Consider the following 55412-nt stretch of genomic DNA (forward strand, 5'->3'; position numbering starts at 1 on the left):
GGCCTCGACCGCGCCGCGCTCCCCGGCCCGGCGCGGCACCCAGGCGAGCCCGGCGCCGGACTCCGCCGCCAGCCGCGCCACCGCCGAGAGCGCACCCGGCGTGGCCGCCAGCCGCTCACCGGCCAGGATCACCGCACCCGGCTCGCGCAGCAGCCGCGCGGCGGTGCCGGTGTCGGTGCGCAGCGCGTCCAGCAGGGCGGGCTCGCCGCCCGGCTCGGTGCGCAGCAGCGTGCCGGACATCCGGGTCAGCCCGCGCGAGGTGAACGGCGCGATCGCGTACACCGGCAGCCGGCGGCTGCGCGCCGCCTTGCGCAGCCGCAGGTAGACGATCGGCGACTCCTCCTCCGGCTCGAACCCGGCGAGCAGCACGATCGGGGCCCGCTCCAGCGCGGCGTAGTCGACGCCGACCCCGCGCCCGGCCACCAGCGCCGCCAGGAACTCCGCCTCCTCGGCCGAGTGCGCCCTGGCCCGGAAGTCGATGTCGTTGCTGCCGAGCGCGACCCGCGCGAACTTGGCGTAGGCGTAGGCGTCCTCCTCGGTCGCCCGGCCGCCGACCAGGACCCCGGCCGCGCCGTGCGCCTCGCTCAACCCGACGGCGGCGATGGCGAGCGCCTCGGACCAGGAGGCGGGGGCCAACTCGCCGTCGGCGCCGCGCACCAGCGGGGTGGTGATCCGGTCGCGCTCGGTGCCGTAGGCGAAGGCCCAGCGGCCCTTGTCGCAGTTCCACTCCTCGTTGACCTGCGGGTCGTCGCCTGCCAGGCGGCGCAGGACCTTGCCGCGCCGGTGGTCGGTGCGCTGCGCGCAGCCCGAGGCGCAGTGCTCGCACACGCTCGGGCTGGAGACCAGGTCGAACGGGCGGGCCCGGAAGCGGTAGGCGGTGCCGGTGAGCGCGCCGACCGGGCAGATCTGCACGGTGTTGCCGGAGAAGTAGGAGTCCAGCGGTTCGGTCTCGGCGGTGCCGACCTGCTGCAGCGCGCCGCGGTCCATGAGCTCGATGAACGGGTCGCCCGCCACCTGCTGGGAGAACCGGGTGCAGCGCGCGCAGAGCACGCAGCGCTCGCGGTCCAGCAGCACCGCCGTGGAGAGCGGGATCGGTTTGGGGTAGGTGCGTTTGACCCCGTCGAAGCGCGATTCGGTGCGCCCCGAGGCCATGGCCTGGTTCTGCAGCGGGCACTCCCCGCCCTTGTCGCAGACCGGGCAGTCCAGCGGGTGGTTGATGAGCAGCAGCTCCATCACGCCCTCCTGGGCGCGGTTCGCCGCCGCCGAGGTGAGCTGGGTGCGCACCACCATGCCCTCGGTGACCGCGACGGTGCAGGACGCCACCGGTTTGCGCTGCCCCTCCACCTCGACCAGGCACTGCCTGCAGGCGCCGACCGGGTCGAGCAGCGGGTGGTCGCAGAACCGCGGGATCTGGATCCCGACCAGCTCCGCGGCGCGGATCAGCAGCGTCCCCTTCGGCACGCTGATCTCGGTGTCGTCGATGGTCAGCGTCACCAGGTCGGTGGCTGCCTGCTCCCGGCCGGTGCCGGGCACGGTGGCGGTCATCGCGCTCCCTCCAGGTCCGCGCCCGCCTGCTGCCACCCGCCGTCGGCCCACGCGGTGCTCGCCGCGGGGTCGAACGGGCAGGCGCCGCGGCGCAGGTGCTCCAGGTACTCCTCGCGGAAGTACTTCAGCGAGGACAGGATCGGGCTCGCCGCGCCGTCGCCGAGCGCGCAGAACGACTTGCCGTTGATGCTGTCGCAGAGATCGAGCAGGGTGTCCAGGTCCGCTTCGGTCCCGTCGCCGGTCTCCAGCCTGCGCAGCAGCTGGACCAGCCAGTAGGTGCCCTCCCGGCACGGCGTGCACTTGCCGCAGGACTCGTGCGCGTAGAACTCGGTCCAGCGCAGCACCGCCCGCACCACGCAGGTGGTCTCGTCGAAGATCTGCAGCGCCTTGGTGCCGAGCATGGAACCGGCGGCGGCGACGTGCTCGTAGTCCAGCGGGACGTCGAGGTGGTCGTCGGTGAACAGCGGCGTCGACGAGCCGCCCGGGGTCCAGAACTTCACCCGGTGCCCCGCCCGCACCCCGCCCGCGTACGCGAGCAGCTCGCGCAGCGTGATCCCGAGCGGCGCCTCGTACTGGCCGGGGCGGGCCACGTGCCCGGAGAGCGAGTACAGCGTGAAGCCGGGCGACTTCTCGCTGCCCATCGAGCGGAACCAGTCGATGCCGTTGCGGATGATCGGCGGCACGCTGGCGATCGACTCGACATTGTTGACCACCGTCGGGCGCGCGTAGAGCCCGGCGACCGCGGGGAACGGCGGGCGCAGCCGGGGCTGGCCGCGCCTGCCCTCCAGCGAATCCAGCAGGGCGGTCTCCTCGCCGCAGATGTAGGCGCCCGCCCCGGCGTGCACGATCAGCTCCAGGTCGTAGCCGGAGCCGAGGATGTTCCGGCCCAGGTAGCCCGCGGCGTACGCCTGGGCGACCGCGGCCTGGAGCCTGCGCAGCACCGGGACAACCTCGCCGCGGACGTAGAGGAACGCGTGGCTCGCGCGGATGGCGTAGGCGGCGATGATCGCGCCCTCCACCAGGACGTGCGGGGTCGCCATCATGAGCGGGATGTCCTTGCAGGTGCCCGGCTCCGACTCGTCGGCGTTCACCACCAGGTAGTGCGGGGGAACGGTGCCGTCCGGGCCCGGCCCCTGCGGGATGAAGCTCCACTTGGTGCCGGTCGGGAAGCCCGCGCCGCCGCGCCCGCGCAGGCCGGAGTCCTTGACCAGCTGGATGACCGCGTCCGGGGCCATGGAGAGCGCGGTGCGCAGCGCGTCGTAGCCGCCGTGCTCGTGGTAGGTGTCCAGGGTCCAGGAGCGGGGGGAGTCCCAGTGCTCGCTGAGTACCGGTGTCAGCGTGGTCATGCCGGACACTCCTCGGTAGGGGCGGGGCCGACCGGGGTCGGCGCGGCGGTGGGTCGCGCGATCACCGGGGCTCCTCTGCACCGGGCGTCGGCGGCTCCGGTGCGGCCATGCCCTGCTCGCGCGCGACCTGGAGACCCGCCAGGGTCGGCTCGCCTGCCATGCCGTCCAGCGCGCCGGGGCGCTCGTCCGGGAATCCGGCGAGGATCCGCGCGGTGTCCCGGAACCGGCAGAGCGGGGCGCCGCGGGTCGGCACCACCTGGTCGCCCGCGCGCAGCGCGTCCACCAGCGCCTGCGCCGAATCCGGGGTCTGGTTGTCGAAGAACTCCCAGTTCACCATGACCACCGGCGCGTAGTCGCAGGCCGCGTTGCACTCGATGTGCTCGAGCGTGATCGCGCCGTCGTCGGTGGTCTGCCCGTGCTCGACCCCGAGGTGCTCGCGCAGCCGGGCCAGGATGGCGTCCCCGCCGAGCACCGCGCAGAGCGTGTTCGTGCACACCCCGACGTGGTAGTCGCCGGTCGGGGTGCGCCGGTACATGGAGTAGAAGGTCGCCACCGCGGTCACCTCGGCCGCGGTCAGCCCGAGCAGCTGCGCGCAGAAGTCGATCCCGGTGGCCGAGACGAACCCCTCCTCCGCCTGCACCAGGTGCAGCAGCGGCAACAGCGCCGAGCGCGGGTGCGGGTAGCGCGCGACGACCGCCTCGGCATCGCGGGTCAACCGCTCGCGCACGGTATCCGGGAACGGGTCGGGGCGGGTGGAGAGCCGCAGCAGGATCTCGGTCATCGGTCCACCCCGCCCATCACCGGGTCGATGCTGGCGACCGCGGCGATCACGTCCGCCACCAGCCCGCCCTCGCACATCGCCGCCACCGCCTGCAGGTTCGTGAACGAGGGGTCGCGGTAGTGCACCCGGTACGGGCGGGTGCCGCCGTCGGAGACCATGTGCACCCCGAGCTCGCCGCGCGGCGACTCCACCGCCGAGTACACCTGCCCGGCGGGCACCCGGATCCCCTCGGTGACCAGCTTGAAGTGGTGGATCAACCCCTCCATCGACGACCCCATGATCTTGCCGATGTGCGCGGGGGAGTTGCCGAGGCCGTCCGGCCCGACCTGCAGATCGGCGGGCCAGGCGATCTTCCTGTCGTCCACCATGACCGGGCCCGGCCGCAGCCGGTCCAGGCACTGCTCGACGATCTTCAGCGACTCCTTCATCTCCTCCACCCGGATCAGGTAGCGGCCGTAGCAGTCGCAGCCCGCGGCGGTCGGGATGTCGAACTCGTAGGTCTCGTAGCCGCAGTAGGGCTGGGCGCGGCGCAGGTCGTGCGGCAGCCCGGCCGAGCGCAGCACCGGGCCGGTGATGCCGAGCGCCATGCAGCCGGTCAGGTCCAGGTACCCGATGCCCTTGGTGCGGGCCTTCCAGATCGGGTTGCTGCTGAGCAGCAGCTCCAGCTCGCGCAGCCGCTTCGGCAGCAGCGTCAGCAGGTCGCGGACCTTGCCGACTGCCTCGTCCGGGAAGTCCTGGGCCAGCCCGCCGGGACGGATGAAGGCGTGGTTCATCCGCAGCCCGGTGACGGTCTCGAAGACGTCCAGGATGAGCTCGCGCTCACGGAACCCGAAGAGCATGGCGGTCAGCGCGCCCAGCTCCATGCCGCCGGTGGCCAGCGCCACCAGGTGCGAGGAGATCCGGTTCAGCTCCATGAGCAGCACCCGGACCACGGTGGCGCGCTCCGGGATCGCCTCGGTGATGTCGAGCAGCCGCTCCACGCCCAAGCAGTAGGCGGTCTCGTTGAAGAACGGGGAGAGGTAGTCCATCCGGGTCACGAAGGTGACGCCCTGGGTCCAGGTGCGGAACTCCAGGTTCTTCTCGATCCCGGTGTGCAGGTAGCCGATGCCGCAGCGCGCCTCCACCACGGTCTCGCCCTCGATCTCCAGGATCAGCCGCAGCACGCCGTGCGTGGAGGGGTGCTGCGGCCCCATGTTCACCACGATGCGTTCCTCGGCGACGCTCTCCAGCACGGCGCCGACCTGATCCCAGTCCTGACCGGCGAGGGTCACCATCGGGGGTTCGGGCTCGGGCTTGGCGTGCCTGGGGCGGTTGTCGATATCGGTGTGGTTCATCAGCTGTAGGCCCTCCGCTGATCGGGCGGCGGGATGCGCGCGCCCTTGTACTCGACCGGGATTCCGCCGAGCGGGTAGTCCTTGCGCTGCGGGTGGCCCCGCCAGTCGTCCGGCATGGTGATGCGGGTGAGCGAGGGGTGCCCGTCGAAGACGATGCCGAAGAAGTCGTAGGTCTCCCGCTCGTGCCAGTCCGTCGTCGGGTAGATGGCGAACAGCGACGGGATGTGCGGGTCGGCGTCCGGCGCGGCGACCTCGAGCCGCAGCCGGTGGCCGTGCGTGATCGAGCTCAGGTGGTACACCGCGTGCAGCTCGCGGCCCGAATCCTCCGGGTAGTGCACGCCGTTCACCCCCAGGCAGAGCTCGAAGCGCAGCGCGCCGTCGTCGCGCAGCGCCCGCGCCACCGGCGGCAGGTGCTCGCGGTGCACGTGCAGGGTGAGCTCGCCGCGGAAGACGACCACCTTCGCCAGCGCCTGCTCCAGGGCGAGCGGGCCGAGCGCGGCGCGCAGCGCGGCCACGGCGCCGTCGAACCAGCCGCCGTAGGGCGGCGCGGTGCCGCCGGGCAGGCTGACCGGGCGGACCAGCCCGCCGTAGCCGGAGGTGTCGCCGGTGCCGCGCACGCCGAACATGCCGTGCCGCACGCCGATCACCTCGGGGTCGGTGGAGCGCTCCTCCGGGACGGTGCCCTCGGGGCCCGCCGTCGCCGCGGCGTCGATGCCCTCCGCGGTCGGGTGGGCGCCCGCGGTCAGGGTGCGGTCCCGCGCGCCGGGTTCGGCGCTTCGTTCCGCACTGCCCGCGCCCGGTCCCGCAGTGCCTGTGCCCGGTCCTGCATTGCCTGCGTCCGGCTCCGCAGCGCCGGGCGCCGAGGTGCCGTTCCGCGGCGGAGGCGCGCTCGCCGCCTTCGCCGCGTCGGGACTCTCCGGTCCCGTACCGGGGGAGACCCGGTCACTGGCGGGTGCGGAGTCGTCGCGGCCACCCGAGTCCGATTCCGAGCGTGGCGCGTTCATCGGAGCAGCCCCTCCATCCGGATGGTCGGCGTCGAGGCCAGCGCCGCCGCCTCGGCCGCCTTGACGGCTTCCTCGCGGTTCACCCCGAGCGGGGTCTCCTGGATCTTGGCGTGCAGCGCCAGGATCGCGTTGAGCAGCATCTCCGGGCGCGGCGGGCAGCCGGGCAGGTAGATGTCGACCGGGACGACGTGGTCGACGCCCTGCACGATGGCGTAGTTGTTGAACATGCCGCCGGAGGAGGCGCAGACCCCCATGGCCAGCACCCATTTCGGCTCGGTCATCTGGTCGTAGACCTGGCGCAGCACCGGCGCCATCTTCTGGCTCACCCGGCCCGCCACGATCATCAGATCCGCCTGCCGCGGCGAGGCGCGGAACGCCTCCATCCCGAACCGGGCGATGTCGAACCGGCCGCCGCCGGTCGCCATCATCTCGATCGCGCAGCAGGCCAGCCCGAAGGTGGCGGGCCACAGCGACCCCTTGCGCATATACCCGGCGAGATCCTCGACGGTGCTCAGCAGGAACCCGCTGGGCAGTTTCTCTTCCAGACCCATGGTGTGTCCTCGGTTGTCGGGTGCGCCGCTCAGTCCCAGCTGAGCCCGCCGCGGCGCCATTCGTAGGCGTAGGCCACCGAGACGTTCAGCACGAACAGCGCCATCGCCGCGAGCCCGAACACCCCGAGCGCGTCGAAGTGCACCGCCCACGGATAGAGGAAGACGATCTCGATGTCGAAAATGATGAAGAGCATGGCGGTCAGGTAGTACTTCACCGGGAAGCGCTGGCCCGCAGCGTTTCCCGGCCCGCCGCCGACCGCGTGCGGAGTCGGCTCGATGCCGCACTCGTACGGCTCGAGCTTGGCCCGGTTGAAGCGCTTGGGGCCGATCACGGCGGCGAGGCCGATGGAGAAGACGGCGAAGGCGGCGGCGAGGCCGCCGAGAATCAGGGCAGGCAATTCGGTGTTCACGACGGCACTTCCCCTCCTCGAGAGCTGGGGTCGGCGGGGTGAACCGCCCGGCGGCTCGGGGGCGCACGAACCCGACGGGCCGGGTCCGGGGGCTGCCGGGCTCGTCCGCTATGCGGGGCACCACGTCTCTGTGAGCTAGGGCACAGAGTACAACCGGAGAACGGTGTTCCGTCCGGTTCCCGAGGTGCTCTTTGATCGAATTCGGGACTGCGATTCATGAGCGAGCCGGGGGTAATGTCGCGTGGTCCGCAAGGTTGGGGCGTGATCGTCATCGACGGGGTCGGAGGGTCCGTCGTCACCCGACCCCGTCGGATGGTTCATGTCGATCGCACATGAATAGATCGCTCAGCATTCGCTGGGCGGAACCTGCCCGAGGTCCGATCGGGACCTGCCTGGCGTCCAGGCAAATCAGTCGAGCGCGAAGCAGGCGACACAGGGACGCGCACGACGTGCCGGTTCGAACTCGGCCCGCGTGAACGGTTTACGCGGCGCTACGCCCCCGGAGAACCGCAACAATCGCCTCCACGAGCCGAAACGCATCGATCGGATGCGAAACAACCCCTTCGGCCCGCGACCATGACGCCAACCACGCATCATCCGCCCGCCCGGTGAGCACGAGCACCGGCGGGCAGTCGGAGACCTCGTCCTTGAGCTGCTTGGCCAACCCCAACCCCCCGGTGGGCGCCGACTCCCCGTCCAGAATGGCGAGATCGACCTCGCCTGCATCGACCCGGTCCAGCACGACGGCGCCGGTCGCCACCTCGAGGTACTCGAACTCGGGTAGCTCCGCTGCGGGCCTGCGGCCGACGGCCGTGATCACCTGATGCCTGGTGTCGGCATCGTTGCTGTAGACCAGGACCCGGAGCGGGCGAGCGGTATCGGCCACGCCGGAATGGTACGTCCGGCGCCCCCGCCCGCGCGGCAGGTTCGCCCGGATCGCCCGGCGCGCCGGGTGCGAACCCCGCCGGTGCTCTAGCATTTCCCCCAACAGCTCCGGCCCGGCCGGACCGTCGTCGGCGAGGGGGCGCGCATGCGGGGCCTCGCGGGAACCGCGCAGGTGGAGGTGGTGCCCGGCCGCCACGTCGTGGCCGTCGCGGACGGCGTGGTCGCGGTGGTCGCGCACCGCGCGGAGACGCCGGTGACCGCGATCTCGCGGGCATGGCGGCAGACCAGGGCGGTGCTCGACATGGTCGCCACCGCCGCGGCGGAGGATCCGGAGAACCCGGGGCGGACCTTCGCCCGGCTGGCGACCACCTGGCTCATGGGCCTCGCCGACGAGGAGGGCGTCGAATTCGGGGTGCTGACCCCGGTCGGCGCAGGCGTGGCGGTGTTCCTGCACGGCGGGGTGCGCGCGGTGCTCGACGCCGAGCAGCGCACCGAGATCCTGCGCGGCCGCGACGCGGGCTTCGCCGTCGACCGGCTGGTCACCCCGGCGCCCGCGGTGGGGATCGGGCTGTTCGTCGACGAGCCGGAGCGGACGGTGGAGAACCTGCCGGTGCGCGGCGTCTTCGGGCTGAGCGGCGGCACCGTCCCCGGCGCGGCCGCCGTGCTGTGGACCGACGGCGACGGGCACGGCCCCCCGCTGCTCCGGCCGGAGGCGCGGCACCGCACCGGCGTCGTGCTGGATAAGCGGCTGCACCCGGAACCCGCCGCACCGCAACCCGACGCCGACCCCGTGCGGTCCCCGGAGAACGCCCCCACCGAGTACCCCGGCCCGCAGCGCGACCCGCGCCGCACCACCGCGCCGCGCCCGGTGATCCCCGCCGACCTGGAGGAGACCGTCGTCCCGAGCGCCGCCGACGCGGTGCGCGACCCGGCGCCGCCCGCCCGCACCGCCGCCCCGGTCGGCGGCGTCGTGGTGCAGGGTTTCCCCTGCCCGCGCCGTCACCTCAACGACCCCAGGGTCGGGTACTGCGCGGTCTGCGGGCTCTCGATGGACCACCCGGGCCGCAGCCTCACCGACGGCCTGCGCCCGCCGCTCGGAATCCTGCTGCTCGACGACGGCCAACCCCTGGTACTCGACGGCGACCTGGTGCTCGGCCGCGAACCCGAGCACCACGAGGCGGTGGCCGCGCGCGGCGCGCGGCCGGTCCGGATCCCCGACCCCTCCGGCGGCATGTCGCGGGCGCACGCCGAGATCCGGCTGCTCGGCTGGGACGTCACCGTGGTCGACGGCGGCTCCACCAACGGCACCCACCTGCGCGCGGCCGGGCACCACGAGTGGACCCGCGCCGTCCCCGGCCGCCCGATGCCGCTCGCGCCGGGCACCCAGCTGCTGCTCGGCGGCCGGGTACTCACCTTCGACACCGCGCACCAGCCCTGAGCGCCCTTCCGCGGCCGCGGCCCGACCGCGTACAGTGCGAGTAAGTTAATCGGCATTCGCACTCTCCGCGGAGCGGGCGGATGCCTCGGAGCCAGGAGCCGCCATGACTTCCGCCGTCATCGTCGACATTGTCCGCACCCCGTCCGGCAAAGGTAAAGCCGGAGGCGGGCTCGCGGATGTGCACCCGGCCACGCTGCTCGCCGGCGTGCTCGCCACCCTCGTCGAGCGGACAGGCATCGACCCGGCGCTGGTCGACGATGTGATCGGCGGTTGCGTCACGCAGGCGGGGGAGCAGGCGTTCAACATCACCCGCACCGCCGCGCTCGCCGCCGGGCTGCCCGAGTCGGTGCCCGCCACCACCGTCGACCGCCAGTGCGGCTCCAGCCAGCAGGCCGCGCACTTCGCCGCGCAGGGCGTCATCTCCGGCGCCTACGACATCGCCATCGCCTGCGGCGTCGAGTCCATGAGCCGCGCGCCCATGTTCTCCAACGCGCAGGGCAAGGACGCCAACGGCGCCCCGCTCGCGCACCGCTACCCGGAGGGGCTGATCCAGCAGGGCACCGCCGCCGAGATCCTGGCCGCGCGTTGGAAGCTGGACCGCGACACCCTGGACGCCTTCGCCGCCCGCTCGCACCGCCTCGCCGCCGAAACCGCCGCCGCGGGCGGGTTCGACAACGAACTCGTCGCCGCGGGCACGCTCACCGCGGACGAGACCATCCGCCCCGGCACCACCGCGGAGAAGCTGGCCGGGCTGCGTCCGGCCTTCGTGAACGACGAGCACAAGGCGCGCTTCCCGGAGATCGAGTGGTCCATCACCCCTGGCAACTCCTCCCCGCTCACCGACGGCGCCTCGGCCGCGCTCATCATGAGCGAGGAGAAGGCGAACGCGCTCGGCCTGCGCCCGCGCGCCCGCTTCCACTCCTTCGCGGTGACCGGCGACGACCCGCTGCTCATGCTGACCGCCGTCATCCCCGCCACCCGCAAGGTGCTGGACCGGGCCGGGCTGAGCATTGACGACATCGACGCCTACGAGGTCAACGAGGCCTTCGCCCCGGTGCCGCTGGTCTGGCAGCACGACCTCGCCGCCGACCCGGCCAGGCTGAACCCGCGCGGCGGCGCCATCGCGCTCGGGCATCCGCTCGGCGCCTCCGGCACCCGCATCCTGGCCACCCTGGTGAACCACCTGGAGCAGACCGGCGGCCGCTACGGGCTGCAGACCATGTGCGAAGCGGGCGGGCTGGCCAACGCCACCATCATCGAGCGGCTCTGAGCGCGCGGGCCGTGAAGACCGCGGGAACCGCTCCCGGCCCGCGGTCTTCGCGGTCCGGCGCCGTCAGGAGGCGGCGCTCCGCGGGGTGAGCTCGCCGAGCAGCTCCGCGCGGTGCTCCGCCGGGGAGCGGCCGTACTGCTCCCGGTACGCCTCGCGGAACCGGCGCAGGCTCGGGAAGCCGGTCTCGCGGGCGAGCTCGCTCAGGTCGACCGGCAGCGCGGTGCAGAGCCGCCGGTGGGCGCGGGCGAGCCGGACGCCGCGCAGCATCGCCCCCGGCGCCGGGTACCCGGCCTGCTCGAACGCGCGGTACAGGGTCCGCTCGGCCAGCCCGACCATGCCCGCGATGGCGGCCGGGGTGACGCTGCTGTCGTGCGCGTGCTCCTCGATCAGGGTCCTGGCCAGCTCCGCCCGCTCCGCGAGCCTGCCGGTGGTGATCGCCGGGTGCGGATTGAGCGCCGCGTCCAACTGCGCGAGCGCGCCGGTGTAGGCCGCGCTGAAATCGGCGGTGGTCCAGCCGTCGGCCTCGTCGAGCCAGCGCACCTGGGTGGAGAGCCCCCGCACCAATGCGCGCCGGTCGTCCAGCGCCAGCGGCGCTTTCGCGGCGCGGGCCGCGTCCACGGTGCCCTCGGGCACGGTGAGGATCAGGGCGCTGATGCTGTCGTCGTGCGTCATGGACAGCGGGCTGCCCCAGTGGAAGAACGCCACCCTGCCCGGGTGCAGGATCTCGCGCGCCCCGCCCTGCTCCAGGTGGAACCGCCCGCGCAGCGGGATGAGCAGGCGATAGCTGTTCTCGCCGTCGCCCCTGCGGATGTGGCTCGCCGCGCGGCGGTAGCCGAGCGCACCGGTCGTGAACCGGACGGTCTGTAGCCGCCCGACGTTCCGGGCCGACGCCGTCGAGCGGAAGCCGTCGCCGGGAAAGGTCAGCCCGACCGACCCCTGCCTGGTCTCCAGGTAGGAAGCCCAGGACCCGGTCGGATCCTCGATATCGGCCGAGAAATCCTCGGCGGAGTACTCCACCACCCGAACAAACCTTCCGCGCACCCTGTCCCGGCGAAGAATCTACCGGGCGCGGGCGTGCGGGAAATGACCGCGATCGGGCAGGAAAAGGGTCGCAGTGCCGCGACACCGGCCTCTACCGTCGACATGGCGGGCGGGGTCGGAGTGGAAGAGGGGGCTGCTCCGGCCCCACCCTTCCTCAGTCCGGCAGGATCGGCACCGAGATCCCCTCACCGCGGTGCAGCAGCGCCGCCCTGGTGACGGCGGCGCTGCCGAAGCGGCGGCGCAGGTCGTCGAGGGTGGCGTCGAGGGTGTGGCCGGAGCGCGGTTCGAAGGGCAGCGCGAGCTGCGCGGTCCCGGCGTCGCCGAGGTTGGTGAGCGCGAGGCCGATCAGGGTGATGCCGCGGTCGGCGATCAGCGGGGCGGCGGCGTGCAGCAGCAGCCGGGCGGCGTGCAGCAGCACCGCGCCGTCGTCGGTGGCCTCCGGCAGGGTGTGCGAGCGGGTGGCGCGGGAGAAGTCGGTGAAGCGCAGCCGCAGCACCACCGTCCGGCACACCCGGTTTGCGCCGCGCAGCCGCCTGCCCAGCCGGTCGGCGAGGCCGTGCAGGTAGGCCTCGACCTCCTCCGGCGGCCGCGGGCGCGAGCCGAGCGCGCGCTGCGCACCGATCGAGCGGCGCCTGCGCCCGGTCTCGACCCGGCGCGGGTCGCGGGCCATGGACAGCGCGTGCAGGTGCCTGGCCGCGGCCGGGCCGAGAATCCCGCGCAGCCCGCGCTCGCCGAGCTCGGCGAGGTCGCCGACGCGGGTGATGCGGTGCTCGCGCAGCGTCCGCGCGGTCACCTCGCCGACCCCCCACAGCCGCTCCACCGGCAGCGGGTGCAGGAAGTCCAGCTCGGTGCCTGGCGGCACCTCGCGCAGCCCGTCCGGCTTGGCGACCGCGCTGGCCACCTTCGCCAGGAACTTGGTGCGCGCGATCCCCACCGAGATCGGCAGCCCCACCTCGCCCGCCACCCTGGCCCGCAGCCGCTCCGCGATCCCGACCGGCGCGCCCGCGATCCGGCGCAACCCGCCGACGTCGAGGAACGCCTCGTCGATCGAGATCCCCTCGACCACCGGGGTGGTGTCGTGGAAGATCTCGAACACCCGCCTGCTCGCCTCGGCGTAGGCCGCCATCCGCGGCGGGACGGTGATCGCCTCCGGGCAGAGCCTGCGGGCCTGCGCGCCGCCCATCGGGGTCCGGATGCCGCGCGCCTTGGCCTCGTAGCTCGCGGCCAGCACCACCCCGCCGCCGACGATCACCGGCCTGCCGCGCAGCGCGGGGTCGTCGCGCTGCTCCACCGAGGCGTAGAAGGAGTCCAGGTCGGCGTGCAGGATCGACGCCTCGGCCCTGGTGGCGATGGTGGGCCGGTGCGCCGCCGGGGGAGTACCGTCGCCGCTGGACACGAACATATGTTCGCATACCGAGTGGTTCGGTGTCTGCCGGGCGTGGCCGATCCGGCGGCGCCGACCGGTACGCTGATCCGGCACTGGAGCGGCGGCGGGAGGAGACAGCGGTGCGGGGCCTCGGAGATCTGGAGGCGGTCGTCATGGATCGGCTCTGGGATCGGGATACCGAGTCGACCACGGTGCGGGAGATCCACGAGGAGCTCGCCCGCGAGCGCGACATCGCCTACACCACGGTCATGTCGACCATGGACAACCTGCACCGCAAGGGCTGGCTGGCCAGGGAGCGCGCGGGCAAGGCCTACCGCTACTGGCCCACCCTGACCCGCGAGGAGCACAGCGCCAGGGTGATGGCCGACGCGCTCGGCTCCGGCGGCCGCGCCGACCTGGTCTTCAGCCACTTCGTCGAGCTGGTCAGCGCCGAGCAGAGCGCGGGGCTGCGCGCCGCGCTGCGCGGGCTCGCCGCGCGCCGGACGCCGGGGCTGCCGTGAGCTCGGCGGTGCGGCTCACCGCCGAGCAGGTCTTCGGGTGGCGGCTGCGCAGGCAGTTCGTCACCGAACCCGCGGGCTCGGCGGTCGAGATCGCGCACCGGCTGGCCGGGGTGCAGGCGCAGGTCGCCTCCGCCGCCGAGCTCGCCGTCGCGCTGCGCTCCGCCGAGCCCGCGCCGGACGCGCTGGCCGGCGCGCTCACCGCGCGCACGGTGCTGCGCACCTGGGCCATGCGCGGCACCCTGCACGTGCTCACCGCCGAGCACGCGGCCGCCGCGCTCGCGCTCGTGGCCTCGGCGCGCACCTGGGAGAAGCCGGTCTGGACGCGGAACTTCGGCGCGACGCCGGAGCAGGTCACCGCGCTCGGCGCCGCCGTCGCCGAGATCCTGGCCGCGGCCACGCTCACCAGGGACGAGCTGGTCGCCGCGGTGGTCGCCCGGCCCGGGCTCGCGCACCTGGACGAGCAGCTGCGCTCCGGCTGGGGGGCGATCCTCAAACCGCTGGCCTGGCAGGGCATCCTCTGCCACGGTCCGATGCGGGGCAACCGGGTCACCTTCACCACCCCCGCGCGGGCCGTCACCGGCTGGCCGGGGCTGCCGGAGCCGGACGCGGCCGCCGCCGCCCTGATCCCGGCCTACCTCGGCGCGTACGGCCCCGCCGCGCCCGAGACCTTCGATGCCTGGCTGAGCCGGAACTCGCTGCGCAGGACGGCGGTACGGCGCTGGTTCGCCGAGCTCGGCGCCGAGCTCACCCCCGTCGAGGTGGACGGCCGCGGCTGCTTCGCCCGCACCGCGGATCTGGACGAGCTCGCCGCCGCCCGGCCCGCGCCCGGGGCGCTGCTGCTCGGCGGGTTCGACCAGTACGTGCTCGGGCCGGGCACCACCGACACCGAGCTGGTGCCCGCGGCGCACCGCGCCGCCGTGAGCCGCCCCGGCGGGTGGATCTCGCCGGTGCTGGTGCAGGGCGGGCGGGTCACCGGGACCTGGGAGCGGGACGGCGACGACGTCGTCATCACCCCGTTCGGGAAGGCGCCGCCGCCGAAGGAGCTGAGTGCGGCCGTGGCGCGGCTCGAGGCCGCCACCGGGGCGAGGCTGCGGGCGCGCGTCGGCTGACGCCACGGCTCGCGGGGCCGCCGCCTCACCCGTCGCGACCGCCGGAGGGCGCGAATCGGCGGCCGGTTCCACTGCCCGGGACCGGGCCCGTCCGGAATCGGTCCAGCGCGGGGCAGGTGGTTATGGACCGGCGTCCCGCCCGCCCGGAGACTGGGCAGCATGACGCCCGCCGACCCGCTGGCCCCCGGTGAATTCGCCCCGGAGCTGACCTATCTGAACACCGCGTCGCACGGGCTGCTGCCCGCCCGCGGCCGGGCCGCCCTGGCGGCGGTACAGGCGGGCTGGAGTTCGGGCCGCGGCGTCCCGGGCAGCTACGACCACCTGGTGCCGGAGCTGCGCGCGAGCTTCGCCCGGCTGCTCACCGGCGCCACCGCCGCCGACATCGCGATCGGCGGCACCGTGGCCGGGCTGGTCGGCCGGGTCGCCGCCGCGCTGCCCGCCGGGGCCGAGGTGCTGGTCGCCGAGGGCGATTTCGCCTCGGTGCCGAACCCGTTCCGCTTCCGCGGCGACCTGGTGGTGCGGGCCGCACCGGTGGACGAGCTGGCCGCCGCGGTGCGGCCGGAGACCGCGCTGGTCGCGGTGAGCCTCACCCAGTCGGCGGACGGCCGCACCGTCGACCCGGCCGCGCTGCGCGCCGCCGCGCACGCGCACGGCGCCCGGCTGCTGATCGACGCCACCCAGGCCGCGGGGTGGCTGCCGCTGCGCTTCGCCGACGCCGACTTCTGGGTCTGCGCCACCTTCAAGTGGCTGCTCGGCGCCCGCTCGGTGAGCCTGCTCGCGGTGCGGCCGGAGGCGCTCGACGGCGCCGTCCCGCTCGCCGCGGGCTGGTACGCCGGGGCCGACCGCTGGGGCGACATGTACGGCTTCGGCCCGCTCTCCACCGGCGCGCACCGCCTCGACGATACCCCCGACTGGTACGGCGTCGCCGCCTCGCTCGCCGGACTCGACCTGGTGCACCGGCTCGGCGTCGCGGCGATCGGCGCGCACGACCGGACCCTGGCCGCGGCCTTCCGGGACGGTCTCGCGGAGCTCGGTCTCCCGGCGGTGCCCGGTGATTCGCCGATCGTGACGGTGCCGGGCGGTGCCGTGCACGCCGAGGCGCTGGCCGCGGGCGGCGTCGTCGCCTCCGCGCGCGGCGGCGGGCTGCGGGTGTCGTTCCACCTCTACAACACCGGCGCCGATGTCGAGCGGGCGCTGACCGTGCTCCGGGAGGCCGGTCGCTAGGCTGCACCGGTGACGCAGCTGATCGACACCGTGGCCTGGATCCTGGTGCGGGAGGGCAGGGTGCTGTGCGCGCGGCCGCGCGGCAAGGACGTCTTCTACGTGCCCGGCGGCAAGCGCGAGGCGGGGGAGAGCGACGAGCAGACGCTGCTGCGCGAGATCACCGAGGAACTCACCGTCGCGCTGCTGCCGGGCAGCCTGCGGCACGTCGGCACCTACGAGGCGGTCGACGGGCCGGTGCTCGTCCGGATGGCCTGCTACACCGCCGAGTACCGCGGCACCATCACCGCGAGCGCGGAGATCGCGGAACTCGCGTGGTTCCGCTACGCCGACCGGCCCCTGGTGCCGCCGGTCGACCAGCTGCTCTTCGACGACCTGGCGGCCGAGGGCGGGCTGCGCTGACCCCGGTCGGCACGCACCGGAGTGCCCGCCGACCGGGTCGGCCCGTCAGCTCGGGACGGGCGCCCGGTTCGCGCGGGCGATGAGGTGCTCGACGAGCGTCAGCAGCACCGTCTTCGACGACTGCCGCGAGCGCGCGTCGCACAGCAGCACCGGGGTGCCGGGGTCGAGGTCGAGGGCGTCGCGCACCTCGTCCTCGCTGTAGCTGGGCGCGCCGTCGAAGCAGTTCACGCCGACGATGAACGGCAGCCCGCGGCGCTCGAAGTAGTCGATCGCGGCGAAGGAGTTGCCGAGCCGACGGGTGTCGGCGAGCACGACGGCGCCGAGCGCGCCGCGGGCCAGCTCGTCCCAGAGGAACCAGAACCGGTCCTGCCCCGGCGTGCCGAACAGGTAGAGCACCAGGTCCCGGTCGATCGAGATGCGGCCGAAGTCGAGCGCCACCGTGGTGGTCGACTTCTGCTCCACCCCGGAGAGGTCGTCCACTCCGGTGCTGACCTCGGTGATCAGCTCCTCGGTGCGCAGCGGCGCGATCTCGCTGATCGCGGAGACCATCGTCGTCTTGCCGACGCCGAACCCTCCCGCGATCAGGATCTTGACGGAGGCCGCCAGGTTCGGGACACCGGCGCCCTGCCGGTTCGGGTCAAATTCTTCGGATTCCATCCAGCACCGCTCGCAAAATGTTGATGTCGCCGGGCCCGGCGTCGGCTTGAACCGGCGCCCGGAAGATCAGGTGGTTCTCGCTGATCAGATCACCGACGAGGATCTTCGTCACAGCCAGAGGTAGCTTCAGTGTTGCAGAGACCTCGGCCACGGACTGCGGAACCGCGCACAGGCGAACGATTTCCGCGTATTCGGGCTCGACCCGGCGCAGGATCGGGGCCGGGTGGGTGACCACCACGACCGTCAGCATGTCCAGGTCGTGGGCCGCCCCCATGGTGCGGCCCCGAGTGAGTGCGTAGGGCCGGACCAGAGGGCCGGCCGCGTCGTCGAACCAGTGCTCGCCCTGTCGTGTCATCGCGATCCTAGAGCTCGGCCAATCTGTGTCGCGGTGTGGTCGACAGGTAGTTGCCGACCCGCTGGACGGTGAGGTTCATTTCGTAGGCGACCATACCCAGGTTCGCGGAATCGTTCGCCTGGAGCGCGAGACACGCGTTGCTGCCCGCCGAGGTCACGAAGAGAACGGCCCGGTCGAGCTCGATCATGGCTTGGCGTACTCCGCCACCCTCGAACCGGGCGCCCGCGCTGCGGGCGAGGCCGTAGAGCGTGGACGACATGGCGGCGAAGTGCTCGGCGTCCTCCTGGGTCAGCGCGTTCGAGCGACCGAGCAGGAGGCCGTCGGTGGAGAGCACCACCACGTGCCGCACACCGGCGAGTCGGTCGACGAGGTCGTCGAGAAGCCAGTTGAGATCGCCGGGGTTGGGAGAGTTCACCTCAGCCTTCCTGTCTGTCGTTGCCGGACGCGTCGCCGCTGAGCGGCTTGCGTCCCTGTCGGGTTCCGTTCTCGATGGCCGAGATCAGATCTCGGGCCTGCTCCGCGGTGAGCCGAGGGCGTTCCGGCGCACGGGTCTGCGTCGTCGGCTCCGGGTCGCGTTCGAGCTGCGGGTTCAGGTTCGCCTGCCGGTTGCGGCGCGGCAGCGCGGGCCTGCCGTCCTGCAGCAGCGGCTGGGCGGCGGGGGGCTGCGCGGCGGGCGGCCGGGTCGGCGCCGGGGTGTTCGGGTTGTACGGCTGGGGCCGCTCGCCGGTGTAGGCGGGCGCCTCCGGGGGCCGGAAGGGCTGCGACTCGACCTGCGGGCGGAAGGTCTGCGTCTCCTCCGGCGGGTCGGCGACCAGCGTGGCGGCCGGGAGCGGGGAGCTCGCGGCCGATTCCGCGTGCCGCACCGGCGGTTCCAGCGCGGGGACCGAGGCCGGGCGCCCGACGGCGGGGGTGCCGACGGACTGGCCGTCCGGCACCGCGCCCGCGAGCAGCGCGGACGGGATGAGCACGATGGCCCTGATCCCGCCGTAGTCGGACTCGGCGAGCTTTACCGCGATCTCGTGCCGCGCCGCCAGCCGCGCGACCACGAAGAGCCCGAGCCGGGAATCGCCGGAGAGCGAGGCGACGCCGAAGTCCGGCGGGTCGGCCATCATCTGGTTGGTGCGCACGATGTCGCCGGTGGGCATGCCCATGCCCTGGTCCTCGATCTCGACGACCACGCCGCGCCCGACGACATTGCCGGTGACCTCGACCCGCGACTGCGGCGGGGAGAAGGTGGTGGCGTTGTCGACCAGCTCGGCGAGCAGGTGCACCAGGTCGGCGACCACGCCGCCGAGGACGTGCACCTGCGGCATCCGCGCCACCCGGACCCGGGAGTAGTCCAGCGTCTCGCCGACCGCGGAGCGGACCAGGTCGATCATGGCGACCGGGTTGCGCCACTGCCGCCCGACCTGCCCGCCGCCGAGGATGATCAGGTTCTCGGCGTTGCGGCGCTCGCGGGTGGCGAGGTGGTCGAGGCGGAACAGGGTGTCCAGCAGCGCCGGGTCCTCCTGCTTGCGCTCGGCCTCGTCCAGGATCTCCAGCTGCCGGTGCACGACGACCTGGCTGCGGTGCGCGATGTTCAGGAACACCGACTTCACGCCCTCACGGGTGCGGGCCTCGGCGACCGCGGCCTTCACCGCCGCACCGGCGGCGTGCTCGAAGGCCTCGGCGACCTCGCCGATCTCGTCGGAGCCGAAGTCCAGCTTGGGGATCTCCGAGGCCGGGTCGACCGGCTCGTTGTTCTCCAGCTTGCGCATCATCTCCGGCAGCGTGACATCGGCCAGGGTCAGCGTCTCCGAGCGGAGTCGCTTGAGCCGCCGGATGATCCGGTTCGCGAGCAGCACCGAGGTGCCGATGGCGAGCAGGCTGATCGCGCCGACGCCGATCCCGGCGAGCAGGGCGTTCTGCGAGTCCTCGTCGGACTTGGCCTCGGCGATGCCGTTGGTGCGCGCGCTCTGCGCGATCCACATGTCGATGAGCTGGCGGTTCACGTCCGCGGCCGCGGCCTGCCACTCGGCGTTCGGCATGGGCAGCGGCGGCAGCCCGGCCGACCGGGTGCTCGCCGACGACGAACCGCTCTGCGTCGAGGCGCCCTCCGTGGCGGCGGCCGCGCGGGCGACCCCGCGCCAGCCGATGACGTTCTCGACCACGTCCAGCTTCTGCCAGGAGACGCTGTTGATCAGCGAGGTGGCGACGGACTTCTGCTCGGGGTCGATGTCGCGGCTCAGGTTGCCGATCTCGATGCGGTAGTAGCCGACCTGGCGGGCGAACTCCTCGACCGCGACCGACTGCCCGCCGGTGGGCGACTCCATCGCCACCGCGAGCGCGGTGGCGCGCGACATCGCCTCGGCCGACTTCAGGATCTGCATGGCCTCGGCCAGCTCGACACCGATCTCGGCGTCCGGCGCGAGCTGCTGGGAGATCTGCGAACCGAGGACGATGCCGTCGATGACCTGGTTGAAGAAGTTGTAGGCGTCGGCGGCGGGCAGCTGGCCCGCGTCGATCGCGGTCCGCAGCTGGGCCAGGTACTTCATCATGGCGTCGATGCCGCCGACGTCGGCCAGGTCGTCGGTGACCTCGCCCATCGCGACCTTCGCCGACTCCAGGGCCTTGACGGCGCCGTCCAGCTTCGCGCGCGCGGCAGCGAGCCCGGCCGCCGCCTCGTTGTCGCCGCTCAACCTGGCCATCGAGGCGAGCCGTTCGGCCTGCGCGCCCTCCACCAGGTCGCGGGTCCCCGCCAGGGCGTTCTGGGTCTCGACCGCCCACTCGTGGGTCTTGTTGGACTCCGATACCAGGTACGACGTGGTCCCGACACCGACCGCCAGGAGTGACAGACTCGGGACGAGCGCGATTGCCAACACTCTGGTGCGGACACCGAGTCTCGCAGTGAACATCGGCTAAAACTAGCCAGTTACCTACTCGTAGTCCGATTCTGTCCCGCTGAACGGGACTCGAGTTGACAATCGCAGACAGACCGGTCGGCGTGCTCTGCCTGCTGGGCAACCCGGCGGTCGCGGCGTAGATTCTGGTGATCCGGGGTTACCGAGTAGTAGGAGGCCGATGATGCCCGCTCCCGCCGCCGCTGTGTTCACCCGCCTCAGCGATCTCGCCGCGATCGATGACGCCGCCGCCCGCGGCACCCGCACCATCCCGGAGACCTTCACCGGCGAGCCGCTCGGCACCGTCCCGGTCGGCACCGCCGCCGATGTCGATGCCGCGTTCGGCGCCGCGCGCGCCGCGCAGGCCAGGTGGGCAGCGCGCGAGGTCGCCGAGCGCGCGGCGGTGCTCGACCGCTTCCGCGGGCTGCTGGTGCGGCACCGCGACGAGCTCATGGACATCGTCCAGGCCGAGACCGGCAAGGCGCGCTGGGCGGCCCAGGAGGAGATCATGGGCATGCTCTTCGCCGCCCGCTGGTTCACCCGCAACGCGCAGGCGCTGCTGCGCCCGCAGGCGGTGCCCGGCGCCTTCCCGCTGCTGAACCGGGCGAGCGTGCGCACCCAGCCCAAGGGCGTCGTCGGCGTGATCGCGCCGTGGAACTACCCGATGCTGCTCTCGGTCGGCGACGCCATCCCCGCGCTGCTCGCGGGCAACGCCGTCGTGGTCAAGCCGGACAGCCAGACCCCCTTCTCCGCGCTCGCCGCCGCCGACCTGCTCTACCGCGCCGGGCTGCCGCGCGGGCTGCTGCAGGTGGTGCCCGGCCCTGGCACCGAGGTCGGCACCGCCATCGCCGACGCCTGCGACTACCTCATGTTCACCGGGTCGTCGGCCACCGGCCGCACCCTGGCCGAGCGCGCCGGGCGCAGGCTCATCGGCTTCTCCGCCGAGCTCGGCGGCAAGAACCCGATGATCGTGGCGCGCGGGGCGAACCTGGACCGCGCCGCGAAGGCCGCGGTGCGCGCCTGCTTCTCCAACGCCGGGCAGCTCTGCATCTCGATCGAGCGGCTCTACGTGGAGCGCGCGGTCGCCGACGAGTTCACCGCGAAGTTCCTGCGCGCGGTCGGCGCCGCCCGGATCGGCGCGGGCTACGGCTACACCGCCGAGGTCGGCTCGCTCATCTCGGCCGCGCAGCTGGAGACGGTGACCAAGCACGTCGCCGACGCCACCTCCAAGGGCGCCACCGTGCTCGCGGGCGGGAAGGCCCGCCCGGATCTGGGGCCGCTGTTCTTCGAGCCGACGGTGCTCGCCGACGTCACCGACGAGATGGAGTGCGGCCGCGCCGAGACCTTCGGCCCGCTGGTCTCGCTCTACCCGGTGGACAGCGTGGACGAGGCGGTCCGGCTGGCGAACGACACCGAGTACGGCCTGAACGCCAGCGTCTGGGCGCGCACCAAGGCCGAGGGCGAGCGGATCGCCGCCCGGCTGCGCGCGGGCACGGTCTGCGTGGACGAGGGGTACGCGCCCGCCTGGGGCACCACCGGCGCCCCGATGGGCGGCATGGGCAGCTCCGGCGTCGGCCGCAGACACGGCGCGGACGGGCTGCTCAAGTACACCGAGCCGCAGACCGTCGTGGTCACCCGGTTCCTGAACCTGGACACCCCGCCGCTGGTGCCCGCCGCGGTCTGGCAGCGGGTGCTGATGAGCATCACGCGCGGGCTCCGGTTCCTGCCCGGCCGCTAGCGCTGCAGGAAGATTCCGGCGATATCGGCGTTCCGGATCGGGGTCTCGGCATTGCGCTGGACCCCGCAGAGCAGGTCGACCGAGATCATGGTGGCGTCCACCGCGGTGCCGGAGGGCTGCGCGTCGGACTTCTGCTGCTCCTGCACGAACTTGGTGATGGTGATCCGCTTGGTGTCCTGGTCCTGGCGGACGTACTCGCTGCACGGCGTATCGCCGCCCTGGTTCAGGAAGCGCTCCACGTCGGTGCAGGCGGTCAGGGCGAGCGCGAGCGCGGCGGCCGCGAGCGCGGGGCGGGCGGCCGGGATGGTCTGCATGGGGTGAGCCTAGAGCGCGGTCGCCACCGCCAGCGGAATCTCCAGCTCGGCCGCGGTGAGCGAGCCGTGGTGGCCGACCATGGCCGACTGGATCGGCTCCGCGCCGGGGCGGACGACGCCGCGGCTGCCGGTGGCGAGCACGACGAGATCGCCGATCCTCGGCCGCACCGCGTCGGCCACCACCGGCCCGAACCAGCCGCGCTCGATCGCCTCGTCCCTGGCGAGCACGGTGAAATCCGCGCCGAGGGTGGCGCGCCAGGCCGCGGCGACGTCGTCGACGGCGCCGTCGGCGGTGTGGACGTACCGCACCCGCGGCTCGCCCGCGAGCAGCGCGACCCCCTCGCGCAGCGCGGGTTCGGCCTCGAAGTCCACGCTGCCGGTGTGCGTGATCATGCCGTGGTCGGCGGTGACCAGCAGCGCCGAGCGCGGCGGCAGCCGCTCGGCGATCTCGGCGACGATCCGGTCGGTGTGCGCGAGCTCCCCGCGCCAGGCCCGCGACCCCGGCCCGCGCAGGTGCCCGGTGGAGTCCAGGTCGGCGTGGTAGGCGTAGACCAGCGCCCGCGGCCCGGCCTCCAGCGCCGTGAGCACCCCGTCCACCAGGTCGCCGACCGACACCTGGAGCCGGAACTCGCAGCCGCGCAGCACCGCCCGGCTCAGCCCGGAGCCGTTCTGGTAGCCGGGCGCCACCTGGGTGACGGTGACCCCGTGCGCCGCCGCCCGCTCGAACGCCGTCGCGCGCGGCTGGAACTCCTCCGGCGGCAGCGCCCGCAGCAGGTCGACGTGCTCGCCCGCGCCGTGCAGCGTCCAGCGCAGTGTGCTCACCGCGCGATCGAAGCCGGGCACCCGGATGAGGTAGCCGACGACGCCGTGCTCGCCCGGCGGCAGCCCGGTGCCGAAGGAGGCCAGACTGGTGGCGGTGGTGCTGGGGAAACCGGCGGTGAGGGTGCGCCGGGGCAGCGCGGTGAGCGTCGGGGCGTCGGCGGCGTGCTCGGCCAACTGGTGGCTGCCGAGGCCGTCGACGAGCAGCACGCAGATCCGGTCGATGGCGGGGTCGAGTCCCAGTGTCAGCGCATCGGTCTCGCCGGGAACGCCGAGTGCGGCGAGGACCGAGGGCAGCAGGTCGGCCAGGGCGTCGGCGCCGTAGCGGGGGGTGAGCAGCACGGCGCCGACTGTAGTCAGCCCGCGGCCGGGGTGGCGAGTGCGGTGAAGGTGCGCAGGATCTCGGCGACCAGCTCGTCGGCGCTGGTGCCGAGCTGGTCGCTGCGCTCGGCCAGCTTGCCGTCGAGCCACAGCGAGGCCAGGCCGTGTGCCAGCGCCCAGAAGGTCACCGCCAGGGTCTCCGCGCCGCGCTCGGGCAGCACCCCCGCCGCCACGCACTCGGCGATGGTGTCGGTGAGGACGCCGAACGCGGCGTCACCCGCGGTGCTGACGTCGGGGTGCTTCTCCGGCTGCGAGAGCTCGGGGCGGAACATGAGCCGGAAGTGCGCCGGGTGTTCGCGGGAGAAGTGCACGTAGGCGGCGGCCAGCGCGTTGATCGCGGCCAGCGGGTCAGGGGCGGCGGCGCGCGCCGCGCGCAGCTCGGCCTCCAGCAGCCGGAAGCCCTGCACCGAGAGCGCGGAGAGCAGCGCCGCGCGGTCCGGGAAGTGGTGGTAGGGGGCGCCGGTGCTGACCCCGGCCTCGCGGGCGACTCGGCGCAGGCTCACCGCCGCCAGCCCCTCCGACTCCAGCAGCCGCAGGCAGGCCGCGAGCAGGGCGTCGCGGAGCGCTCCGTGGTGATAGGTGGTCCGCCGCACCCGATCAGCGTAGTGGACAGCTCTTCTGAGCGGTGCTTAGATTAATTGAGCAGCGTTCAGATGGGCGCCGCGAGCGGACCGAAGGAGACCTCCATGAGCCCCCGCATCCTCGTCACCGGCGCGACCGGATTCGTCGCCGGACACTGCATCGCCGAGCTGTTGCGCGCCGGCTACCGGGTGCGCGCCACCGTGCGCGACCTCGACGCCGCCCACCGGCGCGCGCACCTGACCGCGCTCGGCGGCGACCTCGAATTCGTCGCGGCCGACCTGGGTTTCGACACCGGCTGGGCCGCGGCCGCGCACGGCGTCGACGGCGTGCTGCACGTGGCGTCGCCGTTCCCCTCCGCCCCGCCGAAGCACGAGGACGACCTGATCCGCCCCGCGGTCGACGGCACGCTGCGGGTGCTGCGCGCCGCCGCCGACGCGGGCGTGCGCCGGGTGGTGCAGACCTCGTCCACCGCCGCGATCGCCTACGGCCACCCCGATTCCGGGGTGCGCACCGAAGCCGACTGGACCGTGGTCTCGAAGGCCACCGCCTACCCGAAGAGCAAGACGCTGGCCGAGCGCGCCGCCTGGGACTTCGCCGCCGCGCACCCCGACGGCCCGGAGCTGGTCGTGCTCAACCCCGGCATCATCCTCGGGCCCCTGCTCGGCACCGCCACCAGTACCTCACACGAGCCGATCCGCAGGCTGCTGACCCGCGAGATGCCCGGCATGCCCCGGGTGACCTGGGCCCCGGTCGACGTCCGCGACCTCGCCGTCGCGCACCGCCTCGCCCTGGAGACCCCGGCGGCCGCGGGCAACCGCTACATCTGCGCGGGCGACCCGCTCACCCTGCCCGAGATCGCGCGGCTGCTCGCCGCGGAGTTCGGACCGCTGGGGTACCGCATCCCGTCCCGCACCATCCCGGACTTCGTGGTGCGCGCCGTCGCGCTCGTCGACCGCAGCGTCGCCCTCACGGTGCCGAATCTCGGGATGCGGGAGCTGGTCAGCGCGGACAAGGTGCGCGCCGAACTCGGCTGGGACATGCGCCCGGTGCGGGAATCCGTCGTTGACACCGCCGAGAGCCTCATCCGCGCCGGGATCGTGCCCGCCCCGGCGGGCGGTTTCGTGTCCGCGTGATGCCGTTCGCCTATCGTCTGTAACGCGGCGCACAGTTCGCGCGACATGTGCTGCGTTGCCCGGGGTGGGCGACGGGGGTCTTCCGATCACGGGAACGAGGGGTGTGCCGCAGTGACGTCTCCGCTGCTGTCCAAGGGCCAGAACATCGCATTGCCCGGTGATGTCGAGCGCATCGACGTCGTGCTCGGCTGGACCGAGAGCGAGGTCGAGGTCGACGCCTCCGCGCTGCTGCTCGGCGCCGACCGGAAAGTGCGGGGCGACAACGACTTCGTCTTCTACAACCAGCCGGACCCGGCCGACGGGTCGGTGGTCTTCCTCGGCACGAGCGCGACCGAGGAGGGGGTCCAGGCGCGGATCGCGCTCGACCTCGCCGCGGTCCCGGCGGCGGTGCACACGATCGCGCTGGCGGGCAGCGTCGGCACCGGCGCCTTCGGCGATCTCGGCAAGCTCGCGCTGCGGGTGGTGGACGGCGCGGGCGGTTCGCTGGCCGAGTACGTCACCGCCGACGCCACCACCGAGTCGGCCTTCGTCTTCGGCGAGATCTACCGGCGCGGAAACGAATGGAAGGTGCGCGCGGTCGGGCAGGGTTGGGACTCCGGGCTGGCCGGGCTCGCCACCGCTTTCGGCGTCGACATCGACGAGGAGGACGACACGACGCCGGGTCCGGCGGACGACGCGGTCTCTCCGGTCGGCGACCGATCGGAAGCCGGCCGAGCGGCCGAGACCTGCGATCCCGCGCTCGCCGACGGCGACCGGTCCGGCGGTGGCGCCGGACCGCTCACGGCACGCCCCGCCGCGGCTGCGACGGATACCGCGGTGGACGTGACCGAACCCGCCGTGATCGCCCCGCATCCCGCGGTGATCGCCCCGGATCCCGCCGTTGCCGCCGCGGATCCCGCCGTGGCCGCCGCGGGCAGCGCCGTCGCCGCCGCCGAGACAGCGGTGGCCGCGGCGGAAACAGCTGTCGCCGCGGCGGCGAGCGTGACCACCGCGCCCGAGCCGGTGCGCGCGGTCGCCCGCCGTGGGGTGCGCACCGCCAAGCGCGCGGCGGTCAAACGCGCCGAGCCGATGACCTTCGCGCTCGGCGAGGACGGCTGGCAGCCCGCCCGGCTCTTCTCGGTCGCGGGCATCGGCGCGGGCGACGAACAGGAGCGCCGCGCCACCTCGGCCTTCGTCGCCACCATGCAGGCGGTGAAGCCGTTCGCGCGGGCGATCTGCGCCCGGATCGGCGCGCCGGTCGGCGCCTTCGAGGGCTACCTCGAGGTGCAGTACGAGCGCGGCGACGGCAAGGTGGTGCCGGACGCGGTGCTGCGCGTGCAGCGCGGCGGCAAGCTCTGGACCGCGCTGCTCGAGGTCAAGACCGGCAACGGCAGGCTGCGCCGGGACCAGCTGGAGAACTACCTCGACGTCGCCCGCCGCCGCAAGTACGACGTGGTGGTCAGCCTCTCCAACGACGTCCCCGCCGGGCCGGGCGAGCTGCCGGTCGAGGTGGACCGGCGCAAGCTCGCGAAGGTGGCGCTGCGACACCTGTCCTGGGCCGAGGTCGCGCACGAGGCCAGAATGCTGCTCGCGCACGGCGGCATCGAGGACGAGCTGCGTGCGTGGCTGCTCGCCGAATTCCTGCGCTACCTGGAGCATCCCCGCTCCGGGGCGAGCGAGTTCGTCGACATGGGCAGGCACTGGGTGGCGGTGCGCGACGCGGTGACCGCGGGTACGCTGCGCGCGAGCGACCAGAAGGCGCTCGCCGTCGCCGACACCTGGACCTCGCTCTCCCGGCACCTCGCACTGCGGCTCACCGCCGAGCTCGGCGTCACCGTGAAACACGTGCTGCCGCGCAAGCACACCGCCGACCCGGCCGCGCGCAGCGCCGCGGTGGCCGAGCGGCTCGCCGCCGACGGCGCCTTCGAAGCGGTGCTGCGGATCCCGGAGACCGCGGGCGACCTGGTGGTCGTCGCCGACGTGCGCACCGCCAAGATCCGCTGTGCGGTCTCGCTGGACGCCCCCGACGAGGGCACCGCGGGCCGCCGGGTGGCCTGGCTGCTGCGGCAGCTGAAGGACGCCCCCGCCGACGTCACCGTGGAGGCGGTCTTCTCCGAGCGCGGGAACGAGGCGTGCGAGCGGCTCGACGCCGTGCGCGCCGACCCCAAGGTCCTCACCCAGGGCCGCGCGGGCACCGTCGTCGCCTTCACCCTGCGCCAGACCTTCCCCATGGGCGCGCGGCGCTCCGGCACCGCCGCAGGCTTCGTCACCGGCGTCACCACCGCGGTCGACACCTTCTACGGCGCCGTGGTGCAGCCGCTGCGCGAATGGGTGCCCGCCGCGCCGAAGCAGGCCGAGCCGGTGGACGCGGGGTGACCGCCGCCCCGCCCGTGCGGTAGACAGGTCGGGTGGGCGCACAACGATCGTTCCGGTTCGGTGTCAACATGATCGCCTCGGGCTCGCGGGCCGAGTGGGCGGCGAAGTGCAGGCGGGCCGAGGAGCTCGGCTTCGACGTGCTCGGCGTCGCCGACCACCTCGGGATGCCCGCGCCGTTCCCCTCGCTGGTGCTGGCCGCCGAGGTGACCGCGGCGCCGCGGCTCACCACCTTCGTGCTGAACACCCCCTTCTACAACCCGGTGCTGCTGGCCAGGGAGATCGCCACCGTCGACGCGATCACCGACGGGCGGCTGGAGCTCGGCGTCGGCGCGGGCTACGTGCGGGCCGAGTTCGAGGCCGCGGACATCCCGTTCGGCACCGGCGGCGCCAGGATCGGGCAGCTCGGCGCCGCGCTCGGCAGCATCAAGGGGCTGCTCGCCGACCCCGGCTACGAGCCGCGGCCGTCCCGTCCCGGCGGCCCGCCGGTGCTCATCGCGGGCTGGGGCGACAAGCTGCTCGCGCTGGCCGCCGAGCACGCCGACATCATCGGGTTCACCGGCGCGGCCGCCGCCACCAACGGCGGCCCGCTGGTGGCCGCGGGCCCGGCCGCGTACGGGGAGCGGGTCGCCACCGCGCGGCGGCTGCTCGGCGCGCGCGCCGACTCGGTCGAGTTCAACCTGCTCATCCAGCAGGTGGCCGGTCCGGGGGAGCGGGCGGCGCTGCTGGAGCGGGTCGGCGACATGCTGCCCGCCGAGATCGCGGGCAAACCCGAAGAGCTACCGATCCTGCTGGTCGGCACCCCGGAGGAGATCGCGGAGCGGCTGCGCGAGCGCAGGGAGCGGTGGGGGTTCGGCTACATCACCGTGATGGAGGAGCACATGGAGACCTTCGCCCCGGTCATCCCGCTGCTGCGCTGACCGCGGCCGGTCAATCCCGCACGATCGCCACCACACGACGACTGCCGCGCAGGTAGCGGTACCGCTTGCCCATCCGGCGCGCGCCGGATGCCGCCGCCACCCCCGCGCCCGCCGCGCCGAGCGCCGCCACGGCGAGCGCGGGCACCGTCGGCTGGGTGCCGAGCAGCACCCACGCCGCACCCGCCACCGCCACGGCGGCCGCCGCGGCGCTGACGACCAGCCCGGCGGTGTTCGCCAACGCGCCCCGGCCGCGGCGCAGCGCGCGGAGATTGGATTCGAGGTAGGCGAAGGCGAGCAGGGCGAGCAGCGCGACGCCGACCGCGACGGCCGTGCTGATCGCGGGCTGCGCGGTGCGGAATCCGACACGCTGGGTGGCGATCTCGGCGCCGCCGCGCAGCAGGGTCAACTCCGCCGTCCCGGTCCCGGCCATGATGTAGGGGTTGACGGGCGCGGGGACCGCGGTCGGGTTCCCGGGCGCGATCGGGGTGGTCGCGCCGCCGATCCGCGCCCCGAGCACGACGACCGACAGCCGGGCGGCGTCGGCGTCCACGCCGTCCACCCGCAGCGGGACCGGCGCGGCCAGGTCGAGGGTGATCGGTCCGGTCGCGGCGGGGTCGGCGTTCGCGAGGGTGACGGTTCGGGGCGCGAGATCCCCGCCCGCCGCAGGCCCGCCGAGTCCGACGACGGCGACGGCGCACGCGCCGAGGGCCAGGACCGCGGCGATCGCGAACGGCACCCGCGGCGACGCGAACCGCACCACCTCGTTGACGGGCACCAGGTCGGCACGGTCGAGATCGATCAACCGGGCTCCACGGTCCTGGACATCACCCTGCGGGCGGACCCGCGGCGCCTGCGCCGTCGGCGGGAGCGGGCCGGGGCCGGGCCGGGTGGCCTGGCGCGTCGGCGGCGGGTGGCTGCCCGGCCGGGGGGTGGGCACGCGCACGGTGGGCGCGCTCGGCGCACGCCCGGTGCCACCGCGGCCCGCGCCACGGGAGCCGCCGGTGGCGGCGGCCACGATGGTGTCCGCCCCGATCACCGGGATACCGACGGGCGTGAGCCAATCGCTGCCCCAGCAGTAGGCCGCGGGTTCGGCGAGCGCGATGCCGAACTCCTCGGCCGAGCCGAAGCGCTGCGTCGGCTCGCTCGCCAGGCCGCGCATCACCACCGCCGCGATCGGCCCCGGGATCCGCGGCGCGGCCTCCGACAGCGGGATCGGCTGCTCGTAGGCGTGCGCGTAGAGCGCGGCGAGCTGGTTGGCGGCGGGCGGGAAGGGCAGCACACCGGCGAGCAGCTGGTAGAGCATCGTCGCCAGCGAGTAGATGTCGGTGGCGGGCGAGAGCTCCTCGCCGCGGACCTGTTCCGGCGCGATATAGGACGGGGTGCCGACGATCTCGCCCGCCTTGGTCACCAGCGTCTCGTCACCGCCGACGATCTTGGCGATGCCGAAATCGGTCAGCTTGATCGCGCCGCCCGCGCCGAACATCAGATTCGACGGTTTCACATCGCGGTGCAGCACACCGTGGTCGTGCGCCGCCTGCAGCCCGGCGGCGCAGGAGAGCGCGACCGCGACCGCCCCCGCGGCGTCGAAGCCCTGCGTGGCGAAGCGGTGGGCGACCGTGCCACCGGGCAGGTACTCCATGATCAGCAGACACAGCTGCTCGTGCTCGACGTAGTCGAAGACCCGCACCACGTGCGGATGGTCGATCGCCGCCATGACCCGCGCCTCGGCGACGAAGCGCCTGCGCACCGTCGGGTCGTGGGCGAACTGGGACGGGATCTGCTTGATCGCGACCGCTCGGCCCAGCCTGCGCTGGACACCCGAGCGGACCACCCCGCAGCCCCCGCGCCCGACCTCGGGGCCGAGGTCGTAGCCGGGCAGGGCCGCGCGCAACCAGTCGGTGTCGGCGGTCACCGGTTCTCGCTCGTTCCCGCGATCGGCCCCCGCGCCGCGATGCGGACGGTGTCGGCGTTCCCGGCGAGGTCGACAGCACCGAGATCCAGCGCGTCGTCCGGCTCGGAATCCGGGGTCGGGGAGAGGTATCCGAGCACGAAGGCGATCGCGGCCGCCGCGCCCGCCACCCCGAGCCAGACCCCCGTGTCCGGCACCCACCAGCGCAGCACCGACGCGGTGAAGCCGAAGATCAGCCCGATCCCGACCCCGGGGGCGAGCAGCCGGACCCCGCGCTGCCAGCGATTCGCCGAGAGCCGGTGCCCGGCGATGCCGATCGCGGCGTCGAGCAGCGCCAATCCGGTCAGTACGGCGAGCGCGATGCCGAACAGGCCGTAGACCGACCGGATCGAACCGCGCACGTCGGTCACCGTGTCGACGTGCGCGAGTTCGGCGCCGTCCGCGCCGGTGACGGCGAGCCGTCCGGCGATGAGGCCGGTGGCCTGGCCGTCGAGGCCCGCGAGATCCAGCTGGTAGCGCAGGGTTTCGGTCGCTCCGGGCGCGATCTTCAGGCCGACGGCGGTCGAGTAGGAGAAGAAGCGCAGTCCGAGCACCTCGCCGGTGAGCTCGACCCGGCGCACCTCGACCTGCTGCGCGCTGCCGTTGGTGAGCGTCACCGCGACCCCGGCCGCGCTGTCCGGCGTCAGCCGGACCGGGTCGGCGCCGGTGCGACCGGCGATGTCCCGATCGTCGACGGTGGCGGTCATCGTCAGGCCGTCCGGCTCGGCGTGCGCCGGTCCTGGCGATATCAGCGCCGCCGCGCCGAACAGGACGGCGAGCACCGACAGCGCGATTCGCCTCGTGGGGATGGTCATCGGTCTCTCCGGGTCGAACGGTGCGAGATGAGCCGGTGGCCGTAGAACCAGCCACCGAGGAGCAGGAAGAACAACAGGATCGCGATCGTCGAGGCACCGCCGTCGACGCTGCTGACCAGCACCACGTCGAGTGCGGCGGTCAGCGTGCGCCCGCACCACGTCCGCACGTCGTGCCGCCCGACCTCGATGGCGGAGAGCGTCAGCCGCGCGGTGAAGGAGCCGTCGGCCGCGGCGACGGCCGTGCCGACCGGGGTCCGGCCGATCGACAGCTCGACCGGGGCGCCCGGATCGCACCCGCGCCCGGAGGCCGTCACCTCGCCGCCGGGGGCGATCGCGACCGGGGTCAGCTCCAGCGCGGCGGAGCCCGTCGGCTTCCGGTCGTCGGTCACCGGCGGCTCGCCGGTCTCCGGTCGCCCGGTGTCCGAGCCCGGATCGTCGCGGCGCGGATTCTCCGTCCGCGGATCGCCGGTGCCCGGGTTCGAGGTGTCCGGGCCGCCGGTTTCCGGTCGCGGGTCCTGTTCGGTGTTCTCCGGATTCGAGGTTTCGCCGCCGGGTGGGCACTGCGGATCGCCCGGCATACACCGCACGGTCGGATCCGGGTCCTGCGGGCAGGTGGGCGGTGGATTCGCGGACGAGCAGTCCGGCGGGGTTCCGCAGGTCGAGGGCGGACTGCTGCCCGCGCACGGGTCGGTGGCGCACCCCGGCGCGCCGGGGTTGCGCAGGCACGGATCGGAGAACGGGCACGGGCCGACCCCGGTTCGGCATCCGGGGTAGGGGTCTTCGGCGCCGGTGCCGTCCGGATCCTCCGTGCTCTCCTCCTCGGTGGAGTCGCAGGTGGTTCCCGAGCACTGCTCGTCCGGCACGATCGGCGTGGAACTCGGCGGCAACGGCGCGCGGACGGTGACGGTTCCCGGCGGGAACGCCACCGCGGTCGCCGCCATCATCGACGACATCAGGAACAGTGCCAGGCCGATGGCCACGAGTCGGGATCTCCACCGCCGCTCGCTGTTTCCGCCCGCGTCCGTTCGCCCCGAAATCCGCATGGGCCCTCCCCGTGATCACAGATCGATCAGTGTCATCGTAGAGCGCGCGTGCCGCGACGGAGCGCTGAACTGCGAGCCCTGCTCACCGTTGATCGCGGTGGGGCGAACTCGCGCAGCGGTCAGCCGGTCACGAATCGGATGCGGTCAGGGTGGCGAGGATCTCGGCGGCGGTCTCCACCCGGGTGATCGCCCCGGCGGCGCGGCCCGCGTCCACCGGCGCGGTCGCCGGATCGGCGGCGCGGGAACGGAGTTCGGCGCGGGCCGCGGGGTCGGCGCGCAGGTCGTCCTCGCGACCGGCCCAGCGGTCGGTGGCGGCGTCGCGCAGCACCCGGGAGGGGAATCGGGCGGGCCAGGGGAGCCCGGCGGCGATGTCGAAGGCCCTGGTCAGCACGGTGTCCGCGCCGGTGGCGGCGATGAGAGCGCGGCGGCCGGGTTCGGGGAGCAGCGATTCGGCGCAGGCCGCGAAGCGGGTGCCGATCCAGGCGCCCGCCGCCCCGGCGGCCAGCACCGCCGCGAGGTCGGCGGCGGTGGCGATGCCGCCCGCCGCCAACACCGGGGCCGGGACGGCGGCGAGCACCTCGTCCAGCAGCGGTCGGAGTTCGGGCGCGGCCGTGCCGTGGCCGCCGCCCGCCGCGCCGCGCGTCACCAGGACGTCGATCCCGGCGTCGTGCGCGCGCCGCGCCTCGTCGGCGGAGTACACCTGGGTGGCGGTGCGGATGCCGAGCTCGCGGGCTCTCGCAGCCCAGGACAGGTCGGTGCCGAAGCTCACCGAGAGCAGCCGCGGCCGGGCGGCCAGCGCCACCTCGAACAGCTCCGGTTCGGCGCGGATCACCCAGTCCACCACGCCGATTCCGACCTCGTCGCCCGCCCGCGCCAACTCGGCGCGCAGCGCCGCCGCCGAACCCGCGCTGCCCATACCGATCATGCCGAGCCCGCCCGCCGCGCGCACCGCGGCGGCCAGCCGCCCGCCCGCCACCCCGCCCATGGGGGCATTGACCACCGGTACCCGCAACCCCAGCTCGCGCGCCCACGCCGATGTCCGCATGGGTCCAGTGTGCCGCGCCGCTACACCAGCACGAGCTCGGCCATGTCGGCGACCGGGCGGTAGCCGATGCGCTGGTAGATCTTGTTCGAGGTGGGGTTCGCGAGGTCGGTGAAGAGGCAGACCCGCGCACCCTCCGCGGCGAAGACCCGGGACACCTCGGCGACGGCGGCCGAGGCCCAGCCCCGGCCGCGCTGCTCCGGCGGGGTGTAGACCGGACCGACCCGGGCGACGCCCGCGACCGGGGGGTTGGTGCCGGTCAGGTGGACCGGCTGCCCCGCGTGCTCCCAGAACCAGAGCCTGCCCTTGGCGATCCGGTAGCGGACGTCGTCGAGCTCGGGTGCCTCGCGCTCGCCACCCGGCGCGTGGCTCTCGGCGTTGAAGGCGCCGAACCAGGCCCGCGCGAGCTCGGCCTCGGCGGGCCGCACCGCCCGCAGCGCGCCGGGCACGCCGGGCGGCGGTACCAGCGTGCCCAGTTCGAAGAGCCTGGTCGCCACGCTGGTCTCGACGGTTCCGCGCCCGGCCAGCCGCGCCAGCTCGGCGAGCAGCTCCGCCGCCGTCGGCAGCGCGCCGTGCGCGGCGGTCAGCTCCTCGCCGCGCGCGTGCAGCACCCGCGCCAGCTCCAGCGTGGCCGCGGCGGGCAGCGGGAGCAGGTAGGCCGGGCGGCGGCCGAAGGTCGCGGTGCGCATGGCCGCCCCGACGACAGCGGCCCCGTCCCTGACCGTCAGGAACCACTGGTCGTCCGGGATCGCGACGCCGTCGGCGCGCTGCGTCACCTGACGGTCCGCCAGCGTCGCCACCACCGTGCTGAGCACCGGTTCGGTGGCCAGGTACGCGCCCGCCGCGGCCAGGAAGGTGGCGGCGTCCGGGGTGAACTCCAGCTCCATGCGTCGACGGTAGAGAGCGCCCGCGGTTCGGCGCCAATGGTTTACGGGCGCGGGCTGTCCACGGTGATGGCCCACAGGTCGTGGTCGCGGCGCTGCCCGCCGACCGTCAGGTACCCGGTCATCCTGCCCTCGCGGACGAACCCGAGCCGGGCCGCCAGCCGCGCGGCGCGCTCGTTGTCGACGCTGACCGGCGCCGCCACCCGGACCAGTCCGAGCGTGTCGAAGACGTACGCCATCACCAACCGCCCGGCCACCACCGCGGTGCCCGGCTCGGCCAGTTCGGCGTCGAGCCAGATCCCGGTCTCACCGCGCCGGTCGTGCGGTTCGATGCGCAGCTCGCACTGCCCGGCGAACTGCCCGTCCACCTCGATCACCACGCTCAGGAAGGTGCCGAAGCGGGCACCCCAGCGCGCGGCCAGCCAGTGCCCGGCCCAGGCCCGGTCGGTGTGCTGGGCGCCCCAGCCGCGGCCGGTGCTCACCCAGAACGGCTCGATCGCCTCCCGGTTGCGCAGCCGGGCGGAGCGCCAGGCCGGTGCGTCGGTGAGCCGCGGCAGCCGCACCCGCACCGTCGTGCCGGAGGGCGCGAGCGCGGAGTCGTCCAGGGTGAACCCGGGGGAGCGGACCGCGCGCAGCAGGCGGCCGAGCGGCCGCAGGTGGAAGCGGGCGATCGACATCGCGACGCCGGGGTTGGCCAGCACCCGGAGCCTGCCCGCCGACCCGCTCACGCGCGGCCGCACCGGCACGATCGAGACGACCGGTTCAGCGCGGGATCGGGGCACGGCGTCGGCGCAGGCATCCCCGCCACCCTAGCCCCGGCACCCGGGCCCGGGGACCAGCGGCTCGACGGGACTTTTCCGGGCTTGCGCGCGGTTGTACCGGGAGCCTGAACGAGGAGGTCGTGTGGCACAGGAGTACAACCGCAACCCCGCGGCACTGTCGGCGCTCTCGCCGGAGCAGTACCGTGTGACCCAGGAGAACGGCACCGAGCGTGCGTTCACCGGGGAGTACTGGGACAACCACGAGCCCGGGCTCTACGTGGACGTCGTCTCCGGTGAGCCGCTGTTCGCCTCGGTCGACAAGTTCGAGAGCGGCAGCGGGTGGCCGAGCTTCACCCGCCCGGTCGACGCGCACAACATCGTGGAGAAGAAGGATTTCAGCCACCTGATGATCCGCACCGAGGTGCGCTCGGCGCACGGCGACAGCCACCTCGGCCACCTGTTCACCGACGGCCCGCGGGCCGAGGGCGGGCTGCGCTACTGCATCAATTCGGCGGCACTGCGCTTCGTCCACCTCGATCGGCTCGAGGCCGAGGGCTACGGGCAGTACACCGCTCTGTTCACGAAGGAGGAGGCGTGACCGACACGCGTAGGGCGATTCTGGCGGGCGGATGCTTCTGGGGCATGGAGGACCTGGTCCGCAAGCAGCCGGGGGTGCTGTCGACCCGCGTCGGCTACACCGGCGGCCGCAACGACAACCCCACCTACCGCAACCATCCCGGCCACGCCGAGGCGCTGGAGATCATCTACGACCCCGCGCAGACGGACTACCGGGCCCTGCTGGAGTTCTTCTTCCAGATCCACGACCCGTCCACGAAGGACAGGCAGGGCAACGACATCGGCACCAGCTACCGCTCGGCCATCTTCTACCTGGACGACGAGCAGAAGCAGGTCGCGCTGGACACCATCGCCGACGTCGACGCCTCCGGGCTCTGGCCGGGCAAGGTCGTCACCGAGGTGACCGCCGCGAGCGAGTTCTGGGAGGCCGAGCCGGAGCACCAGGACTACCTGGTGCGCTACCCGAACGGCTACACCTGCCACTACCCGCGCCCGGGCTGGAAGCTGCCCAAGCGCGCGAACGCCTGACCCGGTAGCAATGGCGGCCCCGGCGATTCGCCGGGGCCGTTTCGCGTCTCAGGGGGCGAGCAGCTCGTCCAGGTGGGTGCGCGACCAGGTGCACAGCCCGTGCACGGTGCCGAGCAGGGCGCGGCCCGCCGGGGTGAGCGCGTAGTCCACCCGCGGCGCGGCGGTGCCGTGGTCGAAGCGGGTGACGACCCCCTCGGCCTCCAACGCGCGCAGCGTGCGGGTGAGCACGGTGTAGCTGATGCCGTCGAGCTCGCGGTGCAGCTCGGCGAAGCGGCGCTCGCCAGCGCCGAGCGCCTCCAGCGCGGCCAGCGCCCACTTGGTGGACAGCACGCCGAACACCCGCCTGGCCACCGCCGCGGCCTGCTCCTGCTCGGTCGGCATCGCGGCCCCCTCTCACATCGAAGTGCGTACTCCCGCCCGGCGGCGCCGATCCGTAGCGTGCCCGACGTGATCCTCAAAACCTACGCCCGGCTCTTCGTCACCGACCTGGACCGTGCGCTGCCGCTCTACGAGACGCTGGTCGGCCGCCCCGCCGACCTGCGCTTCGGTTTCGAGGCGGCCGAGCTCGCCGCCGTCGGCGACCTGCTGATCGTCGCCGGGCCACCGGAGGCCACCGACCGGTACCGCGGGACCGTCGGCCCGCTCGTCGTCGCCGACCTGGACGCGCTGCGCGCGCAGCTCGCCGATTCGGGTGCCACCGTGACGCACGGCCCCGAATCCTCGGCCACCGGCCGCTTCCTCTACGCCAGGCACCCCGACGGCGTGCTGGTCGAGTACGTCGAGTGGAGCCCGGAGGTGCGCGAGCGGGTGCTCGGCACCGGCTAAGCTGCTGCGTTCATGGCACTGAGCGCGACCGTGCACACCTTCGCGGTGCACCTGGCCGATATCGACCGCGGCGTCTACGAGGAGTGGGAGACGCGGGTGGCGCGGCACCCCTCGGAGACCGCGGAGTTCATGATCACCCGGCTGCTCGCCTACTGCCTGGAGTACCGCGAGGGGATCACCTTCAGCGACGGCGGAGTCTCCTCGACCGACGAACCCGCCGTGCTCGTGCGCGACCACACCGGCCGGATCACCGCCTGGATCGAGGTCGGCGCCCCCGACGCCGAGCGGGTGCACCGGGGCAGCAAACTCGCCGAGCGGGTCGCGGTGTACACCCACCGCGACCCGGCCAAGGTGCTCGCCCAGTTCACCGGGAAGAAGGTGCACCGGGCGGCGGAGATCCCGGTGCGCGCCTTCGACCGCGAGTTCGTCGACGCCGCGGCCGCGCTCGTGCAGCGGCGCAACACGCTGAGCGTGTCGGTGACCGAGGACGTGCTGTACCTGTCGCTCAACGGGACCGACCTGAGCTCGCCGGTCACCGAACACCGGATCGAATGACCCGGTAGCGCTCAGGCCGGGTCGATCCGGAACGGGGCGAGCCGGTCCGCGGCGGCCTCGAACTCGGCGACCGACCCGGTGCGCACCACCCCGGCGTCGCGCATCATCGCCACCCCGCGCGGCACCTGCTCGACGAAGGCGCGCAGGATCGGCCCGCGCTCGGCGACCGGGATCTCCACCATGCGCGCGGTGCGGGTGCGGCGGCCGCTGCGCAGCTCCACGGTGTCCGCGGCGCGCACATTGTGCGCCCAGGCCGAGCCGGGGAGGCCGCTCAGCACGTACTCGGCGCCGTCCAGCCGGAACGGGGTGACCGGGGTGCTGCGCGGCTGCCCGCTCTTGCGCCCGCGCACCGTCAGCACGGTGACCGGACCGGTCGAGAGGCCGATTCGCTGCAGCCCCTTGATGACGACGTTGAAGAACCGCACCTTGCGGGGCAGCGCGACCTGACTCATTCTTCCTCCAGCTCCGGCCAGGCGAGCTCGCCCGACTCCAGTTCGGTGACGATGCCGTGCAGCCACGCCAGTTCGGCGCGCCGCACGGTTTGGGCGTACTCGGCTTCGAGCAGGACCGCGCGCGGGACCGCGGCGGCGCGGGCGATCTCAAGATCGGCGTCGACATCGGCGATCCGGGTGGTGAGCGCCGCCGCCCGATTCCGCAGCAGCGCCACCACCTCGGCGGCGGGCAGGTGCAGGGCATGCGCGAGCCCGGCGGGGAAGACGGGGAACTCCTCGGCCTGCTCGGCGAGGTACTCGCGCAGCTGCTCGGTGAGCTGCGCCCGCCCCGCCGCGGTCACGGCGTAGACGGTGCGCTCCGGGCGGGCGCCGTTGCGGGCCGAGCCCACCGCCTCGATCAGCTCCAGCGCCTCCAACCGGGCGATGGCGTCGTAGAGCGAGCCGCCGCGCAGCCGGACCACGTCGCCGACGTGGCGCTGCCGGATCAGTGCCTGCATCTCGTAGGGGTGCCGCGGGCACTCGGCGAGCAGGCTCAGCACCGCCAGCGTGAGCGGGGTGCGGGCGGCGCGTGGCGGCATGACTCACCTTTGGTCGAGTTCGAATAACCGAGTTCGACTATACGGCTCGGGTGCCGAGTATGGGAAGATCACCGGGCACCACCCGTAACACCAACCCCTCGGATTTCGACGTGCCTGGTGACAAACGGCCCGTCGGGGGGCCTGTCCGTCCGCTCGTCGATTCAGGAACGGATACCGGGATGCCTCTCAGGGATTTCTTCGCGCGCCACCGCATCGCCACCGCGGTCGTCGCGCCCGCCACGCTCGGCGTGGTCGCCATCGTGGCCGCCACCTGGGCCGTCACCGCACCGGAGCGGGACGACGCCACCCAGCTCACCAGCTCGGTCACCGAATGCCACGACATGGTGACCATCTCGGTCGCGGGTCGCAACGACGCGCCCGCCGAGAACAGCACCAAGCTGCTGGTCGACGCCGACGGCAAGCCGCTGCCCGCCGCGCTCGCGGGCGACCACAACAGCGAGTGGGTCGACCCGGTCGTCAACGCCCCCGACGGCGCGGTGGACCCGGACTCGTACGCCGCCGTCTACATCGCCTACCCCGCGAACATGGCCAGCTACGAGGACGCGGTCGAGACCGGGGTGGCGAACACCAAGCAGGTCATGAGCGAGATCAGCGCGGCCTGCCCGGACACCAGGTTCGCCATCGTCGGCTACAGCGAGGGCGCCGACGTGGTGCGCCGGGTCGCTATGGAGATCGGCAACCAGGAGCCCGGCGCCGACGGCGAGTACGGCATCGTCGACCCGGACGACGTGGTCGGCGTGGTGATCCTCGCCGACGCGGGCCGGTCGCCCGGCGACGGCCCGTTCATCGGCGCGGCGAACGCCTGCACCAACCCGGACGGCTTCGACCAGCAGTTCCAGACCGCCGACTGCACCCCGACCTCCGGGCAGGGCGCGGTCGCAGGCACCGCGGGCGGCTTCGGCGCCCTCGACGGCAAGATCGCCTCCTTCTGCTCCGACGGCGACCTGACCTGCGCCGCCCCGGAGAACATCTCGCTGCTGACGCTCGTGGTGAACGTCGGCAGGCAGCTCGACATGGACCGGCTGGAGCGCGAGGGGCTCAACCCCGCGACCGGTCAGGACGTCGCCGTCGCGCTCGGCCGGATCGCGATCGCCGCCTTCGCCGACATCCAGGCCCAGGGGATCGGCACCTGGATGCAGAGCGACGAGACCTTCCTCGACGTGCTGCTGCGGGTCTCCGATCCGCAGTACGACCCGAAGGCCGCCCCGCAGAAGCCCGCCAAGGCCGACGCCATCGCCGCGGACGACCTCTCCCCGCTGGCCTACCTGCCGCAGAAGGTGCTCAACGAGATCGTCGGGCTGATCGCCACCAACGAGAACACCATCCCGGTCGTGCTGAGCGACCCCTACCAGCTCACCCTCGGCCCGAACCACACCGGCCACCACTTCGACTACTGGGACGACGCCGACCCGAAGAACGACCGGCCGCTCACCTCCGCCCAGTACGCCGCCGCCTGGCTCACCCACCTGGCCAAGCAGGCCCAGGCCGGGGAGCCGGTGAACACCAAGGCCAAGCCGGAGCCGGACGACTACGCCACGGTGCAGGCCGCGGTGCAGAGCACGGCCGCCAAGGCGACCACGACCACGGCGAAGCCGAGCGGGACCACCACGACCGGGAGCGGTTCGGCATCGAGCACCACCGCGGGCAGCACCACCTCCGGCACCGGGTCGGCGACCACCACGACGCAGCCGCCGGTGACTACCCCGCAGATCGCGGCGCCGCCCACCACGACGCCGCAGGCGACGACGACCGAACCCGCCGCCACCACGACCGAATCCGGGACGTCGACGACGACCGGCGCGCGCTGAGCGCAGTTCCACCGGCGGCCCCGTCCACGGACGGGGCCGCCGCCGTGCGTGCCGCGGTCGGCGACGCCGCGGCGAGCGCGACATCGGCCGCGCCGTGGTAGAAGTACCGCCCCAGCCCCACGGTGAAGACCAGGATCCCGTACAGCGAGTGCTCGACGGTGGCCGCGAAGAGCGAGCCGGTGCGCTGGTAGCGCAGGGCGAACAGCACCCCGCCCGCACCGCTGAGCAGCACCGACAGCCAGCTGCCGAAGGCGATGTGCACGTAGCCGAAGGCGGCCGCGCTGGCCAGGACCAGGACCGGGCCGTTCCCGAAGACCGCGGCGTAGCGGTCGAAGACGAAGGCGCGGAACACCAACTCCTGCGGGTACACGCTCAGCACCGGGTACAGCACCATGACCGCCGCCCACAGCCCGGGGTGGCGGCGCGGCAGCTCGAACAGGTCGGCGGGGCGCAGCGCGGCCACCGCGGCGGTGAGCACCGCCCCGCTCGCCCCGACCAGCAGCAGCATCGGCCCGACCTCCGGCCCCAGCGCCTCCGCGCGCCAGAAGTTGCGCCGGTCGAAGGTGGCCGAGCGGCGCAGCTGCCTGGTCACCCCGATGCCGAGCGCGACGAGCACCGGAATCGGCGAGGTGCCGCGGAACCGCGCGCTGTAGAGCGCGGCGCCCCCACCGAAGAGCAGCGCGAACTCCGCGCCGAGGTACAGCCGCCGCGAGATGTGCACGGACCAGAGCGTAACCGCCGTCCAGCACCCCGCGCCCGCCCGAATTGTCCGGTCAACCGGGATTCGAGCCGGTGGCCATCGCCCCTTGCCCCACCGTTCATCGGCCCGTCGTTCGATGGCGGCATCGGCTGCCGTTCCGGCCCTACTCCAGGGTGAAGGTGGCTGTCGGCGCGGAGGCTTCGCCCTCGGGGCCGAGGGCGTTGTAGGAGAGCGTGTAGGTGCCGGTGCCGGGGGAGGCGACCACGAAGACCGCGAGGAGGTCCGGGTTGTCGATGGTCTGGCCGGCGCCGAGCAGCTCGTTGATCGGGCCCTTGAAGTCGGCGGGCAGGGTGCGGCCGTCCGGGGTGCGGATGCTGAAGTACTGGTAGTAGACGTTGGTGCCGCCGTCCGGGATCCCGCTGCCACCGGTGAGCGTGACCTGCAGGGACAGGTCGGATCTGCCGCGGTCGCCGGTGCTGTAGCTCGGGTGCAGGGTGGCGCCGGTGACGGTCGCTGTGGTCTCGCCCTGGGTCACGGTGGCCGAGACCGGGAAGCTGCGCGGCTCGACGCTGCGCACCTGCTCGTCCTCCGCCAGCGGGATGATGGTCTGGTTGTCGGCGGCGGTGCCGTAGACGACGGTGATGGTGTCGATCAGCCGCTCGGCGTCGTCCAGCGCCCGGACCGGCGTCTCGGCCCTGCCCCTGCCCTTGCCGCCAGCGGCGACGGTCGGGCTGTCGAAGGTGGCGCCGCCGTCCAGCTCGCCGTTCACCAGCAGCGTCGGGGTGAGCCCGAGCATGCGGTCGGTGCGGCCGTCGTTGACGTAGGTGATGTCGATGGCCACCTGGGCGCCGCCGTACTCGTCCGGGACCACGGTGGCCTTGTCGACGGTGATGGTGAAGCCGTCGTACCAGCCGGTCTTGCCGACGGTGCGCACGGTGGCCTGCTCCGAGCGCCCGCCGGGCGCCCCGGCCGGGGCACCGGCCGACGAGGTGGCCGACGAGCCCGCGGGCGTCGCGGTCCCCGCGGTCTCGTCGTCGCAGGCGGTGAGGGTGAGGACGGCGAGGGCGAGCGCCGCAGCGGTCGCGGAGATCCGGACGAGGGGAGTGGGCACGGCTGCCTCCAGGGAACGCGGACCCGGCCGGCGTGATCCGGGTTCGGGCGCGCGGCGGGTACTGCCCGAAGATATCCCCGCGCGGGCCCGCTGTTAACCGGAGCGCCCGAACCCGCGCCGCCGGGATACCCGGCGGCGCAGCCGGTCAGCGCCGCGGCGCGGTGTAGTCGATCAGCTTGTCGGCGTTGGCGAGCGAGGTGACCACGCAGGTGCCGAGCGGGCCGGTGCGGTCGTACATGGTCGCGGTGCCGATCGAGACGCCGTCGGTGGCGAGCGAGTCCTCGGCGCGCAGCCCCAGCTCGAAGCCGATCGGCAGCCGGGAGAGCGTGAGCGTCATGTCGGCGTTGATGTAGCCCGCGCCCTCGGAACCCCAGTGGCAGATGTGGTTGGCGGTGTCGCCGACCATGGCGGCGTGCTGGAACGGGGTGAGCTTCTCCCCGGCGACCAGGGCGGGCATGGCGTGCCAGGAGATCTTGCGGTCCGCGTTCTGGTGGTCGCCGTACTCCCGGGACCACTCCCGCTCACCGCTGCGGAACAGCGGGCGCGCGCCCTCCGGCGGGACGATGCCGACCGGCGGCACCGGCAGCTCGCGCTCGGGGCGCCACAGCTCTCCGGGCGGGGTGGCGCCGGTGCTCAGGAAGACCACGGTCGAGCGGGCGCGCACCTCGCCGTCCTGCACGATCCGCGCGTCCGCGACGGTGATCCGCCTGCCGGTGCGCACCACCTCGCTCTGCACGGTGATCGGCCGGTCCCACACCGGGCGGAACAGGTCGGCGGTCATCCGGGCCGGGACGAAACCCTCCGGGCAGTACCGCTCGACCTCGCGCGCCATCAGCCCGCACACGCCGGGGCCGCCCAGGTGCCCGCCGCCCCAGCCGCTGCGCGCGACCTTCTCGGGAACCACCGTGTCGCCGTCCGGCGTGAAGAAGCTGACCATCGATCCTCCTGTGCTGCGACGATCGACATTACCCAGTCTCGGACGGGTGTCCATTCACCGCCCGCGCCGCGATGCCGCCGATCAGCGCCAGCTGGACCTGAATCCTGGTTTCCCGCCACGGCGACGACCACAGGTAGAGGTTGACGGCAACCACTTCGACCGCGAGGATATCGCCCACCTCCGGCCACTGTTCCGCCGGGCGGCGCACGCTGAGCAGGTCCATGAAAGCGTCGGAGACCGAACCGATGTCGACGAACAGCCCGGTGATGCCCGGGCCCCACGGCACCGACGTCACGGTGCCGGTCAGCCGCGTCCCCACCGGCAGCGGGCCGGTCGTGTGGCGGGTGAATCGGCGCTGCCGCGCGGCGTGCTCCCACACCCGATCGAAATCCGCCTGCGACACGTCGACGGCATCGGCCTGGACAGCGACGGCCGTGCCCTGGATCGCGTCGTAGAACGCGACGCCGCGCGCGCCGTACTCGTTCCGCACCCGCTCGCGGTCCTCCACCGAAACCGCGGTAGCGGCGCCCCCGGCACAACCGTCGATCGCAGGTCCCGGCGGGTCGGGTGCGGCCAGGGGCAGCCTCTCCAGGAAGACCGCCTGCCGCAGCACCGTCCCGTCGGCGCCGACCTCGGACCAGGTCCACGCACCCGCATCGGGGGCGTGCGCTCGGAGCAGGCGCAGCACCCGCCGACGCTCCTCGCCCAGGATCGGCGCGCCGGTGCGGCGGTGCGGCAAGCGGGCGGCTGCGCTCACGCGCCGACCGAGGAGAGCAGCATGGGGAGGGCGTTGTTCATCTGGATCTTCCAGGCGTCCCAGTTGTGGCCCTGGCTGGGCACGTGGCGCTCGTCGACCTGGGCGCCCGCCTCCTGGAGCGCGTCGACGAAGCGGAAGTTCTGCTCGTACGCCTTCCGCTCGATCGCGTCGCCCTCTCCGTAGGAGACGAAGAGCGGGATATCGGTGAGTTCGTGCACCTGGCTGTACGGGTTGTTCGCCAGCCAGATGTGCTCCTGCGCGGGCAGGTCGCCCCAGACCCGCTTCCAGTCCGCGCCGCACCCCTGACCGGGCAGGTCGGGCCCGCCCGGTGCGCCCGACTCGTGCAGCGGATCCACGTTCCCGCTGAACGACGCCGCCGACCGGAACCACCCCTGGTACTTCGCCGCAAACTTCATGGCACCGAGCCCGCCCATGGAATTCCCTGCGACGGCGCGCGTCGTATTCGCCTTGTACGTCGACTCCAGTACCGTGCGCACATCGCCGAGCAGGTACTTCTCCCAGGCGGGCGCACCGGCGGCGCCGTAGTTCCACCAGTCGCTGTACGCGCTGCACCAGCTGGTCTCGGGCAGCACGACGATGGCGTCCCTCCCGGCGGTGAGCGCCGCCAGATCGCCCTTGTCGCTCCACGACCTGTGGTCGTCGAACCCGCCGTGCAGCACCCAGATCGTCGGCCAGCTCCGGTCGGCCTCCTTCGACCAGCCGGGGGGCAGCAGCAGCCGCACCACCTTGACCGACCAGTCCGGCCCCTCCAGGTTCGGCGAGGAGATCCCGATGTCGAGAATGCGGTCGCTGACCCGGTTCTCCCAGCGCACGATCGCGCTCGCCGACGCGGGCGCGGCGGGAACGAGAAGTGCTGCCGCGCCGAGCAATACGGCGAGCACGAGCAGCGCTGTCCTGCGCAGAGCGGACATCGGAGTTCCTTCCGTCGGGCCGTGCCGTCACGGTATCCGGGAACGGCGCCGTCCGAATGCCCCCGGAATTACCGTGGTGGTAACCCGGCGCCGCTAGCGTGGCGCCGTGGCGAAGAGCGGGATCGAGTACACCCCGGACCGGCGCGACCCGCGGAAGGTCCGGCTCTACGACGGGCTGCCGGAGCGTGTTTCGCGGGCCGAGGTCACCTTCCGGGCCGACGGCGGAATCCGCGGCAGCCGGGCGGTGCCCGCCTCGCAGGCCGAGTTCGCGCAGCTGCGCACCGCGGTCGACACCGGCTACGAGGGGCCGTGGAGCTCGCCGAGCCGGATCAGCGTCTCCGAGGGGCAGTACTACGTGCGACAGGCGGAGCAGCGGATCGCCGAGCGCACCGCCGAGATCCAGCGCCGGGCGGCCCGGATCGACCTCGACTGCCCGTGGTGCGAACGGCCGCGCACCTACCTCGGGCAGATCGGTTTCGTCACCGGGCACACCGGGTTCATGACCGACGCGCCGAGCGAGCTCGGCCAACTGGTGGACGAGCAGCACGCCTACCGCTGCGACGGCTGCGGCTCGCTGCTCTACTTCGCCGACGGCATCCTGCCGCACCCGCTGCCCGGCCGGACGAAGCCGTGATCAGGGTCCGCTGATCCCGATGCCCGCGGCCAGCTCGGCGAGCAGCGCCTCGAAGACCGCGTCCGGGTCGCGCACCCGCATCGGGTAGTTGCCGAACACCTCGAGCGTCACGTGGCCGTAGAGCCGGGCCCACAGCGTCATCATCAGGTAGGTGACGCCGAGGTCGAGCTTCTCCGCCGGGAACTTCTGGCCCGCGGCGGCGAGCATGGCGAGCAGGTCGTACTGGTAGCCGACCAGGTCCGCGCGCAGCGTCTCCGGAATGTCGTCGGTGGGCGGCAGCGCCAGGTCGTGAGTGGCCAGCAACCGGCCGACGGAGGCCAGGAAGACCCGGCCGAACGGCTCCTCGAAGCGCCGCGTCTCCGGCCGGCCGTGCTGCGGCGAGGCGAAGACCAGGGTGAACTCGTGCGCGTTCGCCAGCGCCCAGCGCCGGAACCCGCGGCACAGCGCGAAGAGCTGGCCGAGGCCGTCGTCCGGCAGCTCGGCCGCCTCGGCGGCGAGCCGGTCGGCGAGCGCGAGGCAGATGTCCCGGCGCAGCGCCGCGACCAGCTCGTCGCGCGAGCCGTAGTACCGGTACAGGGCGGGCGCGGTGACGTTCAGCGCGCCCGCGATGGCGCGCAGGGTGAGCGCCTCGGGGCCGTGCGCGGCCAGCTGGGCGCGGGCGACCCGCCGGATGTCCGCGTCGCTGACCGCGGGCGCCCGGCCCCGGCGGGCCGTCATCCCGGACTCGTCATTCGTAGGCGACCTGCCAGCTCTTGATCCCGTTCAACCACCCCGAGCGTAGCCGGACCGGCTCGGAGAGCTGGCGCAGATCCGGCATGACGTCGGCGATGGCGTTGAAGATCAGGTCGAGCTGCAGCCGGGCCAGGTTGGCGCCGACGCAGTAGTGCGTGCCGGTGCCGCCGAAGCCGACGTGCGGGTTGGGGCTGCGGGTGATGTCGAAGGCGAACGGGTCGTCGAAGCGCTCCTCGTCGAAGTTGGCCGAGGCGTAGAAGAGCCCGACCCGCTGGCCCGCCCCGATGTGTTGGCCGCCGATCTCGGTGTCCCGCAGCGCGGTCCGCTGGAAGGCGACCACGGGGGTGGACCAGCGCACGATCTCGTCCGGCGCGGTCTTCGGGCGCTCGGCCCGGTACCGCTCCCACTGCCCGGGGTGGTCGACGAAGGCCTTCATGCCGTGCGTGGTCGCATTGCGGGTGGTCTCGTTGCCCGCCACCGCGAGCAGGATGACGAACCAGGCGAACTCCTCGGAACCGAGCGCCTCGCCCTCGATGTCCGCGGTGACCAGGGTGCTCACGATGTCGTCGGCCGGACACCTGCGCCGCTCCTCGGCCAGGTTCCAGGAGTAGCCCATGATCTCGGCGGTGGCCAGCTTGTGGTTGCCGTCGAACTCCGGGTCGTCGTACCCCATCATCTGGTTCGACCAGTCGAAGAGCTTGCCGCGGTCGGACTGCGGCACGCCGAGCAGCTCGGCGATCGCCCGCAGCGGCAGCTCGCAGGCGATCTGCTGGACGAAGTCGCCGCCGCCGGTCCGCTTGGCCTCGTGCACGATCCGCTCGGCGCGTTCGTGCAGCGCGTCGCGCAGGGTCTGCACGGCGCGCGGGGTGAAGCCGCGGGAGATGATCCGGCGCAGCTTGTCGTGCGCGGGCGGGTCGGTGTTCACCAGCATGGCGCGCTGGATGTCGATCTCCTCGCGGGTGATGTCGCCGTTGAACCGGATGACCGCGGTGTTGGCATTGGTCGACCAGGTCTCGCTGTCCTTCGAGATCTGCTTGATGTGGTCGAGCTTGCTGACCACCCAGTACCCGCCGTCGTCGAAGCCGCTCACCCCGTTCGGCTGGTCGACCCACCAGACCGGGGCGGTGCGGCGCAGCTCGGCCCACTCCTCGATCGGGAGCCGGGTGGCGAGCAGGTCGGGATCGGTGAAGTCGAAGTCGTGCGAGACGGACACGGGTACCTCCTCGGAACAGGTTCCTCGCAGTGAACCACATCACTCCCGTCTTTGTGAATAGCATTTACTAAATGACGTTCACCGCTATTATCGGTACCCCTTACGGGTATGCTTGCGGTATGACGGTTCTGGTTCTCGGTGGGTACGGCGCGGTGGGGCAGCATCTGATCGGCGAACTCCGCGGCGCGGGCACCACCGCGCTGGCGGCCGGGCGCGATCCGGACCGCGCCGACGTCCGGGTGGACCTCGCGGAGGCGGAGCTCGGCTCGCTCCGCCGGGCCGCCGCGGCGGCGGAGGTGGTGGTGAACGCCTCCGGCTCCGAGGACCCGCGGGTCGCGACCGCCGTCGCCGCCGCGGGCGCCGCCTTCGTCGACATCTCCGCCACCTCCGACTACCTCGCCGAGCTGGAGCGGCTCACCCCCGCCGCGCCGGTGCTGATCGGTGTCGGGCTCGCACCGGGGTTGACGAATCTGCTGGCCGCGGCGGTGCACGCGGCCGCGCCGGGGCCGGTGGACATCGGCGTCATGCTCGGCGCGGGGGAGAAGCACGGCGCCGCCGCCACCGCGTGGTCCTACGGACTGCTCGGCCGCACCTTCCGGGACGGCGCGGGGACGGTGCGCAACTACACCGCCCCACTGACCTTCGACCTGCCCGGCCACGGCCGTCGCCGGATGTACCGCACCGACTTCGCCGACCAGCACGCGCTCACCCGCGATCTCGGCGTCCCGGTGCGCACCTACTTCGCGCTCGACTCCCGGCTGGCCACCGCCGCGCTCAGCACCGCCACCTGGATTCCCGGCGCCAGGCACATGCCCCGCACTGTGCCGATGCCAGGTACCGACGAGTGGATCGCCCTGGCCCGCGGCGGTTCAGGGGAGCTCCGCTGGGCGCGCGGTTGGAATCAGTCCGCGGCCACCGCCGCGCTCACCGCCGTCGCCGTCCGGGCGGTGACCGCGCTCGGTGTGGGCGTGCATCAGCAGCACTCGGTGCAGACCGTGCACGACGTGACCGGCCTACCCGGGATCGAGTTCGGCTCGTGCTCGGCCGAGGTCGCGTAGCCGGACCGGTCAGGTCACCACCATGACGGCCACCGCGGTGACCCCGACGACCACGATGATCTTGCGCAGCAGCGCCGGGCCGAGCCGCCTGCCGAGCCGCGCCCCCGCTGTGCCGCCCAGGCGGAAGCTCATGGCCATGACGGTAGAGCGTGGACATTTCGGTACCCGCTGAAGTATCCGGCGCGCATGAGGTGCGGGCGTCGCGGGGGCTGCGGCGGGAACTCGGGATCGAGTCGTAGGGTGGCGGGGTGGAGGTCGGACAACCGAGCAGGACCGCGCTGGCCGTCGCCCGGGCGCGGGCCCAGCACCAGACGCTGGACGATCCGCGCGTCTTCACCGACCCCATCGCGACCCGAATCGTCGCGGGCACCGAGCCGACCGGTGAATTCGACCGCGGCGTCGACGCGGAGGCGGCGCGAGTCCGCCGTTTGACCATCGCCGCCCGCAGCCGGTTCGCCGACGACCGGGTGGCTGCGGCGGTCGCGGGCGGCACCCGCCAGGTGGTGGTGCTCGGCGCCGGGCTGGACACCGCCGCCTACCGCAACCCGCACCCGGACGTCCGCTATGTCGAGGTCGACCACCCCGACACCCAGGCATGGAAGCGAAACCGGTTGCGCGAGGCCGGGATCGAAGTGCCGCCGACGCTGACCTTCGCCCCCGTCGACTTCGAGCGGGCGACCCTCGCGGACGGGCCGGCCGCCGCCGTGCTCGACCGCGCGGCCGACACGGTGTTCGTCTGGCTCGGCGTCATCGTCTACCTGCCCCGCGCCGCCATCGACGACACTCTCGGCTACATCGCGGGCCGAAAAGCCGACCTCGTCTTCGACTACCCGGTGCCCCCCAGTCCGGAGGTGTGCGCCCGCGCCGAGCGGGTCGCCGCAGCGGGCGAGCCCTGGCTCAGCTACTTCACCGCCGACGAAATGCGGACCTTGCTGGAAGGTTTCGGCTTCACCCTGCTCGAGGACCGTCCGGCCGGAGAGCTGCTCGGCGAGTACGGCGCCCCCACTGCGCACCCCATCGGCTCCGGCATCCGCCTGGTGCACGCCGCTACGCGCTGACCAGGACCGAGACCACCACCTCGCGCTCGGTGGAGAGGAGGTAGTGCACGCGCAGCGCGCACCCGACCTCGACCCCGCCGAGCGCGGCGGCGGGCAGGTACTGCTCGGTGCGGGTGTGGAAGGCGCTCCCGTCCGGGCGGATGACGAGCAGGCCGAGCAGCACCAGCGGCCTGCCCGCCTGCACCGGGCCGGGGACGGCGAACCAGCGCACCACGGCCTCGGCGGCTACCCCGCGCTCGGTGCGGTCCAGGTCGAGCCGGACCCGGCGGGCGGTGCAGTGGACCGGGAGGACGACGCCGGGGCGCAGCAGCGACATCTCGCTCAGCGGGACCTCGAGCACGGCGTCGGTGTCGAAGCGGCGCCCGCCCGCGTCGACGGTGAGCGCGAGCCGCAGCCGCGGCCTGCCGCGCACACTGCTGCCGGTGTGCCGCACCGCGCGGACGGTGGCGAGGCCGGGGAGCGGCGCTGGTTCGGGGCGGGCGCGGAATCGCATGGTCGGCACTCCGGGGCTGCGGGGGCGGGGTCCGGACGACCGTAGGGGCGGGCGGCGCCCTACCGATCCCGGGTTCGCGCCGAAAATGGTTGGCGGCGGCGCAGGCTGGTTGCCTACAGTTCTGTCCAGGCAATCCGCGGTGGGCGGGCCGGAGTCGGTCGGTTACCACTTTCAATGGAGCGGTCGCAGGTTCGAGTCCTGCCGGGAGCGCGCGCTCCCGTAGCTCAGATGGCAGAGCACTTATCGCCGGTCGGCACACCACGACCGCCCACCCCGGATCGCCGTGACCGCACGGGAGGAGGAACCACCATGGACGTGCTGTCGAAGATCAATCGCCGGAAGACCACACAGCGCGAGCGCGCGCGTCCGGACCAGGTGCCGAACTCCGCGGGCGGCTTCGTCTTCCCGGTGACGCCCGAGGTGCGGCTGCGCCGCTTCCTGACGCTCGGCACCGACGGCGGCACCTACTACGTGAACGCGCGCGACCTCACGGCGGACAATGCCGAGGTCGTGCTCACCTTCGCGCGGGAGCGCACCGCCGACCTGGTCGACGAGGTCGTCGCGATCTCGACCTCGGGTCGGGCGCCGAAGCAGAACCCGGCGCTGTTCGCGCTCGCCGCCGCGGCCTCGCTCGGCGACGCCGACGGGCGGCGCACCGCGCTGGCGGCGCTGCCGCTGGTGGCGCGTACCGGGACGCACCTGTTCCTGTTCGCGCGCTACGTCGAGCAGTTCCGCGGTTGGGGCCGTGGCCTGCGCCGCGGTGTCGCGGGCTGGTACACCGGCAAGTCCGTCGACGATCTCGCGTTCCAGGCGGTCAAGTACCGGCAGCGCGAGGGCTGGACGCACCGCGACCTGCTGCGGCTGGCGCACCCGCTGACCACCGAGGACGACCGCAAGCGGCTCTTCGACTGGATCTGCGGGCGCGAGCCCGCGGTGGCCGGGCTGTGGATCGTCGAGGGGTTCGAGCGGGCGCGGACGGCTCCGGTCGCCGCGCTGCCCGGGCTCATCCGCGAGTACCGACTGTCCTGGGAGATGCTGCCCGACCACGCGCTCGGCGAGCGCGTGGTGTGGGAGGCGCTGCTGGACAACGGGATTCCGCAGACGGCGCTGCTGCGGCAGCTGCCGCGGCTGACCGGGCTCGGGCTGCTCGACCCGCTCGCGGACCGCACCGACGCGGTGTGCGCACAGCTCACCGACGCCGAGCGGCTGCGGCGCGGCCGGGTGCACCCGATCTCGGTGCTGGTCGCGCTGCGCACCTACGCCTCCGGGCGCGGGGTGCGCGGCGGCGGCACCTGGCAGCCCTCGCGGCCGGTGGTGGACGCGCTGGACGCCGCGTTCTACGCGGCCTTCGAGGCGGTCCGGCCGACCGGGAAGCGGCACCTGCTCGCGCTCGACGTCTCCGGGTCGATGGGGGCGATGATCGCGGGGCTGCCGATCAGCGCGCGGGAGGCGTCGACCGCGCTCGCGATGGTCACCGCGGCCACCGAGCGGCGGTACAGCGTGGTCGGCTTCACCGCCGCGCGGAAGCGGGGGCAGGACGGGCTGCGGAAGTTGGCGATCGGGCCGCGGCAGCGGTTGGACGACGTGCTGAAGAGCACGGCGAACCTGCCGTTCGGCGCGACCGACTGCGCGCTACCCATGCTGCACGCGCTGCGCCACGGCCTCGAGGTCGACGTGTTCTCCGTGTACACCGACAACGAGACCTGGGCGGGGTCGACCCACCCCTTCCAGGCGCTGAAGCAGTACCGCCGCGAGGTCAACCCGGCCGCGAAGCTGGTGGTGGTCGGGATGACCGCGACCGGTTTCAGCATCGCGGACCCGTCCGACGCGGGCATGCTCGACGTCGCGGGTTTCGACGCGGCGGTGCCGACCCTGCTGGGCGACTTCGCCCGCGGGTGACCTGAGATCCCGCTCCCTCGCCGGGGAGCGGGATCTCGGCGTCGCGGGGTCAGGTCGCGGCGACCACGCCGGTCGCGAGCAGCGCCATGACGACGATCCCGAGGATGATCCGGTAGCCGACGAACCAGTAGAACGAGTGGTTGGCGACGAACTTGAGCAGCCAGGCGATCGCGGCGTAGCCGACCACGAAGGCCAGGATGGTGGCGACCAGCAGCTGGGGGCCGGAGGCGTTCAGCCCCTCGCCCGCCGGTTCGAAGGCGTCCGGGAGGCTGAAGAGCCCGGAGGCGGTGACCGCCGGGATGGCGAGTAGGAAGGAGAACCGCACCGCGGCGGCGCGCTCCAGCCCGAGGAAGAGCCCGGCGGTGGAGGTGGCGCCGGAGCGGGAGACGCCGGGGATCAGCGCGAGGCACTGGGCCAGCCCCATGATGATCCCGTCCCTGGTGCTGAGCTTCTCCAGCGGCCGCTCCTTGCGGCCGAAGTACTCACCCGCGGCGATGACCAGCGCGAACACGATGAGCATGGTCGCGACCAGCCACAGGTTCCTGGCGCCGGTGCGGATCTCGTCCTTGAAGAGGAAGCCGAGCAGCCCGATCGGGATGGTGCCGATGATGACGTACCAGCCCATGCGGTAGTCGAGGTCGCGCTGCGCGTCCCGCTCCGGCGCGTCGGTGACCACCGGCAGCTTCATGGTGGCGGGGTCGTTCGGGTTGTAGACCGGCAGCTTCGTGGTCACCTGGTCGGTGATCGGCACCGACTGCTCGGCGGGGTTCCGCTTCCCGCGCAGCCGCTCACCGATCCCGGCGAACCAGGCGACGACGATGCGCGCGATGTCCTTGGCGAAGTAGACCAGCACCGCCGCCTCGGTGCCGAGCTGGGTCACGGCGGTGAAGGAGGCGCCCGCGTCGTCGCCGAAGAAGACCGACGAGACGATCCGCAGATGCCCCGACGAGGAGACCGGCAGGAACTCCGTGAGCCCCTGCACCAGCCCGAGTACCAACGCCTGTACCCAGGTCATCGACTCGCCCACGCACCCTCCACACTCTCTCGTCCGCGATGTCCTCAGCGACGGTACAGGGCCGGGGGAGAATGGCGAATTCCCCGTTCGACCCGGTCCGGAGCGCCGGTGTCAGCGCCGCGCGGCACTCACCGGGGTGCGGGTCGGCACCGCCGCGATGGCCTCGGCGATCACCGGGAGCACCTCGGCCGCGGTCATGTGCCAGTGGTCGGCGCGCACCGGGTGGTCGCGCACGGCGCCGGTGACCGCCTCGGTCCAGGTGCGCGCGCACCGGGATTCGGCCGGGTCGTGCGCGGCGGCGCTGAAGAAGACCAGGTCGCCGTCGAAGCGGTGCGGCCGGTAGGCGGCGACCAGGTCGAGCGAGCGGACCCCGGCCTCCAGGATGTGCCGGAGCCGGGCCGGGCCGAGCGATCCGAAGGGCTCGGGCAGCCGCTCCAGGTGCGCGGCGAGGTCGGCGGGGTCGGCGCCCGCCAGGGCGGCCGGGTCGACCAGGCCGCCGAGCAGGTCGGCGAGCACGACGGCGCCGGAGCGGTCGGCGGGCACCTCGAGCGAGCTGTCCAGCATGCCGAGCAGCGCCACCTCCTCGCCCGCGCGCTGCAGTTCGACGGCGACGGCGTGCGCCAGCACCCCGCCCAGCGACCAGCCGAGCAGGTGGTACGGCCCGGCGGGCTGCACGGCCCTGAGCTCGCGCACGCAGAGCCGGGCCCACTCCTCCAGCGAGTCCGGCAGCCCGGCGCCCGCCAGCGCGGGGGACTGCAGGCCGTACAGCGGCCGGTCCCGCTCCAGGTGCGCGGCGAGTCCGGCGAACGACCAGGCCATGCCGCCCGCGGGCGCGAAGCAGAACAGCGGCGGCGCGGCGCCGCCGGGGCGGAGCGGGAGCAGCAGGTCGAAGGCGCCGTTCCGGTGCGGCTCGCGCGCGGCGAGCCGTTCGGCCAGCTGAGCCGGGGTGGGAGCGGCGAAGAGCCAGGCCACCGGCACCCGCGCGGCCTGCACCCGCTCCAGGCGCCCGGCGAGGGCGACGGCGAGCAGCGAATTGCCGCCGCACGCGAAGAAGTGGTCGTCCAGCCCGACCCGCTCGAGCTTCAGGACCTCGGCGAACGCCGCGCACAGCGCGCGCTCCAGTTCGGTGCGCGGAGCGCGGTATTCGTGCTCCGCGAAGACCGGCTCGGGCAGCGCGGCCCGGTCCAGCTTGCCGTTGCCGGTGAGCGGGAGGCGGTCGAGCACGACCAGGGTGGCGGGCACCATGTAGGAGGGCAGCCGCGCCGCGACGTGGTCGCGCAGCTCGTCCGGGTCGACGGCCGCACCGGCGGGCACCACGTACCCGACGAGCCGATCGGGCGCGCGTACCAGCGCGACGGCCTGCGCGACCGCGGGGTGCGCGGCCAGCGCGGCCTCGATCTCGCCGAGCTCGATCCGGAAGCCGCGCAGCTGCACCTGGAAATCGGTGCGGCCGAGGTACTCCACCGCGCCGCCCGGTGTCGCCCGCACCAGGTCGCCGGTGCGGTACAGCCGGGAACCGTCCGCCGCGAACGGGTTCGGCACGAAGCGGCCCGCGGTCAGCCCCGGCCTGCGGTGGTAGCCGCGGGCGAGCTGCGCACCGGCGATGTAGAGCTCGCCCGCCACGCCTGCCGGTACCGGCACCAGCCGCTCGTCCAGCACGAACTCGGTGACCCCGCGGATCGGCGCGCCGATGGTCACGGCCTCGCCCGGCCGCAGCGGGGCACTGATATTGGTCATGATCGTGGTCTCGGTCGGCCCGTAGCCGTTGTGGAACGCCCGGCCGCCGGTGGCCCAGCGCCGCACCAGCTCCGGTGGACACGCCTCGCCGCCCGCGATCACCACGCGCAGCTCGTCCAGCCCGGCGGGCTGCACCGACGCCAGCGCGGCCGGGGTGACGAAGGCGTGCGTCACCCGCTCCCGGCGCAGCAGCCGGGCCAGCTCGTCGCCGCCGTACACGGCCGGGTCGGCGACCACCATGGCCGCGCCGCCGCCCACCGCGAGCAGCAGCTCCAGCACCGAGGCGTCGAACGAGGGCGAGGCGAAGTGCAGTGTGCGGGAGGCGGTGTCGACGCCGTACCGCTCGCGCTGCTCGGCGCAGAACCCGGCCAGCCCGGCCTGGGTCACCACGACGCCCTTGGGCGAGCCGGTCGAGCCCGAGGTGTAGATGACGTAGGCCGGGTGCCCGGCCCGCAGCGACCGCACCCGGTCGGCGCTCGTGACCGCCTCCGGGGAGCGCTGCTCGACCTCGGCGCGGAAGGCCGGGCTGTCCAGCATGAGCCAGCGGACGTCGCCGCTGAGCCCCGGCCGCACCGCCGACACGGTGAGTCCGAGCGTGGCGCCGCAGTCGGTGAGCATGTGCCGCACCCGGTCCGCGGGGTAATTCGGGTCGACCGGCACGAACCCGGCGCCGGTCTTGGCCACCGCCCACACCGCGAGCACCGACGCCACCGAGCGCCGGATACCGATCGCCACCAGGTCCTCCGGGCCGATGCCGCGGGCGATGAGCGAGCGCGCCAACCGGCTCGACCGCGCGTCCAGCTCGGCGTAGGTGAGCCGCTCGGTGCTCTGCTCCGCCCCGGCGTAGACCACCGCGTCGCCGCCGGGATTCGCCTCCACCGCGGCGGCGAGCAGCTGCGGCAGTCTGAGCGCGCGCGGCGCACCGGTGCGGGCGGGGCGGGTGCGG

56 protein-coding genes (1 of these 56 running past the window's edge) are annotated in these 55412 nt (G+C 73.5%); 19 read left to right on the forward strand and 37 right to left on the reverse strand.

Going from position 1 to position 55412, the window contains the following annotated elements:
• The 8 genes from ACFUUZ_RS06400 to ACFUUZ_RS06435 form a co-directional block, all read right to left on the reverse strand.
• On the reverse strand, positions 1–1545 hold a 1545-nt coding region (locus ACFUUZ_RS06400; RefSeq protein WP_378693155.1), incomplete at its 3' end, for an NADH-quinone oxidoreductase subunit G.
• On the reverse strand, positions 1542–2891 hold the full coding sequence (gene nuoF / locus ACFUUZ_RS06405; protein ID WP_378693157.1) for an NADH-quinone oxidoreductase subunit NuoF: 1350 nt from the start codon (positions 2889–2891) through the stop codon (positions 1542–1544). The genes ACFUUZ_RS06400 and nuoF, both read right to left, overlap by 4 nt.
• Positions 2892–2952: 61 nt before the next feature.
• Positions 2953–3672 (reverse strand): NADH-quinone oxidoreductase subunit NuoE, encoded by a 720-nt coding sequence (nuoE, locus tag ACFUUZ_RS06410; RefSeq protein ID WP_378693159.1) that lies wholly within the window; start codon positions 3670–3672, stop codon positions 2953–2955.
• Complete coding sequence (locus ACFUUZ_RS06415) at positions 3669–4946, reverse strand: NADH-quinone oxidoreductase subunit D (RefSeq protein WP_378693405.1); 1278 nt, start codon at positions 4944–4946, stop codon at positions 3669–3671. The genes nuoE and ACFUUZ_RS06415 overlap by 4 nt, the downstream gene beginning before the upstream one ends.
• A 59-nt stretch (positions 4947–5005) precedes the next feature.
• Positions 5006–5719 (reverse strand): NADH-quinone oxidoreductase subunit C, encoded by a 714-nt coding sequence (locus ACFUUZ_RS06420; RefSeq protein ID WP_378693407.1) that lies wholly within the window; start codon positions 5717–5719, stop codon positions 5006–5008.
• Between the two features lie 287 nt (positions 5720–6006).
• Complete coding sequence (locus ACFUUZ_RS06425) at positions 6007–6561, reverse strand: NADH-quinone oxidoreductase subunit B family protein (RefSeq protein WP_357014956.1); 555 nt, start codon at positions 6559–6561, stop codon at positions 6007–6009.
• Positions 6562–6590: 29 nt separating this feature from the next.
• Positions 6591–6971 carry an NADH-quinone oxidoreductase subunit A gene (locus ACFUUZ_RS06430; RefSeq protein ID WP_378693162.1) on the reverse strand — a complete coding sequence of 127 codons (381 nt, stop codon included), beginning with the start codon at positions 6969–6971 and terminating at the stop codon, positions 6591–6593.
• 481 nt (positions 6972–7452) lie between these two features.
• Complete coding sequence (locus ACFUUZ_RS06435; protein WP_378693164.1) at positions 7453–7857, reverse strand: hypothetical protein; 405 nt, start codon at positions 7855–7857, stop codon at positions 7453–7455.
• A gap of 144 nt (positions 7858–8001) precedes the next feature.
• On the opposite strand from ACFUUZ_RS06435, the gene ACFUUZ_RS06440 reads away from it, so the two are divergent.
• Positions 8002–9294, forward strand: coding sequence for an FHA domain-containing protein (locus ACFUUZ_RS06440; protein WP_378693166.1), 1293 nt, complete (start codon positions 8002–8004; stop codon positions 9292–9294).
• 103 nt (positions 9295–9397) lie between these two features.
• On the forward strand, positions 9398–10564 hold the full coding sequence (locus tag ACFUUZ_RS06445; protein ID WP_378693168.1) for a thiolase family protein: 1167 nt from the start codon (positions 9398–9400) through the stop codon (positions 10562–10564).
• Positions 10565–10627: 63 nt separating this feature from the next.
• On the opposite strand, the gene ACFUUZ_RS06450 is transcribed toward ACFUUZ_RS06445, so the two are convergent.
• Positions 10628–11584: an AraC family transcriptional regulator gene (locus ACFUUZ_RS06450; protein WP_378693170.1), complete on the reverse strand. Its 957-nt coding sequence runs from the start codon at positions 11582–11584 to the stop codon at positions 10628–10630.
• A 175-nt stretch (positions 11585–11759) separates the two neighbouring features.
• A complete protein-coding gene (gene dinB, locus ACFUUZ_RS06455; protein WP_378693172.1) occupies positions 11760–13007 on the reverse strand; it encodes a DNA polymerase IV in 1248 nt (415 codons plus the stop codon).
• A gap of 104 nt (positions 13008–13111) precedes the next feature.
• Here dinB and ACFUUZ_RS06460 point away from each other — a divergent pair, with 104 nt between their 5' ends.
• The 4 genes from ACFUUZ_RS06460 (at position 13112) to ACFUUZ_RS06475 (ending at position 16224) form a co-directional block, all read left to right on the forward strand.
• The gene (locus ACFUUZ_RS06460) at positions 13112–13492 is read left to right on the forward strand and encodes a BlaI/MecI/CopY family transcriptional regulator (RefSeq protein ID WP_378693174.1); all 381 of its coding nucleotides are present in this window, start codon (positions 13112–13114) and stop codon (positions 13490–13492) included.
• Entirely contained in the window at positions 13489–14601 is a 1113-nt protein-coding gene (locus ACFUUZ_RS06465; RefSeq protein WP_378693176.1) for a DNA glycosylase AlkZ-like family protein, read from the forward strand. The genes ACFUUZ_RS06460 and ACFUUZ_RS06465 overlap by 4 nt, the downstream gene beginning before the upstream one ends.
• A gap of 159 nt (positions 14602–14760) precedes the next feature.
• Entirely contained in the window at positions 14761–15825 is a 1065-nt protein-coding gene (locus ACFUUZ_RS06470) for an aminotransferase class V-fold PLP-dependent enzyme (protein ID WP_378693178.1), read from the forward strand.
• 9 nt (positions 15826–15834) lie between these two features.
• Positions 15835–16224 carry an NUDIX domain-containing protein gene (locus ACFUUZ_RS06475; protein ID WP_378693180.1) on the forward strand — a complete coding sequence of 130 codons (390 nt, stop codon included), beginning with the start codon at positions 15835–15837 and terminating at the stop codon, positions 16222–16224.
• Between the two features lie 45 nt (positions 16225–16269).
• Here the strand turns inward: ACFUUZ_RS06475 and ACFUUZ_RS06480 are convergent, their stop codons facing one another.
• The 4 genes from ACFUUZ_RS06480 to ACFUUZ_RS06495 are packed head-to-tail and all read right to left on the reverse strand — an operon-like array spanning position 16270 to position 20130.
• A complete protein-coding gene (locus ACFUUZ_RS06480) occupies positions 16270–16881 on the reverse strand; it encodes an ATP/GTP-binding protein (RefSeq protein ID WP_378610668.1) in 612 nt (203 codons plus the stop codon).
• Complete coding sequence (locus ACFUUZ_RS06485) at positions 16862–17236, reverse strand: DUF742 domain-containing protein (protein ID WP_357014927.1); 375 nt, start codon at positions 17234–17236, stop codon at positions 16862–16864. Before ACFUUZ_RS06485 ends, ACFUUZ_RS06480 begins: the two co-directional genes overlap by 20 nt.
• A 7-nt stretch (positions 17237–17243) precedes the next feature.
• Positions 17244–17651 carry a roadblock/LC7 domain-containing protein gene (locus ACFUUZ_RS06490; RefSeq protein WP_067651593.1) on the reverse strand — a complete coding sequence of 136 codons (408 nt, stop codon included), beginning with the start codon at positions 17649–17651 and terminating at the stop codon, positions 17244–17246.
• A gap of 1 nt (position 17652) precedes the next feature.
• Complete coding sequence (locus ACFUUZ_RS06495; RefSeq protein ID WP_378693182.1) at positions 17653–20130, reverse strand: nitrate- and nitrite sensing domain-containing protein; 2478 nt, start codon at positions 20128–20130, stop codon at positions 17653–17655.
• A 169-nt stretch (positions 20131–20299) separates the two neighbouring features.
• Here ACFUUZ_RS06495 and ACFUUZ_RS06500 point away from each other — a divergent pair, with 169 nt between their 5' ends.
• Positions 20300–21853 carry a succinic semialdehyde dehydrogenase gene (locus ACFUUZ_RS06500; protein ID WP_378693409.1) on the forward strand — a complete coding sequence of 518 codons (1554 nt, stop codon included), beginning with the start codon at positions 20300–20302 and terminating at the stop codon, positions 21851–21853.
• On the opposite strand, the gene ACFUUZ_RS06505 is transcribed toward ACFUUZ_RS06500, so the two are convergent.
• The 3 genes from ACFUUZ_RS06505 to ACFUUZ_RS06515 are packed head-to-tail and all read right to left on the reverse strand — an operon-like array spanning position 21850 to position 23960.
• Positions 21850–22167: a hypothetical protein gene (locus ACFUUZ_RS06505; RefSeq protein WP_378693184.1), complete on the reverse strand. Its 318-nt coding sequence runs from the start codon at positions 22165–22167 to the stop codon at positions 21850–21852. The two genes, ACFUUZ_RS06500 and ACFUUZ_RS06505, sit on opposite strands and share 4 nt — an antisense overlap.
• 9 nt (positions 22168–22176) lie before the next feature.
• Positions 22177–23328, reverse strand: a complete 1152-nt coding sequence (locus ACFUUZ_RS06510) for an alkaline phosphatase family protein (RefSeq protein ID WP_378693186.1) — start codon at positions 23326–23328, stop codon at positions 22177–22179.
• Between the two features lie 14 nt (positions 23329–23342).
• Positions 23343–23960 carry a TetR/AcrR family transcriptional regulator gene (locus ACFUUZ_RS06515; protein ID WP_378693188.1) on the reverse strand — a complete coding sequence of 206 codons (618 nt, stop codon included), beginning with the start codon at positions 23958–23960 and terminating at the stop codon, positions 23343–23345.
• 93 nt (positions 23961–24053) lie between these two features.
• On the opposite strand from ACFUUZ_RS06515, the gene ACFUUZ_RS06520 reads away from it, so the two are divergent.
• The 3 genes from ACFUUZ_RS06520 (at position 24054) to ACFUUZ_RS06530 (ending at position 28354) form a co-directional block, all read left to right on the forward strand.
• Entirely contained in the window at positions 24054–25082 is a 1029-nt protein-coding gene (locus ACFUUZ_RS06520; RefSeq protein ID WP_378693190.1) for an NAD-dependent epimerase/dehydratase family protein, read from the forward strand.
• Between the two features lie 111 nt (positions 25083–25193).
• Entirely contained in the window at positions 25194–27437 is a 2244-nt protein-coding gene (locus ACFUUZ_RS06525) for a TerD family protein (RefSeq protein WP_378693192.1), read from the forward strand.
• Between the two features lie 32 nt (positions 27438–27469).
• Positions 27470–28354, forward strand: a complete 885-nt coding sequence (locus ACFUUZ_RS06530) for a TIGR03621 family F420-dependent LLM class oxidoreductase (RefSeq protein WP_378693194.1) — start codon at positions 27470–27472, stop codon at positions 28352–28354.
• 10 nt (positions 28355–28364) lie between these two features.
• On the opposite strand, the gene ACFUUZ_RS06535 is transcribed toward ACFUUZ_RS06530, so the two are convergent.
• The 6 genes from ACFUUZ_RS06535 to ACFUUZ_RS06560 all read right to left on the reverse strand — a co-directional run bounded on the left by ACFUUZ_RS06535 (position 28365) and on the right by ACFUUZ_RS06560 (position 34814).
• Positions 28365–30266, reverse strand: a complete 1902-nt coding sequence (locus ACFUUZ_RS06535) for a protein kinase (RefSeq protein ID WP_378693196.1) — start codon at positions 30264–30266, stop codon at positions 28365–28367.
• Positions 30263–31117 (reverse strand): hypothetical protein, encoded by an 855-nt coding sequence (locus ACFUUZ_RS06540; RefSeq protein ID WP_378693198.1) that lies wholly within the window; start codon positions 31115–31117, stop codon positions 30263–30265. Before ACFUUZ_RS06540 ends, ACFUUZ_RS06535 begins: the two co-directional genes overlap by 4 nt.
• Positions 31114–32097 carry a hypothetical protein gene (locus ACFUUZ_RS06545; protein WP_378693200.1) on the reverse strand — a complete coding sequence of 328 codons (984 nt, stop codon included), beginning with the start codon at positions 32095–32097 and terminating at the stop codon, positions 31114–31116. The genes ACFUUZ_RS06540 and ACFUUZ_RS06545 overlap by 4 nt, the downstream gene beginning before the upstream one ends.
• A 190-nt stretch (positions 32098–32287) precedes the next feature.
• The gene (locus ACFUUZ_RS06550; RefSeq protein WP_378693202.1) at positions 32288–33205 is read right to left on the reverse strand and encodes an NAD(P)H-dependent flavin oxidoreductase; all 918 of its coding nucleotides are present in this window, start codon (positions 33203–33205) and stop codon (positions 32288–32290) included.
• Between the two features lie 20 nt (positions 33206–33225).
• Positions 33226–34089 (reverse strand): GNAT family N-acetyltransferase, encoded by an 864-nt coding sequence (locus ACFUUZ_RS06555; RefSeq protein WP_378693204.1) that lies wholly within the window; start codon positions 34087–34089, stop codon positions 33226–33228.
• Between the two features lie 41 nt (positions 34090–34130).
• A complete protein-coding gene (locus tag ACFUUZ_RS06560) occupies positions 34131–34814 on the reverse strand; it encodes a GNAT family N-acetyltransferase (protein ID WP_378693206.1) in 684 nt (227 codons plus the stop codon).
• A 175-nt stretch (positions 34815–34989) separates the two neighbouring features.
• On the opposite strand from ACFUUZ_RS06560, the gene msrB reads away from it, so the two are divergent.
• Complete coding sequence (gene msrB, locus ACFUUZ_RS06565; protein WP_378693208.1) at positions 34990–35445, forward strand: peptide-methionine (R)-S-oxide reductase MsrB; 456 nt, start codon at positions 34990–34992, stop codon at positions 35443–35445.
• Positions 35442–35951 carry a peptide-methionine (S)-S-oxide reductase MsrA gene (gene msrA, locus ACFUUZ_RS06570; RefSeq protein WP_378693210.1) on the forward strand — a complete coding sequence of 170 codons (510 nt, stop codon included), beginning with the start codon at positions 35442–35444 and terminating at the stop codon, positions 35949–35951. The genes msrB and msrA overlap by 4 nt, the downstream gene beginning before the upstream one ends.
• Positions 35952–35999: 48 nt before the next feature.
• On the opposite strand, the gene ACFUUZ_RS06575 is transcribed toward msrA, so the two are convergent.
• The gene (locus tag ACFUUZ_RS06575) at positions 36000–36332 is read right to left on the reverse strand and encodes a winged helix-turn-helix transcriptional regulator (RefSeq protein ID WP_378693212.1); all 333 of its coding nucleotides are present in this window, start codon (positions 36330–36332) and stop codon (positions 36000–36002) included.
• A gap of 66 nt (positions 36333–36398) precedes the next feature.
• On the opposite strand from ACFUUZ_RS06575, the gene ACFUUZ_RS06580 reads away from it, so the two are divergent.
• Together ACFUUZ_RS06580 and ACFUUZ_RS06585 are read left to right on the forward strand one after the other, a co-directional pair.
• On the forward strand, positions 36399–36776 hold the full coding sequence (locus ACFUUZ_RS06580) for a VOC family protein (protein WP_378693214.1): 378 nt from the start codon (positions 36399–36401) through the stop codon (positions 36774–36776).
• A gap of 12 nt (positions 36777–36788) precedes the next feature.
• The gene (locus ACFUUZ_RS06585; protein ID WP_378693216.1) at positions 36789–37331 is read left to right on the forward strand and encodes a YaeQ family protein; all 543 of its coding nucleotides are present in this window, start codon (positions 36789–36791) and stop codon (positions 37329–37331) included.
• 11 nt (positions 37332–37342) lie between these two features.
• On the opposite strand, the gene ACFUUZ_RS06590 is transcribed toward ACFUUZ_RS06585, so the two are convergent.
• Positions 37343–37783 carry a nitroreductase family deazaflavin-dependent oxidoreductase gene (locus ACFUUZ_RS06590; protein ID WP_378693218.1) on the reverse strand — a complete coding sequence of 147 codons (441 nt, stop codon included), beginning with the start codon at positions 37781–37783 and terminating at the stop codon, positions 37343–37345.
• The gene (locus ACFUUZ_RS06595; protein ID WP_378693220.1) at positions 37780–38361 is read right to left on the reverse strand and encodes a PadR family transcriptional regulator; all 582 of its coding nucleotides are present in this window, start codon (positions 38359–38361) and stop codon (positions 37780–37782) included. The genes ACFUUZ_RS06590 and ACFUUZ_RS06595 overlap by 4 nt, the downstream gene beginning before the upstream one ends.
• Positions 38362–38540: 179 nt before the next feature.
• Between ACFUUZ_RS06595 and ACFUUZ_RS06600 the strand changes: the two genes are divergently transcribed.
• Positions 38541–40190: a cutinase family protein gene (locus tag ACFUUZ_RS06600; RefSeq protein WP_378693221.1), complete on the forward strand. Its 1650-nt coding sequence runs from the start codon at positions 38541–38543 to the stop codon at positions 40188–40190.
• Here ACFUUZ_RS06600 and ACFUUZ_RS06605 read toward each other — a convergent pair.
• From ACFUUZ_RS06605 to ACFUUZ_RS06625, 5 genes are all read right to left on the reverse strand, one after another.
• A complete protein-coding gene (locus tag ACFUUZ_RS06605) occupies positions 40081–40911 on the reverse strand; it encodes a CPBP family intramembrane glutamic endopeptidase (RefSeq protein ID WP_378693222.1) in 831 nt (276 codons plus the stop codon). The genes ACFUUZ_RS06600 and ACFUUZ_RS06605 overlap by 110 nt on opposite strands.
• A gap of 142 nt (positions 40912–41053) precedes the next feature.
• A complete protein-coding gene (locus ACFUUZ_RS06610; RefSeq protein WP_378693224.1) occupies positions 41054–42001 on the reverse strand; it encodes a hypothetical protein in 948 nt (315 codons plus the stop codon).
• Positions 42002–42146: 145 nt separating this feature from the next.
• Complete coding sequence (locus ACFUUZ_RS06615) at positions 42147–42938, reverse strand: acyl-CoA thioesterase domain-containing protein (RefSeq protein ID WP_378693226.1); 792 nt, start codon at positions 42936–42938, stop codon at positions 42147–42149.
• A 28-nt stretch (positions 42939–42966) separates the two neighbouring features.
• A complete protein-coding gene (locus ACFUUZ_RS06620; RefSeq protein ID WP_378693228.1) occupies positions 42967–43626 on the reverse strand; it encodes a hypothetical protein in 660 nt (219 codons plus the stop codon).
• Between the two features lie 65 nt (positions 43627–43691).
• A complete protein-coding gene (locus ACFUUZ_RS06625) occupies positions 43692–44627 on the reverse strand; it encodes an alpha/beta hydrolase (RefSeq protein ID WP_378693230.1) in 936 nt (311 codons plus the stop codon).
• Between the two features lie 106 nt (positions 44628–44733).
• Here ACFUUZ_RS06625 and ACFUUZ_RS06630 point away from each other — a divergent pair, with 106 nt between their 5' ends.
• The gene (locus ACFUUZ_RS06630; RefSeq protein WP_378693233.1) at positions 44734–45261 is read left to right on the forward strand and encodes a hypothetical protein; all 528 of its coding nucleotides are present in this window, start codon (positions 44734–44736) and stop codon (positions 45259–45261) included.
• On the opposite strand, the gene ACFUUZ_RS06635 is transcribed toward ACFUUZ_RS06630, so the two are convergent.
• Positions 45262–45978: a TetR/AcrR family transcriptional regulator gene (locus tag ACFUUZ_RS06635; protein WP_378693235.1), complete on the reverse strand. Its 717-nt coding sequence runs from the start codon at positions 45976–45978 to the stop codon at positions 45262–45264. It abuts the gene before it with no gap.
• Between the two features lie 10 nt (positions 45979–45988).
• Positions 45989–47206: a cytochrome P450 gene (locus ACFUUZ_RS06640; RefSeq protein ID WP_378693236.1), complete on the reverse strand. Its 1218-nt coding sequence runs from the start codon at positions 47204–47206 to the stop codon at positions 45989–45991.
• 119 nt (positions 47207–47325) lie between these two features.
• Between ACFUUZ_RS06640 and ACFUUZ_RS06645 the strand changes: the two genes are divergently transcribed.
• Positions 47326–48264 carry a hypothetical protein gene (locus ACFUUZ_RS06645; RefSeq protein WP_378693237.1) on the forward strand — a complete coding sequence of 313 codons (939 nt, stop codon included), beginning with the start codon at positions 47326–47328 and terminating at the stop codon, positions 48262–48264.
• A 9-nt stretch (positions 48265–48273) separates the two neighbouring features.
• Here ACFUUZ_RS06645 and ACFUUZ_RS06650 read toward each other — a convergent pair whose 3' ends face one another.
• Entirely contained in the window at positions 48274–48396 is a 123-nt protein-coding gene (locus tag ACFUUZ_RS06650; RefSeq protein WP_378693239.1) for a hypothetical protein, read from the reverse strand.
• A gap of 116 nt (positions 48397–48512) precedes the next feature.
• Here ACFUUZ_RS06650 and ACFUUZ_RS06655 point away from each other — a divergent pair, with 116 nt between their 5' ends.
• A complete protein-coding gene (locus ACFUUZ_RS06655) occupies positions 48513–49322 on the forward strand; it encodes a class I SAM-dependent methyltransferase (protein WP_378693241.1) in 810 nt (269 codons plus the stop codon).
• On the opposite strand, the gene ACFUUZ_RS06660 is transcribed toward ACFUUZ_RS06655, so the two are convergent.
• Positions 49312–49815, reverse strand: a complete 504-nt coding sequence (locus ACFUUZ_RS06660) for a hypothetical protein (RefSeq protein ID WP_378693243.1) — start codon at positions 49813–49815, stop codon at positions 49312–49314. The genes ACFUUZ_RS06655 and ACFUUZ_RS06660 overlap by 11 nt on opposite strands.
• Before the next feature lie 309 nt (positions 49816–50124).
• Between ACFUUZ_RS06660 and ACFUUZ_RS06665 the strand changes: the two genes are divergently transcribed.
• On the forward strand, positions 50125–51714 hold the full coding sequence (locus tag ACFUUZ_RS06665) for a TROVE domain-containing protein (RefSeq protein WP_378693244.1): 1590 nt from the start codon (positions 50125–50127) through the stop codon (positions 51712–51714).
• A 49-nt stretch (positions 51715–51763) separates the two neighbouring features.
• On the opposite strand, the gene ACFUUZ_RS06670 is transcribed toward ACFUUZ_RS06665, so the two are convergent.
• Positions 51764–52729 carry an undecaprenyl-diphosphate phosphatase gene (locus ACFUUZ_RS06670; protein ID WP_378693410.1) on the reverse strand — a complete coding sequence of 322 codons (966 nt, stop codon included), beginning with the start codon at positions 52727–52729 and terminating at the stop codon, positions 51764–51766.
• A gap of 111 nt (positions 52730–52840) precedes the next feature.
• Positions 52841–55412: the 3' portion of an amino acid adenylation domain-containing protein gene (locus ACFUUZ_RS06675; RefSeq protein ID WP_378693246.1), read on the reverse strand. Its footprint extends 14 nt past the window's final position; 2572 of the gene's 2586 nt are visible here — the last part of the coding sequence; the start codon falls outside the window, past its right edge; it ends in the stop codon at positions 52841–52843.

Source organism: Nocardia sp. NPDC057353, from assembly GCF_042667085.1.
GTDB lineage: Bacteria > Actinomycetota > Actinomycetes > Mycobacteriales > Mycobacteriaceae > Nocardia.

What these genes read in the sequence shown, in the direction of transcription:
- nuoF (WP_378693157.1), bottom strand. Translation starts at nt 2,891, where the DNA reads ATGACCACGCTGACACCGGTACTCAGCGAGCACTGGGACTCCCCCCGC.
- nuoE (WP_378693159.1), bottom strand. Translation starts at nt 3,672, where the DNA reads ATGACCGAGATCCTGCTGCGGCTCTCCACCCGCCCCGACCCGTTCCCG.
- ACFUUZ_RS06415 (WP_378693405.1), bottom strand. Translation starts at nt 4,946, where the DNA reads ATGGTGACCCTCGCCGGTCAGGACTGGGATCAGGTCGGCGCCGTGCTG.
- ACFUUZ_RS06425 (WP_357014956.1), bottom strand. Translation starts at nt 6,561, where the DNA reads ATGGGTCTGGAAGAGAAACTGCCCAGCGGGTTCCTGCTGAGCACCGTC.
- ACFUUZ_RS06440 (WP_378693166.1), top strand. Translation starts at nt 8,002, where the DNA reads ATGCGGGGCCTCGCGGGAACCGCGCAGGTGGAGGTGGTGCCCGGCCGC.
- ACFUUZ_RS06445 (WP_378693168.1), top strand. Translation starts at nt 9,398, where the DNA reads ATGACTTCCGCCGTCATCGTCGACATTGTCCGCACCCCGTCCGGCAAA.
- dinB (WP_378693172.1), bottom strand. Translation starts at nt 13,007, where the DNA reads ATGTTCGTGTCCAGCGGCGACGGTACTCCCCCGGCGGCGCACCGGCCC.
- ACFUUZ_RS06470 (WP_378693178.1), top strand. Translation starts at nt 14,761, where the DNA reads ATGACGCCCGCCGACCCGCTGGCCCCCGGTGAATTCGCCCCGGAGCTG.
- ACFUUZ_RS06480 (WP_378610668.1), bottom strand. Translation starts at nt 16,881, where the DNA reads ATGGAATCCGAAGAATTTGACCCGAACCGGCAGGGCGCCGGTGTCCCG.
- ACFUUZ_RS06485 (WP_357014927.1), bottom strand. Translation starts at nt 17,236, where the DNA reads ATGACACGACAGGGCGAGCACTGGTTCGACGACGCGGCCGGCCCTCTG.
- ACFUUZ_RS06495 (WP_378693182.1), bottom strand. Translation starts at nt 20,130, where the DNA reads ATGTTCACTGCGAGACTCGGTGTCCGCACCAGAGTGTTGGCAATCGCG.
- ACFUUZ_RS06500 (WP_378693409.1), top strand. Translation starts at nt 20,300, where the DNA reads ATGCCCGCTCCCGCCGCCGCTGTGTTCACCCGCCTCAGCGATCTCGCC.
- ACFUUZ_RS06505 (WP_378693184.1), bottom strand. Translation starts at nt 22,167, where the DNA reads ATGCAGACCATCCCGGCCGCCCGCCCCGCGCTCGCGGCCGCCGCGCTC.
- ACFUUZ_RS06520 (WP_378693190.1), top strand. Translation starts at nt 24,054, where the DNA reads ATGAGCCCCCGCATCCTCGTCACCGGCGCGACCGGATTCGTCGCCGGA.
- ACFUUZ_RS06540 (WP_378693198.1), bottom strand. Translation starts at nt 31,117, where the DNA reads ATGACCATCCCCACGAGGCGAATCGCGCTGTCGGTGCTCGCCGTCCTG.
- ACFUUZ_RS06550 (WP_378693202.1), bottom strand. Translation starts at nt 33,205, where the DNA reads ATGCGGACATCGGCGTGGGCGCGCGAGCTGGGGTTGCGGGTACCGGTG.
- ACFUUZ_RS06555 (WP_378693204.1), bottom strand. Translation starts at nt 34,089, where the DNA reads ATGGAGCTGGAGTTCACCCCGGACGCCGCCACCTTCCTGGCCGCGGCG.
- ACFUUZ_RS06575 (WP_378693212.1), bottom strand. Translation starts at nt 36,332, where the DNA reads ATGCCGACCGAGCAGGAGCAGGCCGCGGCGGTGGCCAGGCGGGTGTTC.
- ACFUUZ_RS06585 (WP_378693216.1), top strand. Translation starts at nt 36,789, where the DNA reads ATGGCACTGAGCGCGACCGTGCACACCTTCGCGGTGCACCTGGCCGAT.
- ACFUUZ_RS06590 (WP_378693218.1), bottom strand. Translation starts at nt 37,783, where the DNA reads ATGAGTCAGGTCGCGCTGCCCCGCAAGGTGCGGTTCTTCAACGTCGTC.
- ACFUUZ_RS06595 (WP_378693220.1), bottom strand. Translation starts at nt 38,361, where the DNA reads ATGCCGCCACGCGCCGCCCGCACCCCGCTCACGCTGGCGGTGCTGAGC.
- ACFUUZ_RS06600 (WP_378693221.1), top strand. Translation starts at nt 38,541, where the DNA reads ATGCCTCTCAGGGATTTCTTCGCGCGCCACCGCATCGCCACCGCGGTC.
- ACFUUZ_RS06615 (WP_378693226.1), bottom strand. Translation starts at nt 42,938, where the DNA reads ATGGTCAGCTTCTTCACGCCGGACGGCGACACGGTGGTTCCCGAGAAG.
- ACFUUZ_RS06625 (WP_378693230.1), bottom strand. Translation starts at nt 44,627, where the DNA reads ATGTCCGCTCTGCGCAGGACAGCGCTGCTCGTGCTCGCCGTATTGCTC.
- ACFUUZ_RS06635 (WP_378693235.1), bottom strand. Translation starts at nt 45,978, where the DNA reads ATGACGGCCCGCCGGGGCCGGGCGCCCGCGGTCAGCGACGCGGACATC.
- ACFUUZ_RS06645 (WP_378693237.1), top strand. Translation starts at nt 47,326, where the DNA reads ATGACGGTTCTGGTTCTCGGTGGGTACGGCGCGGTGGGGCAGCATCTG.
- ACFUUZ_RS06650 (WP_378693239.1), bottom strand. Translation starts at nt 48,396, where the DNA reads ATGAGCTTCCGCCTGGGCGGCACAGCGGGGGCGCGGCTCGGCAGGCGG.
- ACFUUZ_RS06660 (WP_378693243.1), bottom strand. Translation starts at nt 49,815, where the DNA reads ATGCGATTCCGCGCCCGCCCCGAACCAGCGCCGCTCCCCGGCCTCGCC.
- ACFUUZ_RS06665 (WP_378693244.1), top strand. Translation starts at nt 50,125, where the DNA reads ATGGACGTGCTGTCGAAGATCAATCGCCGGAAGACCACACAGCGCGAG.
- ACFUUZ_RS06670 (WP_378693410.1), bottom strand. Translation starts at nt 52,729, where the DNA reads ATGACCTGGGTACAGGCGTTGGTACTCGGGCTGGTGCAGGGGCTCACG.